Source organism: Fuscovulum sp., from assembly GCA_035192965.1.
GTDB lineage: Bacteria > Pseudomonadota > Alphaproteobacteria > Rhodobacterales > Rhodobacteraceae > Paragemmobacter.
In genome coordinates this window covers 594592-650020 of record CP136571.1, presented here as the reverse complement: position 1 = coordinate 650020, position 55429 = coordinate 594592, and the positions used below count along the sequence as shown (strand labels likewise).

61 protein-coding genes (2 of these 61 running past the window's edge) are annotated in these 55429 nt (G+C 64.3%); 40 read left to right on the top strand and 21 right to left on the bottom strand.

The annotated features are described in order from the left end of the window. The 5 genes in view from argH to RSE12_03180 are tightly spaced (at most 45 nt apart) and all read left to right on the top strand, a layout consistent with a single transcriptional unit that may run on beyond the window. A protein-coding gene (gene argH / locus RSE12_03200) for an argininosuccinate lyase (GenBank protein WRH63357.1) crosses the window boundary here: on the top strand, positions 1-1401 show its 3' portion. 3 nt of this gene lie to the left of the window's left edge; 1401 of the gene's 1404 nt are visible here — the last part of the coding sequence; its start codon lies off the left edge, out of view; the stop codon is at positions 1399-1401. Between the two features lie 45 nt (positions 1402-1446). After that, complete coding sequence (locus RSE12_03195; GenBank protein WRH63356.1) at positions 1447-1620, top strand: hypothetical protein; 174 nt, start codon at positions 1447-1449, stop codon at positions 1618-1620. Then, complete coding sequence (locus tag RSE12_03190; GenBank protein ID WRH63355.1) at positions 1617-1781, top strand: hypothetical protein; 165 nt, start codon at positions 1617-1619, stop codon at positions 1779-1781. Before RSE12_03195 ends, RSE12_03190 begins: the two co-directional genes overlap by 4 nt. Positions 1782-1807: 26 nt before the next feature. Then, positions 1808-1948 carry a hypothetical protein gene (locus tag RSE12_03185; GenBank protein ID WRH63354.1) on the top strand — a complete coding sequence of 47 codons (141 nt, stop codon included), beginning with the start codon at positions 1808-1810 and terminating at the stop codon, positions 1946-1948. After that, on the top strand, positions 1948-2265 hold the full coding sequence (locus tag RSE12_03180) for a DUF2834 domain-containing protein (protein WRH63353.1): 318 nt from the start codon (positions 1948-1950) through the stop codon (positions 2263-2265). The genes RSE12_03185 and RSE12_03180 overlap by 1 nt, the downstream gene beginning before the upstream one ends. Before the next feature lie 30 nt (positions 2266-2295). Here RSE12_03180 and RSE12_03175 read toward each other — a convergent pair whose 3' ends face one another. Further along, on the bottom strand, positions 2296-3270 hold the full coding sequence (locus RSE12_03175) for a quinone oxidoreductase (GenBank protein WRH63352.1): 975 nt from the start codon (positions 3268-3270) through the stop codon (positions 2296-2298). 145 nt (positions 3271-3415) lie between these two features. Between RSE12_03175 and lysA the strand changes: the two genes are divergently transcribed. Together lysA and RSE12_03165 are read left to right on the top strand one after the other, a co-directional pair. After that, positions 3416-4681 (top strand): diaminopimelate decarboxylase, encoded by a 1266-nt coding sequence (gene lysA, locus RSE12_03170; protein WRH63351.1) that lies wholly within the window; start codon positions 3416-3418, stop codon positions 4679-4681. A gap of 42 nt (positions 4682-4723) precedes the next feature. Beyond that, positions 4724-7258: a TIGR02302 family protein gene (locus tag RSE12_03165; GenBank protein ID WRH63350.1), complete on the top strand. Its 2535-nt coding sequence runs from the start codon at positions 4724-4726 to the stop codon at positions 7256-7258. A gap of 24 nt (positions 7259-7282) precedes the next feature. On the opposite strand, the gene RSE12_03160 is transcribed toward RSE12_03165, so the two are convergent. Then, on the bottom strand, positions 7283-8155 hold the full coding sequence (locus RSE12_03160) for a zinc-ribbon domain-containing protein (protein WRH63349.1): 873 nt from the start codon (positions 8153-8155) through the stop codon (positions 7283-7285). Positions 8156-8319: 164 nt separating this feature from the next. On the opposite strand from RSE12_03160, the gene RSE12_03155 reads away from it, so the two are divergent. The 4 genes from RSE12_03155 to RSE12_03140 are packed head-to-tail and all read left to right on the top strand — an operon-like array spanning position 8320 to position 11275. Continuing rightward, complete coding sequence (locus RSE12_03155; GenBank protein WRH63348.1) at positions 8320-8991, top strand: ATP-binding cassette domain-containing protein; 672 nt, start codon at positions 8320-8322, stop codon at positions 8989-8991. Next, positions 8991-9884 (top strand): cell division protein FtsX, encoded by an 894-nt coding sequence (locus RSE12_03150; GenBank protein ID WRH64724.1) that lies wholly within the window; start codon positions 8991-8993, stop codon positions 9882-9884. The genes RSE12_03155 and RSE12_03150 overlap by 1 nt, the downstream gene beginning before the upstream one ends. Beyond that, positions 9881-10621 (top strand): lysophospholipid acyltransferase family protein, encoded by a 741-nt coding sequence (locus RSE12_03145; protein WRH63347.1) that lies wholly within the window; start codon positions 9881-9883, stop codon positions 10619-10621. The genes RSE12_03150 and RSE12_03145 overlap by 4 nt, the downstream gene beginning before the upstream one ends. Before the next feature lie 48 nt (positions 10622-10669). Continuing rightward, positions 10670-11275, top strand: coding sequence for a pyridoxamine 5'-phosphate oxidase family protein (locus tag RSE12_03140; protein ID WRH63346.1), 606 nt, complete (start codon positions 10670-10672; stop codon positions 11273-11275). Positions 11276-11279: 4 nt separating this feature from the next. Here RSE12_03140 and RSE12_03135 read toward each other — a convergent pair whose 3' ends face one another. Beyond that, entirely contained in the window at positions 11280-12677 is a 1398-nt protein-coding gene (locus tag RSE12_03135) for a short-chain fatty acyl-CoA regulator family protein (GenBank protein WRH63345.1), read from the bottom strand. A 147-nt stretch (positions 12678-12824) separates the two neighbouring features. Between RSE12_03135 and RSE12_03130 the strand changes: the two genes are divergently transcribed. From RSE12_03130 to sucD, 4 genes are read left to right on the top strand one after another with little or no spacing between them, the layout of a single operon-like run. Beyond that, the gene (locus RSE12_03130; protein WRH63344.1) at positions 12825-14045 is read left to right on the top strand and encodes an aminotransferase class V-fold PLP-dependent enzyme; all 1221 of its coding nucleotides are present in this window, start codon (positions 12825-12827) and stop codon (positions 14043-14045) included. Positions 14046-14061: 16 nt separating this feature from the next. Continuing rightward, the gene (locus RSE12_03125; GenBank protein WRH63343.1) at positions 14062-15000 is read left to right on the top strand and encodes a CoA ester lyase; all 939 of its coding nucleotides are present in this window, start codon (positions 14062-14064) and stop codon (positions 14998-15000) included. Positions 15001-15033: 33 nt separating this feature from the next. Next, a complete protein-coding gene (locus RSE12_03120) occupies positions 15034-16206 on the top strand; it encodes a malate--CoA ligase subunit beta (protein WRH63342.1) in 1173 nt (390 codons plus the stop codon). A gap of 12 nt (positions 16207-16218) precedes the next feature. Beyond that, positions 16219-17118 (top strand): succinate--CoA ligase subunit alpha, encoded by a 900-nt coding sequence (gene sucD, locus RSE12_03115; GenBank protein WRH63341.1) that lies wholly within the window; start codon positions 16219-16221, stop codon positions 17116-17118. A gap of 110 nt (positions 17119-17228) precedes the next feature. Here sucD and RSE12_03110 read toward each other — a convergent pair whose 3' ends face one another. From RSE12_03110 to RSE12_03090, 5 genes are all read right to left on the bottom strand, one after another. Continuing rightward, a complete protein-coding gene (locus tag RSE12_03110; protein WRH63340.1) occupies positions 17229-17543 on the bottom strand; it encodes a multidrug efflux SMR transporter in 315 nt (104 codons plus the stop codon). Next, positions 17540-18499, bottom strand: coding sequence for an acetyl-CoA carboxylase carboxyltransferase subunit alpha (locus RSE12_03105; GenBank protein WRH63339.1), 960 nt, complete (start codon positions 18497-18499; stop codon positions 17540-17542). Before RSE12_03105 ends, RSE12_03110 begins: the two co-directional genes overlap by 4 nt. An 80-nt stretch (positions 18500-18579) precedes the next feature. Beyond that, positions 18580-19014: a hypothetical protein gene (locus RSE12_03100; protein WRH63338.1), complete on the bottom strand. Its 435-nt coding sequence runs from the start codon at positions 19012-19014 to the stop codon at positions 18580-18582. Between the two features lie 3 nt (positions 19015-19017). Continuing rightward, positions 19018-19500, bottom strand: coding sequence for an SRPBCC family protein (locus RSE12_03095; protein ID WRH63337.1), 483 nt, complete (start codon positions 19498-19500; stop codon positions 19018-19020). A gap of 362 nt (positions 19501-19862) precedes the next feature. After that, the gene (locus tag RSE12_03090; protein WRH63336.1) at positions 19863-20819 is read right to left on the bottom strand and encodes an L-malyl-CoA/beta-methylmalyl-CoA lyase; all 957 of its coding nucleotides are present in this window, start codon (positions 20817-20819) and stop codon (positions 19863-19865) included. A gap of 157 nt (positions 20820-20976) precedes the next feature. Here RSE12_03090 and dgcA point away from each other — a divergent pair, with 157 nt between their 5' ends. The 3 genes from dgcA (at position 20977) to RSE12_03075 (ending at position 23540) form a co-directional block, all read left to right on the top strand. Then, positions 20977-21939: an N-acetyl-D-Glu racemase DgcA gene (gene dgcA / locus RSE12_03085; protein ID WRH63335.1), complete on the top strand. Its 963-nt coding sequence runs from the start codon at positions 20977-20979 to the stop codon at positions 21937-21939. 257 nt (positions 21940-22196) lie between these two features. Beyond that, positions 22197-22625, top strand: coding sequence for a DUF2442 domain-containing protein (locus RSE12_03080; GenBank protein WRH63334.1), 429 nt, complete (start codon positions 22197-22199; stop codon positions 22623-22625). A 54-nt stretch (positions 22626-22679) separates the two neighbouring features. Then, the gene (locus RSE12_03075) at positions 22680-23540 is read left to right on the top strand and encodes a D-amino-acid transaminase (GenBank protein ID WRH63333.1); all 861 of its coding nucleotides are present in this window, start codon (positions 22680-22682) and stop codon (positions 23538-23540) included. Between the two features lie 32 nt (positions 23541-23572). Here the strand turns inward: RSE12_03075 and RSE12_03070 are convergent, their stop codons facing one another. The 4 genes from RSE12_03070 to RSE12_03055 form a co-directional block, all read right to left on the bottom strand. Continuing rightward, on the bottom strand, positions 23573-25063 hold the full coding sequence (locus tag RSE12_03070; protein WRH63332.1) for a calcium-binding protein: 1491 nt from the start codon (positions 25061-25063) through the stop codon (positions 23573-23575). 176 nt (positions 25064-25239) lie between these two features. After that, positions 25240-25554, bottom strand: coding sequence for a DUF1244 domain-containing protein (locus RSE12_03065; GenBank protein WRH63331.1), 315 nt, complete (start codon positions 25552-25554; stop codon positions 25240-25242). A gap of 134 nt (positions 25555-25688) precedes the next feature. Further along, positions 25689-26633 carry a calcium-binding protein gene (locus tag RSE12_03060; GenBank protein ID WRH63330.1) on the bottom strand — a complete coding sequence of 315 codons (945 nt, stop codon included), beginning with the start codon at positions 26631-26633 and terminating at the stop codon, positions 25689-25691. Positions 26634-26766: 133 nt separating this feature from the next. Continuing rightward, positions 26767-27507, bottom strand: coding sequence for an N-formylglutamate amidohydrolase (locus tag RSE12_03055; GenBank protein WRH63329.1), 741 nt, complete (start codon positions 27505-27507; stop codon positions 26767-26769). A gap of 139 nt (positions 27508-27646) precedes the next feature. Here RSE12_03055 and pyk point away from each other — a divergent pair, with 139 nt between their 5' ends. The 10 genes from pyk (at position 27647) to RSE12_03005 (ending at position 38741) form a co-directional block, all read left to right on the top strand. Next, positions 27647-29095 carry a pyruvate kinase gene (gene pyk / locus RSE12_03050; GenBank protein ID WRH63328.1) on the top strand — a complete coding sequence of 483 codons (1449 nt, stop codon included), beginning with the start codon at positions 27647-27649 and terminating at the stop codon, positions 29093-29095. 53 nt (positions 29096-29148) lie between these two features. Next, the gene (locus RSE12_03045; GenBank protein WRH63327.1) at positions 29149-29379 is read left to right on the top strand and encodes a hypothetical protein; all 231 of its coding nucleotides are present in this window, start codon (positions 29149-29151) and stop codon (positions 29377-29379) included. Positions 29380-29488: 109 nt separating this feature from the next. Beyond that, positions 29489-29713, top strand: coding sequence for a hypothetical protein (locus RSE12_03040; protein WRH63326.1), 225 nt, complete (start codon positions 29489-29491; stop codon positions 29711-29713). 129 nt (positions 29714-29842) lie between these two features. Further along, positions 29843-30043: a 50S ribosomal protein L35 gene (rpmI, locus tag RSE12_03035; GenBank protein ID WRH63325.1), complete on the top strand. Its 201-nt coding sequence runs from the start codon at positions 29843-29845 to the stop codon at positions 30041-30043. A gap of 12 nt (positions 30044-30055) precedes the next feature. Further along, on the top strand, positions 30056-30418 hold the full coding sequence (gene rplT / locus RSE12_03030) for a 50S ribosomal protein L20 (GenBank protein WRH63324.1): 363 nt from the start codon (positions 30056-30058) through the stop codon (positions 30416-30418). A 308-nt stretch (positions 30419-30726) separates the two neighbouring features. Continuing rightward, entirely contained in the window at positions 30727-31407 is a 681-nt protein-coding gene (locus RSE12_03025) for an SGNH/GDSL hydrolase family protein (protein WRH63323.1), read from the top strand. Between the two features lie 105 nt (positions 31408-31512). After that, positions 31513-32595: a phenylalanine--tRNA ligase subunit alpha gene (gene pheS, locus RSE12_03020; GenBank protein ID WRH63322.1), complete on the top strand. Its 1083-nt coding sequence runs from the start codon at positions 31513-31515 to the stop codon at positions 32593-32595. A gap of 371 nt (positions 32596-32966) precedes the next feature. Next, positions 32967-35375, top strand: coding sequence for a phenylalanine--tRNA ligase subunit beta (pheT, locus tag RSE12_03015; protein ID WRH63321.1), 2409 nt, complete (start codon positions 32967-32969; stop codon positions 35373-35375). A 187-nt stretch (positions 35376-35562) separates the two neighbouring features. After that, the gene (locus RSE12_03010; GenBank protein ID WRH63320.1) at positions 35563-36882 is read left to right on the top strand and encodes an autotransporter outer membrane beta-barrel domain-containing protein; all 1320 of its coding nucleotides are present in this window, start codon (positions 35563-35565) and stop codon (positions 36880-36882) included. A gap of 248 nt (positions 36883-37130) precedes the next feature. Then, the gene (locus tag RSE12_03005) at positions 37131-38741 is read left to right on the top strand and encodes a GMC family oxidoreductase N-terminal domain-containing protein (GenBank protein WRH63319.1); all 1611 of its coding nucleotides are present in this window, start codon (positions 37131-37133) and stop codon (positions 38739-38741) included. 13 nt (positions 38742-38754) lie between these two features. On the opposite strand, the gene RSE12_03000 is transcribed toward RSE12_03005, so the two are convergent. Next, positions 38755-39399 carry a DUF1523 family protein gene (locus RSE12_03000; GenBank protein WRH63318.1) on the bottom strand — a complete coding sequence of 215 codons (645 nt, stop codon included), beginning with the start codon at positions 39397-39399 and terminating at the stop codon, positions 38755-38757. 7 nt (positions 39400-39406) lie between these two features. Next, positions 39407-39700 (bottom strand): hypothetical protein, encoded by a 294-nt coding sequence (locus RSE12_02995; protein WRH63317.1) that lies wholly within the window; start codon positions 39698-39700, stop codon positions 39407-39409. A 93-nt stretch (positions 39701-39793) separates the two neighbouring features. Between RSE12_02995 and RSE12_02990 the strand changes: the two genes are divergently transcribed. The 6 genes from RSE12_02990 to RSE12_02965 all read left to right on the top strand — a co-directional run bounded on the left by RSE12_02990 (position 39794) and on the right by RSE12_02965 (position 46446). Further along, the gene (locus RSE12_02990) at positions 39794-41074 is read left to right on the top strand and encodes an acetylornithine deacetylase/succinyl-diaminopimelate desuccinylase family protein (GenBank protein ID WRH63316.1); all 1281 of its coding nucleotides are present in this window, start codon (positions 39794-39796) and stop codon (positions 41072-41074) included. 151 nt (positions 41075-41225) lie between these two features. After that, on the top strand, positions 41226-41984 hold the full coding sequence (locus RSE12_02985; GenBank protein WRH63315.1) for an SDR family oxidoreductase: 759 nt from the start codon (positions 41226-41228) through the stop codon (positions 41982-41984). Between the two features lie 55 nt (positions 41985-42039). Beyond that, on the top strand, positions 42040-43257 hold the full coding sequence (locus RSE12_02980) for a glycosyltransferase family 87 protein (protein WRH63314.1): 1218 nt from the start codon (positions 42040-42042) through the stop codon (positions 43255-43257). Then, positions 43254-44729 carry a UbiA family prenyltransferase gene (locus RSE12_02975; GenBank protein ID WRH63313.1) on the top strand — a complete coding sequence of 492 codons (1476 nt, stop codon included), beginning with the start codon at positions 43254-43256 and terminating at the stop codon, positions 44727-44729. Before RSE12_02980 ends, RSE12_02975 begins: the two co-directional genes overlap by 4 nt. Continuing rightward, positions 44726-45142 (top strand): GtrA family protein, encoded by a 417-nt coding sequence (locus RSE12_02970; protein WRH63312.1) that lies wholly within the window; start codon positions 44726-44728, stop codon positions 45140-45142. Before RSE12_02975 ends, RSE12_02970 begins: the two co-directional genes overlap by 4 nt. Further along, entirely contained in the window at positions 45139-46446 is a 1308-nt protein-coding gene (locus RSE12_02965) for an FAD-binding oxidoreductase (GenBank protein ID WRH63311.1), read from the top strand. The genes RSE12_02970 and RSE12_02965 overlap by 4 nt, the downstream gene beginning before the upstream one ends. 22 nt (positions 46447-46468) lie before the next feature. On the opposite strand, the gene panC is transcribed toward RSE12_02965, so the two are convergent. Together panC and panB are read right to left on the bottom strand one after the other, a co-directional pair. Beyond that, entirely contained in the window at positions 46469-47308 is an 840-nt protein-coding gene (gene panC, locus RSE12_02960) for a pantoate--beta-alanine ligase (protein WRH63310.1), read from the bottom strand. Beyond that, positions 47305-48129: a 3-methyl-2-oxobutanoate hydroxymethyltransferase gene (gene panB / locus RSE12_02955; GenBank protein WRH63309.1), complete on the bottom strand. Its 825-nt coding sequence runs from the start codon at positions 48127-48129 to the stop codon at positions 47305-47307. Before panB ends, panC begins: the two co-directional genes overlap by 4 nt. Before the next feature lie 168 nt (positions 48130-48297). On the opposite strand from panB, the gene RSE12_02950 reads away from it, so the two are divergent. Then, on the top strand, positions 48298-48636 hold the full coding sequence (locus RSE12_02950; protein ID WRH63308.1) for a cupin domain-containing protein: 339 nt from the start codon (positions 48298-48300) through the stop codon (positions 48634-48636). A 108-nt stretch (positions 48637-48744) separates the two neighbouring features. Here RSE12_02950 and RSE12_02945 read toward each other — a convergent pair whose 3' ends face one another. After that, positions 48745-49716, bottom strand: a complete 972-nt coding sequence (locus RSE12_02945) for a L,D-transpeptidase (protein ID WRH63307.1) — start codon at positions 49714-49716, stop codon at positions 48745-48747. A 151-nt stretch (positions 49717-49867) separates the two neighbouring features. Between RSE12_02945 and RSE12_02940 the strand changes: the two genes are divergently transcribed. Together RSE12_02940 and RSE12_02935 are read left to right on the top strand one after the other, a co-directional pair. Then, the gene (locus RSE12_02940) at positions 49868-50203 is read left to right on the top strand and encodes a zf-TFIIB domain-containing protein (protein ID WRH63306.1); all 336 of its coding nucleotides are present in this window, start codon (positions 49868-49870) and stop codon (positions 50201-50203) included. Positions 50204-50284: 81 nt separating this feature from the next. Then, on the top strand, positions 50285-51280 hold the full coding sequence (locus RSE12_02935) for a P1 family peptidase (GenBank protein ID WRH63305.1): 996 nt from the start codon (positions 50285-50287) through the stop codon (positions 51278-51280). On the opposite strand, the gene RSE12_02930 is transcribed toward RSE12_02935, so the two are convergent. From RSE12_02930 to pgsA, 3 genes are read right to left on the bottom strand one after another with little or no spacing between them, the layout of a single operon-like run. Beyond that, positions 51267-51704, bottom strand: a complete 438-nt coding sequence (locus tag RSE12_02930) for a molybdenum cofactor biosynthesis protein MoaE (GenBank protein ID WRH63304.1) — start codon at positions 51702-51704, stop codon at positions 51267-51269. The two genes, RSE12_02935 and RSE12_02930, sit on opposite strands and share 14 nt — an antisense overlap. Positions 51705-51706: 2 nt before the next feature. After that, positions 51707-51955, bottom strand: a complete 249-nt coding sequence (gene moaD, locus RSE12_02925) for a molybdopterin converting factor subunit 1 (GenBank protein WRH63303.1) — start codon at positions 51953-51955, stop codon at positions 51707-51709. Then, positions 51952-52617 (bottom strand): CDP-diacylglycerol--glycerol-3-phosphate 3-phosphatidyltransferase, encoded by a 666-nt coding sequence (pgsA, locus tag RSE12_02920; protein WRH63302.1) that lies wholly within the window; start codon positions 52615-52617, stop codon positions 51952-51954. Before pgsA ends, moaD begins: the two co-directional genes overlap by 4 nt. Before the next feature lie 117 nt (positions 52618-52734). On the opposite strand from pgsA, the gene truB reads away from it, so the two are divergent. From truB to RSE12_02905, 3 genes are all read left to right on the top strand, one after another. Beyond that, on the top strand, positions 52735-53637 hold the full coding sequence (gene truB / locus RSE12_02915; GenBank protein WRH63301.1) for a tRNA pseudouridine(55) synthase TruB: 903 nt from the start codon (positions 52735-52737) through the stop codon (positions 53635-53637). A 61-nt stretch (positions 53638-53698) separates the two neighbouring features. After that, positions 53699-54208 (top strand): DUF1643 domain-containing protein, encoded by a 510-nt coding sequence (locus tag RSE12_02910; protein WRH63300.1) that lies wholly within the window; start codon positions 53699-53701, stop codon positions 54206-54208. Next, positions 54205-55113 (top strand): alpha/beta hydrolase, encoded by a 909-nt coding sequence (locus RSE12_02905; GenBank protein ID WRH63299.1) that lies wholly within the window; start codon positions 54205-54207, stop codon positions 55111-55113. The genes RSE12_02910 and RSE12_02905 overlap by 4 nt, the downstream gene beginning before the upstream one ends. On the opposite strand, the gene RSE12_02900 is transcribed toward RSE12_02905, so the two are convergent. Beyond that, on the bottom strand, positions 55095-55429 hold the final stretch of the coding sequence (locus tag RSE12_02900; GenBank protein ID WRH63298.1) for a calcium-binding protein. Its footprint extends 661 nt past the window's final position; 335 of the gene's 996 nt are visible here — the last part of the coding sequence; its start codon lies beyond the right edge, outside the window; its stop codon occupies positions 55095-55097. The genes RSE12_02905 and RSE12_02900 overlap by 19 nt on opposite strands.

Here is a 55429-nt window from a genome sequence, read left to right as displayed (position 1 = left end):
ACCGCTTCCCCCGATGCCAAATCCGCCAACCAGATGTGGGGCGGGCGCTTTGCCGAAGGGCCGGACGCCATCATGACGGCGATCAACGCCTCCATCGGGTTCGACAAACGGCTCTATGCCCAAGACATCGCAGGGTCACGCGCCCATGCGGCGATGCTCGCCGCCACAGGCATCTTGACCAATAAGGACGCCGAGGCGATCGGGGAAGGTCTTCTCACGGTGTTGTCAGAGATTGAAACGGGGAACTTCCCGTTTCGGGTAGAGCTTGAAGACATCCACATGAATGTGGAGGCACGGCTGAAAGAGGTGATCGGCGAACCGGCGGGGCGGCTGCACACCGCACGATCGCGCAATGATCAGGTGGCCGTCGATTTCCGGCTTTGGGTGCGCGATCAATGCGATGCCGCCATTTCGGGGCTAGAGGCGTTGATGCGCGCCTTTCTGGCGCAGGCCGAAGCAGGGGCCGATTGGGTGATGCCGGGCTTCACCCATCTGCAAACCGCCCAGCCCGTGACATGGGGCCATCACATGATGGCTTATGTCGAAATGCTGTCGCGCGACCGGGGACGGTTCATCGACGCGCGGGCGCGGATGAACGAATGCCCGCTTGGCGCTGCGGCTTTGGCGGGCACCTCCTTCCCCATCGACCGGCAGATGACCGCCACTGCGCTGGGGTTTGACCGGCCCACGGCCAACAGCCTTGATTCCGTGTCCGACCGCGACTTCGCGCTGGAGTTTCTGGCCGCCAGCAGCATCTGCGCCATGCACCTGAGCCGTTTTGCCGAGGAATTGGTGATCTGGTCCTCGGCCCAATTCCGGTTCGTTCGCCTGTCGGATCGCTGGACCACCGGTTCGTCGATCATGCCGCAGAAGAAGAACCCCGATGCTGCGGAATTGCTGCGTGCCAAGTTGGGCCGCATCCTCGGCGCGACGGTGGCCCTGTTCACCGTGATGAAGGGGCTGGCGCTGACCTATTCCAAGGACATGCAGGAAGACAAGGAACAGGTCTTCGACGCCGCCGATACGCTGATGCTGGCCTTGGCCGCGATGACCGGCATGGTCACCGACATGACCGCCAACCGTGACGTTCTGAAAACCGCCGCCGCCAGCGGCTTTTCCACGGCCACCGATCTGGCCGATTGGCTGGTGCGCGAACTGGGCCTGCCCTTCCGTGACGCGCATCACGTGACCGGCACGCTGGTGGCAATGGCCGAGGGTAAGGGCTGCGATCTTCCCGATCTCACCCTGGCAGACATGCAGAGCGTGCACGCGGGCATCCGCGCCGACGTGTTCGATGTGCTGGGGGTGGAAAATTCCGTCCGCTCGCGCCGGTCCTATGGCGGCACCGCCCCTGATCAGGTGCGTGGGCAGATCGCCGCATGGCGCGAAAGGCTGGCGTGACAGGGGCGCCTCTGGGCGCTAGGCTGGGTTGCGACGGGAACCCGGATGCGCCTTGCGATGCTGCCAATCTTTGTTCTGCTTGCGGCCTGCGGTGACAGCAGCCTTCCCGTGCTGGCAATTCCGCTATCGGACAATACAACCTTTGGCACCGATCTGAACGCGCCCAAGCCTGTGCTGGGCATCACCGTCACCGATCCGCTGCACCGGATGAACAGATGAAACCCGCTTTGAAACCTGCCCTTATCGCCCTTGCCCTGTGCCTTGCCGCCTGCACCTCGCCCCGGCTGAATGCCGGGCTGAGCCTTGGCGCGGATGGGCTGACCGTCACCCCGTCGGTATCGGCGGGGCTGGGCGGCGGGCGGATCAGCTATTCCCCGTGATGTTTCCAAAAAAAGGTTTGCTTGCCATGAAATCGCTTCTTGCCCTGACTGCCCTTGCCCTGCTTGCCGCCTGTGGCGCTGATGGGCCGCCCGTCGCGCCATCAAAAGCCGCCCCTGCCGTGGCGATCACGGGCGAGGCGCGGGTCGGCATTCAGGGTGGCCTGTGATGGCCCCGATCCGGATTGTGTGGCTGGCGCTGGCCGTCTGGGGGGCGATCCACCCGATGTACTGGTTCGTCACCTATATGAACGAAACCGGGACCGGCTTGTCAGGGCTGATCGACGCTTGGTATGTCAACGCCTCCACCACCGGGCTGACCTGGGATCTGACCATCGCGGCGGTGACGCTGACCGTTTGGGTTCTGGCAGAGACGATCCCGCGCAAGGCCTGGCTGGGGCTGATCGCCATTCCCGCCACCTTCTGCATCGGCGTCAGCTGCGGCTTGCCGCTCTATCTGTTCCTGCGCTCGCGGCCGCAGGGTTAAGGCGGCCGCGCTTTTCCAGCAGTCAGGGGCTTACAGGGTCAGGATCGTCTGCCCCGTTGTCGCCCGCGCTTCCAGTGCGCGGTGGGCATCGGCCACCTGTTCCAGCGGGAACCGCTGGTCGATGCGGATTTTCACCGCGCCCGAGGTGACCATCGCGAACAACTCCTGCGCCATGGCCTGACAGGTGGCGTGATCGGCGATATGGGTGAACAGCGTCTGCCGCGTGATCTTCAGCGATCCCTTGGCCGCCAGAATGCCAATGTCAAAGGGCGGCACCTTGCCGCTGGCATTGCCAAAGGAAATCATCATGCCAAAGGGTTTCAGGCAGTTCAGGCTGCCGTCGAACGTGTCCTTGCCCACGGCATCCATCACCACATCCACGCCCTTGCCCCCGGTCAAGTCACGCACGCGGGCGGCGAAATCCTCGGTCCGGTAGTTGATCGCATGGGTCGCGCCATGATCCAGCGCGAGTTGGCATTTATCATCCGATCCGGCAGTGGCGATCAGGGTGATGCCCTCCGCCCGCGCCCATTGGCAGGCGATCAGGCCCACGCCCCCGGCTGCCGCATGGAACAGCACCGTATCGCCGCGCTTGATGGGGGTGGTGCGGCGGAACAGATACTGCACCGTCATGCCCTTGAGCATCATGGCAGCGCCTTCGTCAAAGCTGATCGCGTCGGGCAGCGGGCAGACCTGCGCGGCGGGCATCACCCGCGCCTCGGCATAGGCGCCGGGCGGGTTGGCGGCATAGGCCACGCGGTCCCCCGGTTTCACATGCGTCACGCCCACGCCCACCGCATCAATCACGCCGCTGGCTTCCATGCCCAAAGCGGCAGGAAGCGCCATCGGATACATCCCCGACCGCTGATACACGTCGATGAAATTCAACCCACAAGCGCGGTGGGTGATCCGCACCTCGCCCGGGCCGGGGTCGCCCACCGGGCGATCCACCAGCTTCAGAACCTCGGGTCCCCCCGCCGCCTCGATGATGACTGTCCGCGCCATGGCCGTTCTCCCCCTTGCTTGCTGTTCGGGATGCTAACCCACCCAGCGGCAGGGTCCAGTGCGGCGGGCGGGAAACGGGGTGGAAATCGCCTGTGGTTGCGGCTAGATGCAGCGGTCAATGCGTGCCAGGGGCGGGTGAGGAACGATGGATCATTTCCTGTACAGAGACGGCACACTGCACGCCGAAGATGTGGCGATCACCGATATTGCCGCCACGGTCGGCACGCCCTTCTATGTTTATTCCGCCGCCACGCTGACGCGCCATTACCGCCTGTTCACCGAGGCGCTGTCGCCCCTGCCGCACATGGTGTGTTTCGCCATCAAGTCCCTGTCCAACATCGCTGTGCTAAAGCTGATCGGTGATCTGGGCGCGGGGATGGATGTGGTGTCGGGCGGTGAATACCGCCGCGCCCGCGCCGCAGGCGTGCCGGGCGACCGGATCGTGTTCTCCGGCGTCGGCAAGACACGCGAAGAGATGCATCTGGCCCTGACCGGCGGCATCCGCCAGTTCAATGTGGAAAGCGAGCCGGAATTGCGCGCACTGTCCGAGGTGGCGGTGTCTTTGGGCGTGGTGGCCCCCATCACCATCCGGGTGAACCCGGATGTGGACGCGCGCACTCATGAAAAGATCGCGACCGGGAAAAAGGAAAACAAGTTCGGCATCCCCATCGACCGCGCGCCCGAGGTTTACGCCGAAGCCGCCCGCCTGCCGGGGATCGATGTGGTGGGGATCGACGTCCATATCGGCAGCCAGTTGACCGATCTGGAACCGTTCGAACAGGCTTACCTGAAAGTGGCCGATCTGACGCGCCAGCTGCGCGCTGCGGGGCACAATATACGACGCCTTGATCTGGGCGGCGGCTTGGGGATTCCCTACACGCGGTCGAACGAAGCCCCGCCCCTGCCCATGGATTACGGCGCGCTGATCAAGCGCACAGTGGGCGATCTGGGCTGCGAGATCGAAATTGAACCCGGCCGCCTGATTTCCGGCAATGCGGGGCTGCTGGTATCCTCCGTGATCTATGTGAAGAACGGCGAGGGGCGGGATTTCCTGATCCTCGACGCCGCGATGAACGATCTGGCCCGCCCGTCCATGTATGGCGCGCACCATGACATCGTCCCGGTGATGGAGCCGCCCGCTGCAAGCCCAAGCCAGCCCTTCGATGTGGTGGGTCCGGTCTGCGAAACGGGCGATACCTTTGCCAAGGCGCGGGAATTGCCCCTGCTGGCCGAGGGCGATCTTGTGGCCTTCCGGTCCGCCGGGGCCTATGGCGCGGTGATGGCGTCGGAATACAATTCCCGCCCGCTGGTGCCCGAGGTGCTGGTGAAGGGGGATCACTTCGCCGTCATCCGCCAAAGACCATCCTTTGACGAAATCCTGAACCGCGATACCATTCCGGAATGGTTGTAAGGCGGCTCGTCCGCGATCAGCGGAAAAGGCCACGCCCCCCGGATGCAGGATCAGGAAATCAGCACGCTGTCGGCCATTGCCCGCCCCCTGCGGCTTACCCTGCTGGGGATGTGGGCAGAGCGGCTGACGCGGGCGTTCTGGCCGCTATGGTCGGTGTTGCTGCTGGCCCTGTCCGCCTTGGCCTTTGGTGTGCAGGACCATCTTCCGCTGGAGGCGGCATGGGCGGCGCTGGTGGGCGCGGTTTTGGCCACGCTCTACACCCTGTGGCGCGGGCTGCGGGCATTCCGCGCGCCCACGCGGGCCGAGGCGCTGATCCGGCTTGATTCGCGGCTGCCCGGCCAACCCATCGCCGCGCTGACCGACACGCAGGTGATCGGCACGGATGACCCGGCCTCGTTGATCGTGTGGCAGGCGCATCGGGCGCGGATGGCCGCGCGCGCCGCACAGGCCCGCGCGGTGGAGCCGGATCTGAAACTGGCGCGGCGCGATCCCTTTGCCCTGCGCTATGTGGCGCTGACGGCCTTTGTCATGGCGATGATCTTCGGCTCGCTCTGGCGGGTGGCATCGGTGCAGGCCTTGGCCCCCGGTGCGGGCAATGAACTGGCCGCCGGCCCCGCATGGGAAGGCTGGGCGCAACCGCCCGCCTATACCGGCAAGCCGTCGCTTTACATGAACGACATCGCCGAGGGGCGGCTGGAACTGCCGATCGGCACGCGCCTGCAATTCCGCCTCTATGGCGAGGTGGGCGAACTGACTCTTTCGGAAACCGTATCCGGGCGCACGGATGTGCCAGCGGCATCAGAAACCGTGCATGACTTCACCCTGAACCGCCCCGGTGAGGTGGTCATCGGCGGCCCCGGCGGCCGGACATGGACCCTGTCCGCCACGCCCGACCTCGCCCCGACTGTCACCCCGGGCGACAGCGCCGAACGCGAAGGCGATGGCCGCTTCACCATGGATTTTGCCGCGCGCGATGATTACGGCGTGGCGGAAGGACAGGTCAGCATCGCGCTTGACCTGCCGGGGGTCGAACGCACCTTCGGCCTGACGATGGAACCCGAACCGCGCGAGGCGGTGGTGCTGGACCTGCCGCTTCCGATCACCGGGAACCGGGCCGAATTCACCGAACAACTGGTCGATGACCTGTCGGAACATCCCTTTGCCAACCTGCCCGTCGCCATGACCTTCACCGTCACCGATGCGGCGGGGCAGCAGGGCGTGGCGGAACCGGTCAAGCTGGTCCTGCCCGGGCGGCGGTTCTTTGATCCGCTGGCGGCGGCGCTGATCGAGATGCGGCGTGATCTGCTGTGGAATCGCGCCAATGCCGGGCGGTCGACCCAGATCCTCAAGGCCATCACCAACCGCCCCGAAGAACTGATCCGCAACGAACGCGCCTATCTGCGCCTGCGCGTGCTGATGCGCGATCTTGAGGTGCAGAAGGCCAGCCTGTCGCCCGAGGCGCGCGATACCTTTGCGTCTGAGCTTTGGGAAATCGCCTTGATGGTGGAAGAGGGCGATCTGGCCTCGGCCATGGAACGCCTGCGCCGCGCGCAGGACCGTCTGGATGAGGCGATCCGCAACGGTGCAGAACAGGGCGAAATCGACGAATTGATGCAAGAACTGCGCGAGGCGCTGAACGATTACATGCGCGAACTCGCCGAAGAGGCCGAGCGTAACCCCGATAGCCAGCTGTCCCAAAATATGCCGGGGATGCAGATGTCGGGCGATCAGTTGCAGGAAATGCTGGATGAATTGCAGCGCCTGATGGAAGAGGGCCGCACCGCCGAAGCGCAGGAACTGATGGAAATGCTGCGCCAGCTGATGGAAAACATGCAGGTGGCGCAGGGCGAAGGCCAGGGTCAGGGCCAGGGCGGCCCCGGCCAGCAGGCGATGCGCGAATTGCAGGATACGCTGCGTGGCCAGCAGGGCCTGTCCGACGATGCCTTCCGTGATCTGCAAGACGGGCAAGAGGGCAACGAAGGCAACCGCCCCGGCCAACCCGGCCAACAGGGCGAAGGCCAGCAGCAGGGCGAAAACGAAGGTCAGGGCGAGGGCGAAGGGCAGGGGCAAGGGCAAAGCCTCGCGCAGCGCCAGCAGGAATTGCGCGACCGTCTGGGTCAGTTGCAGGGCAACCCTCTGCCCGGCGACGGGTCGGAAAACGGCGAAGAAGGCCGCCGCCAGCTTGACCGTGCCGGACGCGCGATGGAAGAGGCCGAAGATGCCCTGCGCGAAGGCGATCTGCCCGGCGCGCTGGACCGTCAGGCCGAGGCGATGGAAGCTCTGCGCGACGGGATGCAGCAATTCGGCGAGGCTTTGGCCGAAAACCAGCAGCAGCAAGACGGCAACGCCGAACAGGGGCAGGAATTCGGGCAGGCCGATCCCAATGGCCAGCGCGATCCGCTGGGCCGCGAACCCGGCAACTCCGCCCGCATCGGATCGGATCGCAACATGCTGCAAGGCGAAGATGTCTATCGCCGCGCGCAAGACCTGCTGGACGAAATCCGCCGCCGGTCGGGCGATCAGGCCCGTCCCGAAGGCGAACGCGATTACCTGCGCCGCCTGCTGGACATGTTCTGAACTACAACGAAGCTGGAGCCCGGATCAGTTGCCCTGATCTGACGCCTGCCGCACCGCATCGGTCGCCTGCCGCATCAGGCCATCCAGCCACAGCCGCGCGCCATCTATCGCGGCGACATAGGCGTTGACCGCACCTTCTGCCGCCGGAACCATCGCCACGATGCGCGGCGCGGCCACATAGGCCGCAAGGCCCAGCACCGCGACAAGCATCGCCACGGCAAACCCGCTGCGGAAACCGCGTGCGTTGGATTGGCCAATCTCTTCCTGCGCCGCTTCGCTCAGCGCGGGGGGTTCGGCACCCCCCTTGAGCGAAGAGTTGATCTCTTCGATATCGGGCAGCAGATCACGCCGGGTGGCGGGTTTCGGCGGGGCCGGGGGCGGGGCGTCGGGATCCAGCCCCTTCATCTGCGCGATGCGCCGCGCGGCGGCCGCCAGACCACCGGCATGTGCGGGCGTCGGAACAGCCCCCGCCGCGCGGGATTGTTCGGCCGAGGCGACAACGGCGGCAGCAGCGGCAGCGGCAGCAGCGGCAGCCGGGGCCGAAAGGCCCATTTCGGTTTGCGTCTCGATCGGGGCGGCGTCGGCCTTGCGGGCGGCAGCCTCACGCTCGGCCTCTTCGCGCAGGACGGCCATCAGGTTTTCGTCGATGCTGCGCTTGGGCGCATCGGCCATGGCGGGTGGCGGCGGGGCGTCATCCTCATCCAGATCGGGCAACGGGTCCGCCGCGCCAGAGGCACCAAAGAGTTCGTCTTCCTGCTCCAGCGCCAGTTCAATCTCGGGCGGAAGCTGGAACCACGCATGTCCGCAGTTTGAACATTGCACATCCCGGCCCATATCCGGGATCGCCGCGTCGTCCACCTCGTACTCGGCCTCGCAATTTGGACAGATCAGCCGCATTCAACACTTCCCCGTTTCCCCACGCGCGAACGCGGTTTCCCTCGTCCGACCGTCACCGCACGATTACACCATCCAGCAAGGTCCACAACCGGCACCCACCCGCATTGCAACCGCGCCCACCTTGGGCAATGCTGCGTTCGCAAGCAAGAGGCTGTGAAACACAAGTGATCGCGTTCGACAACGTCGCCTACAATTATGGCGGAGGTGAGCTTTTGTCAGAAGTCAGCCTGCGCCTTGCGCCGGGCTCTTTCCACTTTCTGACGGGGCCCTCCGGGGCGGGGAAATCCACCTTCCTGAAACTGGCCTATGCCGAGTTGCTGCCCACGGCGGGCAGGGTCACGATCTTTGATCGTGAGGTGCGGGGGCTGACGCGCGATGACGTCGCCCTGACGCGCCGCCGCATCGGGGTGGTGCATCAGGATGTGCAGTTTCTGGATCACCTGCCTTTGGCGGCGAATGTGTCCATGCCGCTGATGGTATCGGGCCGTGCAGGCGATCCCCGCGATCTGACAGATCTTTTGGGCTGGGTCGGGCTGGGGCAACTGGCCGATGCGCTGCCACCGCAATTGTCGGGGGGTGAACGGCAGCGCGCAGCGCTGGCGCGGGCGGTCATCATGGGGCCGGATGTGATTTTGGCGGATGAGCCGACAGGGAACCTTGATTGGGAAATGTCGCTGCGCCTGCTGACGCTGCTGGTCGAGTTGAACAAGATGGGCAAGACCATCCTTGTCGCCACCCATGACATGAACCTGATCCGCACCGCCAAGAACCAGGTCGCCGCCCGCGTGCTGCGCATCCGCAACCGCCGCATTCAGCTTGCGGGGGCAGACCTGTGATCCGCCGCCTGCGCCTTCTTGTAACCCCTGACCGGCAAGCCGACCGTGTGGTCCCGCCTTCGGGCCATTCCGCCTGGCTGACCAGCTTCACCGCCGGGGCGATGACCTTTCTCGCCGTCTTTGCCCTTGCCCTGTCGCTGGCATCGGGGCGGTTGGCGGATCGCTGGGCCGATGCTCTGGCGCGCACGGCCACGGTGCGCATTTCCGCCCCGCCCGACCAGATGGAAGCACAAACCTTCGCCGTGCTGGAGGTGTTGAAAACCACCCCCGGCATCGCCGCCTCACGCGCGCTGACGGATGAGGAACAAAAGGCCCTGCTGGCCCCGTGGTTCGGCCCCGACCTGCCGCTTGACGCGCTGCCCCTGCCCCGCCTGATCGAGGTGACAGAGTCCGAGGCAGGCTATGACAGCGAAGGTCTGCGCCAACGTCTGGCGGCCGAGGCGCCGGGCGCGGTGCTGGACGATCACACCCGCTGGCGCAGGCCGCTGGCCACAGCGGCGGCGCGGCTCAATCTGCTGGGCGGGCTGTCGATCCTGCTGATCGGTGCCACCATGGCCGCGATGATCACGCTGGCCGCCAATGCCGCGCTGGCCGCCAATGCGCAGGTGATCCGCGTGCTGCGCATCGTGGGCGCGCAGGATGATTACATCGCCGCCGCCTTTGTGCGCCGCTTCACAGTGCGCGCGCTTGTCGGGTCGGCCATCGGCGCGGTGGCCGGGCTGATCGGCGTGGCGCTGCTGCCCCCGGTGGATGAGGCGGGCGGTTTCCTGACGGGGCTTGGCTTTCAGGGGGCTGGTTGGCTGCTGCCGCTTCTGCTACCCCCGGTCGCAGCAGTGGTGGCGCTGATTGCCACACGCGCCGCCGCGTTCAGGAAACTTCGGGAATTGCCATGATCTATGCGCTGCGCTGGCTGATGTCGCTTTTGTTCATCATCCAGATGTATGTGATGATGGCCATCATCGGCCTCGCCTATATCCCCTATGCCGCGATCAGCCGGAATGGGGCTTGGGCGGGCATAAATCTCTATTGCCGATATGTCCGCTTTACCGCGCGCTGGATGGTGGGTTTGCGGTCGGAAATCCGGGGCACGGTTCCCAGTGGCGAAGTGATCATCGCGTCAAAACACCAAAGCTTCTTTGACATCATCCTGATCTGTTCGGTCGTCCGCCGACCGAAGTTCATCATGAAAAAGGAACTGCGCTGGACGCCGCTTTTGGGCTTTTATGCCTGGCGGATCGGCTGCATCCCGGTGGATCGCGGCAAGAAAGGCCGCGCGGTCGCCGAAATGAAAAAAGCGGTCGCCGCAGGGGCCGCCATTCCGGGTCAGCTGATCATCTACCCGCAGGGCACCCGCGTCGCCCCCGGCGTTGCGCTGCCCTACAAGGTGGGGACGGGGCTGCTTTACAACCAGCTGGGCCAGCCCTGCATCCCGACGGCCACCAATGTGGGCGTGTTCTGGCCGCGCCATGGCATCTATCGCAAACCCGGTCTGGCGGTGGTGGAATTCATGCCCGCCATCCAGCCGGGCCGCAGCACCGCCGATTTCATGGCCGAACTGGAACGCGTGATCGAAGGCCGGTCCGACAAGCTGATGGCCGAGGCAGGTTTCACCTATTCCAAAGCCGCCTGATGGCTGCCCGCCTGCATTTGCCAAAGCCCGCTTTCAAAGGCCGCAACCATGGATTTCATCACATCGCTTGACGCGCTGCACGCGCAGTATGGCACGCCGGCCGATCCGGCGATCCGCAAGGTCGTGCCGCACCTGACGCCCAGCTACCGAACGGTGATCGAACGCAGCCGGTTCTGCATCCTTACCACCGTGGGGCCGGAAGGCACCGATGGCAGCCCGCGCGGCGATGACGGCCCGGTGGTGGCCGTGTTGGATGACCGGACGCTCGCCCTGCCCGACTGGAAGGGGAATGAACGCATCGACAGCCTGCGCAACATCGTCCGCGACGGGCGGGTCAGCCTGTGCTTCCTGATCCCCGGCTGGAAAAACCTGCTGCGCGTGAACGGCACCGCCCGGCTGACCGCCGACGCCACCCTTCGCGCGCGGTTTGACCGGGGCGGGGTGCAGCCACGCACGGTGATCGTGATCGACGTGGCCGAGGTATATTCCCAATGCGCCCGCGCCGTGGTGCGCGCGGGGCTATGGACGGCGGGCGATCAATCCGAGGGTCTGCCCAGCGTCGGCCAAATGCTGGCCGAGGCGACGGAAGGCCAGATCGACGGGGCCACCTATGATGCGGGCTGGGCCAGTCGAGCCGCAGGAACGATGTGGTAGCGGTTCACACCTCGAACCGCGTCGCGCCCCGCCGCTTTTCATCGACAGGCTGCGACAACACCACCGCCTGATGCGCGCGCTGATCGCAGCCCGACCTTGGGCAGATGCGGCAGTTGATGCCAACCGGCGTCATCCGCGCGCCAGTCACGGAAAACGCCTCGGCATAGCCAATCTCGGGCGCGTGTTCGATGGCGCAGCCCATCGCCACGGCAAGGCGGTTGTCTTGCGCGTGGCGCATCCAGGTGGGGCGGTCCACCGTGCGCGAAAACACAAAGAACTGCGACCGGTCCGGCATTTCCACAAACTGCGGCACGATCCGCCCCGGCGTGCGGAAACTGGTATGCACATCCAGCCGCGGGCAGGCGCCGCCATGTTCGGCCAGATGGAACCCCGTGGCATTGAACCGCTTCGTCACGTTACCGCCCTTGTCGATCCGCATGAAGAAGAACGGCACCCCAAGCGCGCCTTCGCGTTGCAGGGTGGTGGCGCGGTGGCAGGCCTGTTCAAAGCTCACGCCAAAGCGGGTGGCGATGTGATCAAGGTCATATTTCGTCGCCCGCGCCTCGGCCAGAAAGGCATCATAGGGCATCAGTACGGCCGCCGCGAAATAGTTGGCCAGTTCCACCCGCAACCGCGCCACACCGCGCGGATCGGTGATCCCCGACCGCGCTGCCAGATTGTCCAAGAGCGCGCGCTGTTCCAACAGCCCGCACATATGCGTCAGCTGAAAGATGCGGTTGGTGTGGTCCAGCGCCTCGGACAGCAGGATCTCGCGCCGCGCCTCATCATATTGCCGCAGGGTGCCCGGCAGGTCATCCACCTGCACCAGCCGCACGGTCACCCCCACGCCATCCCGCAACCGCCGTTTCAGCGCGACGTAAATCTCATCCGGTTCCACCGCAGCGCCCGCCCAGAACCCCGCCGCCGCCTCTTCCAGATCGCGAAAGTGGTTGCGATGGCGGCGGAATTCGTTGTGAACCGCCGCCTCGGGGGTAGAGATGATCTGCGGCGCCTCCCCCTCGGTCAGTGACAAAAGCTGATCCGTGGCCGCCTGATAGGCGCTGTGCAGCCGCAGAAATGCCTGCACCAGCGCAGGCGCATGCACCATTGAGGCGCGCAGTTGCGTTAGATCGGGCTTCATTTCTGTAAAGAGCGGGTCCTGCATCACCGCGCGCAGGTCGGCCAGCTGGCTTGTGCCATCCTCATCCGCAATCTCGCGCCAATCGACGCCATAGACCTCGAACATCCGCAACAGGACCGAGACGGAAACCGATCTTTCGTTGTTTTCCAACAGGTTGACATAAGACGCGCTGATCCCCAGCGCCTTGGCCATGGATCCCTGCGTTTCGCCCCGTTCCAGCCGCAGACGCCGCAGATGCGGGCCGATAAAGGTTTTCTGCATACCGTCGCACACATCTGTGGTTTCGTCATGTTTACAATATTACAGATTAAAGGTTTTGTAAATTCTCGCATTCACAGCAGGACCCGCTTTCGTTTTGCACAATGCCCCGGTGGTGGCATGGAGAACCCAACAGATCGGGAGGTCACTATGAAAACCGGAACGCAACACCTTTACATCCCCGGCCCTACCAACGTGCCCGAGGCGGTGCGGCAAGCCATGATCGTGCCGATGCAGGATCACCGCGCGCCGGATTTCGGTGATCTGACGCTGGGCCTGTTCGCCGATCTGAAAAAGGTTTTCAAAACGGAAACCGGAAGCGTGATGATGTTCCCCGGTTCCGGCACCGGCTGCTGGGAAGCGGCGATCACCAACACGCTGAACCCGGGTGACAAGGTTCTGATGGCCCGCCATGGGCAGTTCAGCCACCTCTGGATCGACATGGCGCAAAAGCTGGGCCTGGATGTCGAGGTTGTCGATCTGGCATGGGGCGCTGGCGTTCCTGCCAACGAATTCGCCCGCATCCTGGGCAATGACCGGCACGGCAAGATCAAGGCCGTCTTCGTCACGCATAACGAAACCGCCACGGGTGTCACGTCTGACATCGCCCTTGTCCGCCGCGCGCTGGACGAATCCTTCCATGATGCGATGCTGTTCGTGGATGGCGTGTCCTCGATCGGCTCCATCGATTTCCGCATGGATGAATGGGGCGTCGATCTTGCCGTGACCGGCAGCCAAAAGGGCTTCATGCTGCCCGCAGGTCTGGGGATGCTGGGCGTTTCGGCCAAGGCGATGGCGGCGGCGGAAACCGCAAAGATGCGCCGCGCCTATTTCGATTTCGCCGACATGGCCCGCGCCAACACCACCGGCTACTTCCCCTATACCCCGCCGGTCCAACTGTTCCACGGTCTGCGCCGCGCGCTGGATCGGATGCTGGACGAAGGCATGGAAAACATCTTTGCCCGCCACCGCCGCCTTGCCACCGGGGTCCGCAACGCCGTGGCCGCCTGGGGCATGGACCTGGCCGCCGAACACCCGTCGCTGTATTCCGATACGGTCAGCGCGATCCGCGTGCCGCAGGGCGTGGATGCGCGCGACGTGATCCGCGTGGCCTATGACCGCTACAACTGTTCCTTCGGCGCTGGCCTCGGCCCTCTGAACGGCAAGGTGTTCCGCATCGGCCACCTGGGCGACCTGAATGAAGGGATGTGCCTGACGGCGCTGTCCATCGCAGAGCTTTGCCTCGCCAATGCCGGCGCGCAGATCCGCTTCGGGTCGGGCGTTGCCGCCGCGCAGGATGTCTATGCCGAACCCATGGCCCGCGCCGTGCAGCGCACCACCCGCGCCGCAACCCGCATCGCCGCCGAATAAGCACCCAGAGGAAATCATGTCCCACACCCTGTACCCGCTGCGGCGTCAACGCCTGCAGCGATCGGAGCTTGCTGTTCCGGCGTCAAACCCCACGATGATCGACAAGGCCGCCGCTGGCCCCGCCGATTACGTCTTTCTTGATCTGGAAGATGCCGTCGCGCCCCCGGAAAAGGAACAGGCCCGCAAGAACGCCATTCAGGCGCTGAATGATATCGACTGGGCCGCAAAGGGCAAAACCGTATCCGTCCGCATCAACGGGCTGGACACGCATTACATGTACCGCGACGTGGTCGATGTGATGGAACAGGCAGGCAGCCGCGTTCATACGCTTCTGGTGCCCAAGGTCGGCGTCCGCGATGACCTGTATATGGTCGAGGCCATGGTCAACCAGATCGAACAGGGCAAGGGCCTGACCACCCGCGTCGGCCTTGAGGCGTTGATTGAAACCGCGCTCGGCATGGCCAATGTGGAAAGCATCGCGCAGTTCGGCGGTCGTCTTGAAGCCCTGCATTTCGGCGTGGCCGATTATGCCGCCTCCATGCGCGCCCGCACCATCAATATCGGCGGCCTGAACCCGCATTACCCGGGCGATCAGTGGCATGCCGCGATTTCCCGCATGGTCATCGCCTGCCGCGCCTATGGCCTGCGCGCGATTGACGGCCCGTTCGGCGATTTCTCGGATCCCGAAGGCTACAAAGACGGCGCCCGCCGCGCCGCCGCCCTTGGGTGTGAGGGGAAATGGGCCATCCACCCCTCTCAGGTCGACATGGCGAATGAAGTCTTCAGCCCGACCGAGGCCGAGGTGACCAAAGCCCGCCGCATCATCGAAGAGCTGCGCATCGCGGAAAGCCAAGGCAAAGGCGCGGCCAGCCTTGATGGCAAGATGATCGACGCCGCGTCCGAGAAGATGGCGAACAACGTGCTGGTGATCGCCGAGGCGATTGCCAACAAGTAAACCGCCCCAACGGGATTCAGGGAGGAATACCGAATGGACATTCACGAATATCAGGCCAAGGAAATTCTGGCGCGTTTCGGCGTGCCGGTGCCGCGCGGCGGGCTGGCCTACAGCCCCGAACAGGCAGGCTATCGCGCCCGCGAACTGGGCGGCAGCGCCTGGGTGGTCAAGGCACAGATCCATTCCGGCGGCCGCGGCGCGGCAGGCGGCGTAAAACTCTGCCGGTCCGAGGCCGAAGTGCAGGATTTCGCCTCTACCCTGTTTGGCAAGCAGCTTGTCACCAAGCAGACGGACGCGAACGGCAAGGGCGTTTACCGCCTCTGGGTCGAAGGCGCGTCCGACATCGCGCAGGAAATGTATCTGGGCTTTGTGCTGGACCGGAAATCCGAACGCATCATGATCGTCGCCTCAGCCCACGGCGGGATGGAGATCGAGGATCTGGCCGAATCCGACCCCAACTCGCTGCGCCGCATGACCGTTGATCCCGCAGTCGGCCTGTCCGAATTTCAGGCGCGCGAACTGGCCTTTCAGCTTGGCCTGAAAGGCGGGCAGATCGCGCAGATGGTGAACATCCTCAAAGCCTGCTACCGCGCCTATCGCGATCTGGATGCGATGATGGTAGAGATTAACCCGCTGGTCATCACCCATGCGGGCGATCTGGTGGCGCTGGATGCCAAGATGTCCTTTGACACCAACGCCCTGTTCCGCCGCCCCGAAATCGCCGAACTGCGCGACCGGTCACAGGAAGACCCGCGCGAAAGCACGGCGGGGGATCACGGCCTCGCCTATGTCGGCCTTGATGGCGATATCGGCTGCATCATCAACGGCGCGGGTCTGGCCATGGCGACCATGGACATGATCAAACTCGCCGGGGGCGAGCCTGCGAACTTCCTCGATATCGGCGGGGGCGCATCGCCCGAGCGCGTCGTCCGCGCCTTCCGCACCGTGCTGGCCGACCGCAATGTCAGCGTGATCCTTGTCAACATCTTCGCGGGCATCAACCGCTGTGACTGGGTGGCACAAGGCGTGGTGCAGGCCTATCGCGAACTGGGCCTGACTGTGCCGGTCGTGGTGCGTCTGGCAGGCACCAATGTCGAAGAGGGCAACCGGATTATTCAAGACAGCGGCCTGCCCCTCATTACCGCCAACACTCTGGCCGATGCTGCCGAAAAGGCCGTCGCCACCCGCCACAAACTCGCCGCGTAAGGGGGAACCGCCATGGCTATTCTCATCACCGAAAAGACCCCCGTGATCGTGCAGGGCATGTCGGGTCGCATCGGCCAGTTCCATGCCGAAGACATGATCAAGCACGGCACGAATGTCGTGGGCGGCGTAACGCCGGGCCGGGGGGGCGAGTCGCTCCTTGGCCGGCCGCTGTTCAACACCGTGCGTGAGGCGGTCGAGGCGACGGGGGCCGAAGCCTCGCTCGTCTTCGTGCCGCCACCCTTTGCCGCGGATGCCATCATGGAGGCGGCGGATGCCGGCATCAAAACCGCCGTCTGCGTGACCGACGGCATCCCCAGCCAGGACATGATGAAGGTCAAGCGCTTCCTGAAACGCTATCCGGCGGATCGCAAGATGCGCCTGATCGGGCCGAACTGCGCGGGCATCATCTCGCCCGGCAAGGGGTTCATGGGCATCATGCCGCCCCATATCTACATGCCCGGCCGCGTGGGCATCGTGGGCCGCTCCGGCACGCTGGGCTATGAGGCGGCTTCGCAGATGAAGGCGCTTGGGATCGGCGTGTCCACCTCTGTCGGCATCGGCGGCGATCCGATCAACGGATCCTCCTTCCGCGACATTCTGGAACTGTTCGAGGCAGACCCGGAAACCGATGCCGTGATGATGATCGGCGAAATCGGCGGCCCACAAGAGGCCGAGGCCGCGATCTATGCCCGCGACCACATGAAGAAACCGGTGGTGGCCTATATCGCAGGGCTCTCCGCCCCCAAGGGCCGCAAGATGGGCCATGCGGGCGCGATCATTTCCGCCTTTGGCGAAAGCGCGCAGGAAAAGGTGGAAATCCTGTCCGCCGCCGGCATCACCATCGCGCCGAACCCGTCCTCGATGGGCGAAACCATGGCCCGCGTCCTGTCCGGCCAGCGCGCAGCGGCATAAGCCTTTTCATCGTAACCTCATCGGGCGGCTTCCGGGCCGCCCCTTTTTCTTGGCCTTACAGCTTCATCTTGGCCCAAATACCCAAAAATTTACGCTCTCCACCCGCACCGTCAGGCGAATTTGAGCGCGATGATCCCGGCCAGAATCAGCAAAATGCCGATCACCCGCCACAGGCTGACTGGATCGCCGAACAGGAACACCGCCAGCACTGCCGTCCCCACGGCCCCGATCCCCACCCAGACGGCATAGGCGGTGCCCACCGGCAATTCCTTCATCGCGATGGAAAGCAGCCAGAAAGACGCAATCGCGCCAAGGATCGTCAGCACCGACGGGATGGGTTTGGAAAACCCGTCCGAGTATTTCAGGCCCAGCGCCCAGCCGGTTTCCAAAAGCCCCGCGATCAGAACGATCAGCCAGGCGTTCACGCAGCCAGCCCTTTCGACCCCATGTCGATGAACTTGGTCCGCCGATCCTTGATCAGCGCGTCGGGCTTCTTGCCCGACAGGTCCTTCAGCATCGCCTCGATGCCCTTGCCCACGGCTTCGATCGTTTCCTTGCGGCCGCGCTGCGCGCCGCCCAGAGGTTCCTTGATGATCCGGTCGATCACGCCCAGCTTTTGCAGATCCTGCGCCGTCAGACGCAGCGCCTCGGCCGCCTCGCGCATCTTTTCGGCATCCTTCCACAGGATCGACGCACAGCCTTCGGGGCTGATCACCGAATAAACAGAATGCTCCAGCATCGCCACGCGGTTGGCCGTGGCAAAGGCCACCGCGCCGCCCGACCCACCCTCACCGATGATGACGGAAATCAGCGGCACGCCGATCTGCAGGCATTTCTCGGTCGACCGGGCAATCGCCTCGGCCTGACCGCGTTCCTCGGCGCCCTTGCCGGGATAGGCGCCGGGCGTATCCACCAGCGTGATCACCGGCAGGCGGAACCGATCCGCCATATCCATCAGGCGGATCGCCTTGCGGTATCCTTCGGGCCGCGCCATGCCGAAATTTCGCTCGATCCGGGTCTTGGTGTCATTGCCCTTTTCATGGCCGATGATGACGACCGGCTGATCGTTGAACCGGGCCAGCCCCCCCATCACCGCATGGTCATCGGCAAAGTTCCGATCCCCCGCCAGCGCGGTGTATTCGGTGAACAGCGCGTCGATGTAATCCTTGCAATGCGGGCGGTCCGGGTGACGCGCCACCTGGCATTTCCGCCAGGGCGTCAGGTCCTTATACAGGTCCTTCAGCAGCACCTCGGCCTTGCGGTCCAGCGCATCCGCCTCTTTCGACACGTCCATGCCGGAATTGGTGCGTGCCATCGCGCGCAGCTCTTCCGCCTTGCCTTCGATTTCGGCCAGCGGCTTTTCAAATTCCAGATAGTTCATGCGGCACACTCCTTACGGACGCCCCTATATGGCCAGAGGCGGCGCAAGATGCAACTCGCCCTTGGGTGACAGGGCCGTGTTCAGCCGGTGGCCGCCCCCTGATCCAGCGCGATCAGATGGGCCACGTGATCCGGCCCGCATGACAATTTGGCGGCCACCTTGCTACCGGGCAGCACCACGCGCCAGAACGGCACCACCTGATCCAGCGCCTTGCCCTCTGCCAGATCGGTCAGCGCCACCTCGGCCACCACCCGCAGATAGATGGCCGTGGTCACCGGGCACATGGCATTGGCCCCGGCCTTGCGCGCCAATTCATTCCGCAGCCGGTCCATCGTCCGCGTCTCGCCCTGCGGGATGCGCGCCACGTAATTCGCAATCTCACCGGGCGAGGAAATCAGCATCATATTCCCCGCCTTCACCCCCGCGAAATCGGCGTGCAGCATCACCACATGCGGGTCCTTCGCCGCGCCAAAGCGCTTGCGCCAATCGGTCGGTTTCTTTTTCCGCTCGGCCATCCCTCACCCCTCCACACGCGCCTTGAGTGCCGCAAGATATGTGGTGGCAAACGCCTCCGGATCAAAGAACAGCCGCGCCAGAATCCGGCCCAGCGGCGCTGGGATTTCCGCCCGTTCGACCACGGCAATCCGCGTGCCCTCTGCTTCCGGCGTCAGCACCGCCTCCCAACTGCCCGAGTATCCCGCATCCGAGGCGAAGCGCAGGCGGATGCGCGCCTCCCCCATCTCCTCCGTCACGAAAGAGATCCGTTCGCCCCGCGCCGTCACCTCGACCCAGCCATCAGCGGTCCGCTCAATAGCGGAAATCCCCTGACGCCACTCTGTCTGTGCCTCCACATCGGCGATCACCGCCACGATGCGCGCGGGCGTCGCCGCGATCACCACCTCGGCCCGCCCTTCGCGAGTGGCGGGCAAAAGCCAGCCAAGCAGAAACACCAGCCCCGCCAGCAAGAACAGGACCGCACACATCCAAACCAGAAACCGCATCGAACCCTCCGGAAAACCACCTCTCCCGGTGCTAGCAAAACTGCAGGGGTTGCCGAAGTATCCCGTATTTTTCCACGCGTTATCATGGGGATGAATGAAATCTGCACCACGCTCCGCCCGGAATGTCCGGTTGGCAGGGGCGCGGATACGGTGGTCTTGCCCTCGCCGTCTCGGGGCCAGAAACAGCAGCGCCCCGTGGCCGGGCCACGGGGCGTGCATCCTCCCCATTTGCTGCGAGGGGCCTCCTCTCCCCTTGGTCGCAGCGCGGGTGTTCTTTTCAAAGCGGCGCATTTTCGCGCTTTGGTTGGCAGAGCCTGCCCGCATTGCAGGCGGGCTGTCAACGATTCATAACTGACGCAAGGTCAACCCGCGATCAATTCCGCCTGCCGCACGATCACCTCGGCCTGTTTGATGCTGGCGATATCGACCAGACGGCCCTTGTAGACCGTCGCCCCCTCGCCGCGGGCCTTGGCGGCATCCATCGCCGCCAGAATCTCCCGCGCCTCGGCCACGGCGGCATCGGATGGGGTGAACACCTCATTCGCCAACGTCACCTGCTTTGGGTGGATCGCCCATTTGCCCACCATCCCCAGCGTGGCCGACCGCAGCGCCTGCGCGCGGAACCCTTCATCATCGCTGAAATCGCCAAAGGGGCCATCGACCGGCAGGATTCCATGCGTCCTGCAGGCCGCAACGATGGCCGCCTGCGCCCAATGCCACGGGTCCGACCAATGCCTCATTCCCTCGCGCAGCATGTAGTAATTCTCCTGCGTGCCGCCGATCCCGGTGGTCTGCATCCCCATGCTGGCCGCGAAATCCGCCGCGCCCAGGCTCATGGCCTGCAAGCGGGGGGAACCCTTGGCGATCTCCTCGACATGGGAAATCCCCGCCGCCGATTCGATGATGACCTCGAACCCGATGGGTTTCGTCCGCCCCATCGCGCGTTCCACCGCCGTCACCAGCGCATCCACGGCATAAAGGTCCTCGGCGCAGCCCACTTTGGGGATCATGATCAGATCCAGCCGCTCGCCGCCCTTTTCCAGCAGGTCCACCACATCGCGATACCACCATGGCGTATCCAGCCCATTGATCCGCACCGACAGCGTCTTGTGGCCCCAATCCACCCCGGAAATCGCCTCGATCACATTGGCCCGCGCGATGTCCTTGTCCGACGGGGCGACCGAGTCTTCCAGATCAAGGTTGATCACATCCGCCGCGCTTGCCGCCATCTTGGCAAAGATCGCCGGGCGCGATCCGGGGCCAAACAGCTGGCACCGGTTCGGGCGGGCGGGGGCGGGGGGTTGCAGGCGGAAGCTCATGGTCGGTCTCGCAATGAAATTACGGCTGGTGCTGCGTCAGCGATATATTCTTGCGCTGCACCGCGCAAGCTCCTTTTCGCAGGTGCAGCATTCGGCCCGATGGCTTGACACGGCAACCGCCCTGCCGCCCCTTCGGCCCTGACAGATGGAGCGTCCGATGATCACCGCCACCCTTGAAACCTTCCCCCTCGCCCGCGCCTTCACCATCTCGCGCGGGTCAAAGACAGAGGCGCGGGTGATCACCGCCACCGTTACGCACAATGGCGTCACCGGGCGGGGGGAGGCGGTCCCCTATGCCCGCTACGGCGAAACCCCCGAAAGCGTGCTGGAACAGATCGCCAGCCTGCCCGAAGGCATCACCCGTACCGCGTTGCAAGGAGCGCTTCCCCCCGGCGCGGCCCGCAACGCCGTGGATTGCGCGCTCTGGGATTGGGAGGCGAAAGCAGCGGGTCGCCGCGTCTGGCAGCTGGCAAACCTGCCCGCACCGGGGCCGCGCGTCACGGCCTTCACCCTGTCGCTCGACACGCCCGATGCCATGCGCGCGCAGGCGGCCGAAAATGCCCACCGCCCGATCCTGAAGATCAAGCTCGGCACCCCCGATGACATGCCGCGGCTTGAGGCCGTGCGCGCAGGCGCGCCACATTCCACCATCATCATCGACGCCAACGAAGGCTGGACCCCCGAAATCTATACCCACCTCGCCCCCCATCTGATCCGTCTTGGCGTGGCGCTGGTGGAACAGCCGCTGCCTGCCGGGGCGGATGACCTGCTGGCGGAAATCCCTCACCCCCTGCCCATCTGCGCCGATGAATCCGCACATGACCGCGCCAGCCTTGCCGCGCTGCGGGGCAAGTATGACATGGTCAACCTGAAGCTGGACAAGACCGGCGGTCTGACCGAGGCGCTGCTGATGGCCGGCGCCGCCCGCGCGCAGGGGTTCGGCCTGATGGTGGGCTGCATGGTCGGCACCTCGCTCGCCATGGCCCCCGCGATCCTGCCCGCCCAAGGCGCAGCCTTCACCGATCTGGACGGCCCGCTTCTGCTGGCGCAAGACCGGGCGCACCCGCTGCAGTACGATGAAGGTGGCGTCCATCCCCCAGATGCGGCGCTGTGGGGGTAGTTGAAAACCTAACGCTGATAGGTTATATATGGTAACGGTTCACAGGTTCGAAAGTCTCCGCTTCGTTATCTACTCGAACGATCACGATCCGGCGCATGTCCACGTATTGCGGGCGGGATGCGAGGCAAAAATCCAATTGGTCGGGTCATCGCCGATCCTCCTTTGGCAGCATGGCTTTGGCCCCGTTGAACTGCGGCGGATCCTTGAAGAAACGCGCAAAGAACGCTTTCGTCTGTTGAAAAGATGGGGAGAAATCCATGGCTGACCCGATTGAAACCCTCCTGAAACAGGCGACCGACACGGGAAACGCCCTCCTTGCCGATGGCACGCTCGCGCGGACGGTCAGTTACAACCGATCAACCGGGCATCTGTCGATCACACTCGCCAACGGCGCCGCTGTCACCATCCCGGCTCACCTGATCGAAGCACTGCGCGATGCGCCGGAAGTGGCCCGCGAAACGGTCGAAGTGGCGGGTATCGGCTATGGTCTTCACTGGCCTGACATTGACCTTGATCTTTCCGTCCCTGCGCTGCTGGCAGGGGTCTTTGGCACGCGCCGCTGGGTTGATACGCAACGCGCCGGGCGTGCAGGCCGGGCAACCTCTGCCGCCAAGTCGTCTGCGTCCCGGCAGAACGGGGCAAAGGGGGGCCGCCCCCGCAAACCCACCTCGCAATTCCCCACTTGACCCTGCGCGCCCCTGCCCCCAAACCCTTGCAAACCGCAATGTAGGGAGCCCCCCATGACCCGCACCGTCTTTGTCAACGGCACCTATCTTCCCGAAGATCAGGCCACGGTATCCGTCTTTGACCGGGGCTTCCTGATGGCGGACGGGGTGTATGAGGTGACATCGGTTCTGGATGGCAAGCTGATCGATTTTGACGGCCATACCCGCCGCCTGCACCGCAGCCTGGATGAGCTGGACATGCAGGCCCCTTGCTCGGATGCAGACCTGCTGGACATGCACCGCGAACTGATCCGCCTGAACGGCATTGATCAGGGGATGATCTACCTTCAGGTCACGCGCGGCAATCCCGGCGACCGGTCCTTCCTCTTTCCCGATGACAGCGTAAAGCCCACCATCGTGGCCTTTACCCAGAACATCCCGAACCTTGCCGATGCGCCCGCCGCAAAGACCGGGTTCAAGGTCATCTCGATCCCCGATATCCGCTGGGGCCGCCGCGACATCAAGACGGTGCAGCTGCTCTATCCGTCCATGGCCAAGATGATGGCCAAAAAGGCCGGCGTGGATGACAGCTGGATGGTCGAAGACGGCATGGTGACCGAAGGCACCTCGAACAATGCCTATATCATCAAGGGCAACCGCATCATCACGCGGCAACTGACCAATGATATCCTGCACGGCATCACCCGCACCGCCGTGCTGCGCTTCGCCGCCGAGGCGCAATTCGAGGTGGAAGAACGCCCCTTCACGGTGGCCGAAGCACAGGCGGCGGATGAGGCTTTCGCCACCGCTGCGACGATTTTTGTGATGCCTGTGGTGGAAATCGACGGCCATCCCGTCGGCGCAGGCAAGCCCGGCCCGGTGGTGGCCCGCCTGCGCGAGTTGTACATCGAAGAAATGCGGAAGGTGGCGGTCTGACCGCCACCTTCCGTATCAGGCCACCCCCTGTATCAGGCCGCCAGCCGGGTGAAGGTAAAGTTCACACCCTGCATTGACGCCAGGGTCTGCCCTTCCAGACGCAGCGCAGGCTGGCCGTCCAGCTGCACGATCACCGCGCCATCCACCTGCTGCAAGGTCACCGCCGGCGGATTGGTGCCGTTGTAGCCGATCTCGATCTTGTCCTCGGCCGGATTGAAATCCGTCACCACCATGTTCTGCGCATTCGCCACGAACAGCTCATCCGACCCTGCACCCAGCGTCACCCGGTCTCCGCCATCGGCGCGGATGATGTCGTTCCCGGCTCCGCCATCCAGCGTATCCGTACCGGACGGGCCGCCCTGCGCGCCGGGGGCGCGACTTGCGCCATCGATGACGTCATTGCCATCCCCGCCAGACAGGCTGTCATTTCCCGCTCCACCGTCCAGCGTGTCGGCACCGGCGGCCCCCAGCAGCGTGTCATTGCCTGCCTCGCCACGCACGGCGTCGTTCCCTTCGCCGCCGGTCATCCGGTCATTGCCGTCACCGCCCCACATGCGGTCGGCGCCATCATCACCGCTCAGCAGATCATCGCCAAGGTTGCCAAAGACGTTGTCATCCCCCGACCCGCCCAGCACCGTGTCGTTCCCGGACCCTGCGGCAATGCTGTCATCTTCGCTCGCCCCGTCGATCAGGTCATTTCCGGCCCCGCCAAAGATGCGGTCCTCACCAAAGCCACCGGACAATTCGTCATTCCCGCCATTCCCGGACAGGGTGTCATTGCCCAACTCGCCGAACAGCGAATCTGCGCCCCGACCGCCGGTCATGTCGTCATTGCCCGCCCCGCCGCGCGCAAGGAAACCAGTCAGCGCAGGTGCACCCGCCAGCAGGTCATCCCCATCCCCAAGGAATACCCGGTCGGACCCGCTGTCGTCGAACATCGTGACGGTGTCGTTCCCATTCCCGCCATAGACCGAATCGACACCCCGTCCTCCGGACAGGATGTCTTCATCATCCCCACCCAGCAGCGTATCTTCGCCATCGGTGCCGAACAGGCTGTCACGCCCGGCCCCACCGCTCACAAGGTCATTGCCTGCCCCACCGTACAGGCGATCCGCCCCGAGGCCCCCGTCAACCGAATCATTGCCCAGCCCCCCGACGAGCAGATCGTTGCCCGCTCCGCCAAGGCCGGTATCATTCCCCGCACCGCCAAAGAGATTGTCATCGCCTGCGCCGCCCTGCAGCGCGTCCGCGCCGCCCGATCCGATCAGGGTGTCATCGCCCAGCAGCCCGGAAAGGCGGTCCGCCCCATTCGTCCCGCGCAGCACGCTGCCTTTGTTGTTGGCCTGCGGCGCAGCCTCTGGCGCGGCCTCCGGCGCTGCGTCTGGTGCATCGCTCTGCGGGGCCATACGGGAGTTATCGAGCCCGTCCTCCTGATCCGGATCATCATCGTCGGACGACGGACCGTCAAAGGAACTCGCCAGTGCCGCCAAGGGCAGGGCCAGCAACAACAACAGGGCACTCATGACTCAAAACTCCGGACTGGTAATTCACGGCCCTACATTGCCGAAGAATCACGCAGCGACAAAGGAATTTTGGCAAAACCACGGCACTGTTCACCCCGCGTTAACAATCCACGGAATCGCCTGCCACCGTCCCCGCCTTCACCACGGTTCGATTCGGTCCGCCTCCCGAACCGCGGTCAGCCGTGTGTCTTGAACGACTCGGTAAAGGCGGCTTTCTGGCTGTCGGACGCCTCGGCCTGATGCAGCGCCTTCCAGTCGTCATAGGGCATCCCATAGACCAGCGTCTTGGCCTCTTCCTTGCCCAGCGGCACGCCCGCCTCGGCGGCCGCTTCGGCCATCCAGCGGCTCAGGCAGTTGCGGCAGAACCCGGCAAGGTTCATCAGATCGATGTTCTGCACATCGGTCCGGTTGCGCAGATGGTCGCGCAGGCGGCGATAGGCCGCCGCTTCCAGCGCCTGCATCGTTGCGTCATCAATCTGCGGGTCGGTCATGGCGGCACTCCTTGCATTCGCTGCCAGAGTGCCGCGCCTTGGCCGAAAGAACCAGCCCCCGCACTGGACCCCGCACTGGCCCCCGCACTGGCCCCCGCACTGGCCAGACGCCCCAGCCAGCCCCCGCCTGCGTCCTAGAGCCGCGTCAGCGTGATGTCGTTGACGTTCACCTGATCGGCGCGCAGCCCCGGCAGGAAGATGCTATCGACACCGTTCACCCTGACCATCACGCCCTGATCGCGTTGCTCAACCGCGATGTTCACATCGCCCTGCGCCCGCGTCTGCACCTCAAGCTTGTCTTCTGCCGGGTTGAAATCCGTCACCCGCACCACCTGCCCAAAGGTCGGATCGGACGGAGCAACCGGCGTTTGTGGGGTCAGCGCCGAAAACACATCCGACCCGGCCCCGCCCGTCATCACATCGCCGGCATCCCCGATCAGCAGGTCATCCCCGGCGCCGCCGCGCATCGTGTCAAAGCTGGGCGCGTTCTCCAACGGCAGGACATTGCGCAACAGCATCCGGTTGAACGAATCCGACTGCGGCCCGAACTGCGACGTGACCCCGTCGATAAAGCCGTTGGTGTTCAGCTCTGTCACAGCCTCGTAAAGCTGCCGGTCATTGCCCAGGCCCAGCCCGACCAGCGTGTCATTGCCCGCGCCGCCATCCATTTCGGCGCTGCCAGACGTATCGATCAGAAGGTCATCTCCGCCCTCGCCCTCCAGCCGGTCTTCGCCCTGACCGCCGATCATCAGGTCGTTTCCGGCCCCCCCTTGCAGAAGATCCTCACCCCGGCCACCCAAGAGCAGGTCCTGACCATCCCCGCCAACAAGGACATCATCGCCGGTATCCCCGACCAGCAGGTCTTCGCCCCCGCGGCCAGTCAGGGTGTCATCCCCCCCAAAGCCTGCCAGCAGGTCGTCGTCGCCATCGCCTTCAAAGTTGTTGTCGCCAGAACCGCCTGTCCGGACGTCAGAGGTGCCATCACCATCATCCGTCACGGTCGCAGGATCATCATCCCCGCCACCAAGAACGCCAAGCAGCGCCAGGGGCACAAGGGACAGCAGCAAAAGGAAACCCATGATCTTACTCGCACAAAACACAATCCAACTTAGGTAATATGGAATCAGTAACTTGAGTCAAACTTAGGGACGATTTGTGTCTAACTGTGGATACAAACGTCCCCCCGGCGGCCAACCGTTTCTGTATGTCGGATCAGTCCAGCGTCACGCGGGCAAGCGCTTCCTGCAACATAGGCACAAGCCGCGCCGCCCATGCCGCCTGATCCGCCGGATTGGCGATCAGATCGTTACGCAGTTCCACCAGCGTGTTCAGCCGCCCCTGCTGCAAGGCATGGCGGTCGATGGCGTCGCCGGGCAGGTGGCCGGAATAGGGCTCATTATCCCCGATGCACAGGTCCGGCTCGGCCCGCAGCCTGTTGATTAGGGCGCGCGACAGGCGTTCGTCCAGATGCGAATGCAGCACCCCCACATGCCACGGGCGCGGCGCGCGGCCCTTTAGGCAGGGGGTAAAGGAATGGATGGCCAGAATCACCATATCCGGCCGCCGCCCCGCCAGCCGTGCCAGCGCGCCGTGATAGGGGCGGTGCAGCCGGTCCAGCCGCTCTGTCACCCCCGCCGCATCAATATGCCGGTTCGCCGGGATGATCGTGCCGTCATACAGCTTCATCACCAGCGTCGGGTCATCCTCGCCCCGGTTCGGGTCTATCACCAGACGGCTGAAATCCGACAGGATCACCGGGCTATCCAGCCCTGCGCCCAAAGCCTCGGCCAACCCGGCCGCGCCCACGTCATAGGCGATATGGCGGCCCATATCCGCAGGCCCGATCCCCAGATCGCCACCCGCCACCCAGTCCGGCACCCGGTTCGATGCGTGGTCACAGGTGACCAGCCACCGCCCCGGCCGATCCTCTCCGATGATCCGATAGGCACTCACACCCGGTTTCCTTTGGAGCTTTCATCAATTCGTCATTTATTCTGACGAAAGGAAAAGCGCCAGTTGCGGCAAACCACCGATTGCGCCATAACACGCGCGGCCCACGACAAAATGATGAATTACATAAGGAACGAGGCATATGAGACGCCTTCGGAACGTGAAGATCGTGGCCACGCTTGGACCGGCCTCCAATGATTACGCTACAATCCGCGCCTTGTTCGAGGCAGGGGCCGATGTGTTCCGCCTGAACATGTCGCATGGCACGCATGACGATATCCGCGCGCGCCACGTGATCATCCGCCAGGTCGAGGCAGATACCGGCCGCCCCATCGCCATTCTGGCCGATCTTCAGGGGCCGAAGCTGCGCGTCGGTGCCTTTGCCAACCCGGCCGGCGAGGAACTGGTCGAAGGCGCGGCCTTCCGCATGGATCTTGACCCGACACCGGGTGACGTGACCCGCGTGCAACTGCCCCACCCCGAGATTTTCGCCGCGCTGGAACCCGGATCGTCGCTGCTGGTCAATGACGGCAAGATCCGCCTGCGGGTGGAAACCTGCGGCAAGGATTTCGCCAATTGCACCGTCACGGTGGGTGGCACGATTTCCAACCGCAAGGGCGTGAACGTGCCGGACGTGGTGCTGCCGCTGGCCGCCCTGTCCGACAAGGACCGCAAGGATCTGGAATTTGCCTGCGAACTGGGCGTGGACTGGTTGGCGCTGTCCTTCGTGCAGCGCCCCGAAGATGTGATCGAGGCGCGCGATCTGGCCAAGGGCCGCGCGGCCGTGCTGTCCAAGATCGAAAAACCCGCCGCGGTAAAAGCCTATGACGCCATTCTCGCCGTGTCTGACGGCATCATGGTGGCGCGCGGCGATCTGGGCGTGGAACTGCCCGTCCATTCCGTGCCGCCGATCCAGAAACGCCTGATCCGGGGCGCACGCGCTGCGGCAAAGCCGGTGATCGTGGCCACCCAGATGCTCGAATCGATGATCGAATCCCCGATGCCCACCCGGGCCGAGGTGTCGGACGTCGCCACCGCCATCTACGAAGGCGCGGATGCGATCATGCTGTCGGCAGAATCCGCCGCCGGCAAATACCCGATCGAAGCCGTGCAGACGATGAACAACGTCGCCATCTCGGTTGAAAGCGATCCGACCTACCGTCAGGTGATCGAAGCCAGCCGCAGCGTCGCCCGCACCTCTGTCGCCGACGGCATCGTCGCCGCCGCGCGCGAAATCGCGGAAAGCGCGGATATCAAGGCGATCTGCTGCTTCTCGCAATCGGGCACCACCGTGTCTCTCGTGGCCCGTGAACGGCCCCGCGTGCCGATCATCGCGCTGACGCCGCTGATCGAAACCGCCCGCCGCATGTCGCTCACCTGGGGCGCGCATTGCGTCATCGCGGAAGAGCAGGACCGCTTCAAAGGCGCCGTGATCGCCGCCGTGCGCGCCGCGCGCACCTACGGCTTTGCGTCGGAAAAGGATCAGATCGTGCTGACCGCAGGCGTGCCCTTCAACGTGCAGGGAACGACCAACATCCTGCGCGTCGCGCCCTGCGACGAAAGATTGATCTACAAGGCCGATCCCGAGTAATCTGACACGGCCCGCATCACAGATGCGGGCCGTGTTCGTTGCGGGGTGCTGTTGTGATAAACACCAATGATCTTTCGCTAGTGATCGGCGTCATTCTCGCCGTGCTGTCCATCCCTTCCCTTCTGAACGCTTGGACCGAAGATCGCGCGCCGCGCTTTGGCGCGATCATCGGCCTGACCGGCGTGGTGCTGATCGGCCTTGCCATGGCGCGGAACCCGTCGGGCTATGCCCTGAATGATATCCCCCCCGCCTTTGGCCGTGTCTTCCGCGCCCTGCTGTTCTGACACCGTCCCGCAGCGCGCCTGCCCCGAAGCGGTGGCTTGATCGCCGCGCCGCTTCCTGCAAGGCTTGGGCGGTGGTGGTGGCCCGTTCGGGCAGGGTGCAGGTGGCAGCATGGATTACGACCTTCTTCTCATCCTCGGGCTGGTGTTGCTGTTCCTGTCCATCCCGTCGCTGATGTCTGCCCTGATCGACGACCGCCCGCCTTTGGTGGCGGGGCTTGGCATTCTGCTGGGCATCGGCATGGCGGCCTGGGGCGTGATCGGCGGCAATCAGGGCCTGAACCCCGCCGCCCTGCCGCATCTGTTCTTCGAGGTGCTGGGCCGCTATCTTCCCTGACAGCGCCGCCTTTCCTTCGCTTTTCCCCTTGCGCCGCGACCGACCCCCGCCTATACGGCACACCTTGCGATACCCGCGCGTCCGGCCAAAGTGGCATGCCGAGTCGCGCCTGCAACCACGGAGATGGAAATGCCCAAGATGAAGACCAAGTCGGCGGCCAAGAAGCGTTTCAGCTTCACGGCTTCCGGTCGGGCCAAAGCCGGCGTCGCCGGCAAGCGCCACGGCATGATCAAGCGCACGACAAAGTTCATTCGCGATGCTTCCGGCACGATGCTGCTGTCCCCCTCGGACAGCAAGATCGTCAAGAAGTACATGCCCTACGACCGGTAAGGAGAACACCAGATGTCCCGCGTCAAATCCGGTGTCGTGACCCACGCCCGTCACCGCAAAGTCATCAAGGCCGCTGCCGGCTATTACGGTTCGCGTTCGCGCAACTTCCGTACCGCCACCCAGGCAGTCGACAAGGCCAACCAGTACGCCACCCGCGACCGCAAGACCCGCAAGCGCAACTTCCGCGCGCTGTGGATCCAGCGGATCAACGCGGCCGTGCGTCTGTTCGATCTTGAGATGACCTATTCCAAGTTCATCAACGGTCTGGCGAAAGCCGGGATCGAAGTCGACCGCAAGGTTCTGGCCGATCTGGCCGTGCACGAACCCGAAGCGTTCAACGCCATCGCCGCGCAGGCCAAGGCCGCGCTGGCCTGATCCACCCGGATCAGATCGTCTTATGAAAAGGCCGCCCCTCGGGCGGCCTTTTTGCTGTGCCATGGCCAGCATCGTTCCGGGCAACAAACAGTTGGCCCGTGCCGCGTAAACCTTCCGGCACAGCGTCCGTTCTTCCCTGTATCGCGCCACGGGAAGGGACCCCAAAATTGCATTGACCGCATCCCTTGATTGCAGGCCCCAATTCCGTTTTCATTCCGGATGGCACCTTGTTTCCCCAGCTTTGCCTTTATCCCTCCGCACTTCGCCCGCAACCTGCGCGCGAACATTTGACCGAAAGACCCCGCATCATGCTGCGCCCTTTGATCGCCCTTCTGTCCCTTTTCCTGCTGCTTGGCTGCGGCGAAACCGTCACCGCCAGCAGCAAGGATGCCCGCATCCTTCTGATGGGTGATTCCATGATGGCAGCCAACCGGACATCGGGCCGGGCCGTCGCCAATGCCATCGAAGCACGGCTGGGCGAAGAGGTGATTGATCGGTCGGTGGTTGCGTCGCGTTATTTCTATTACCTGCCCATCTCGGGTGCGGCGGGGCTGCGGCTTCCGGCGCAGTTCAAGGCCGGGAACTGGGATTGGGTGGTCATCAACGGCGGCGGCAATGACCTGCTCTTTGGCTGCGGCTGCGGGATGTGCAACGGCATGGTGGACCGGCTGGTCAACAAGGACGGCACCGCCGGTGCAATCCCGGAACTTGTGTCGCGCATCCGTCAAAGCGGGGCAAAGGTTGTCTATGCGGGCTATCTGCGCAATCCGGGGCTCTACACCCCCGTCCGCGCCTGCCGCCCTTACGGCGATGAGCTTGACCGTCGCCTCGCCCGCATGGCCGGCCGTGATGCCGGGGTGACGTTCCTGCCCATGTCGGACCTTGTCCCCTATGGTGACCCGTCGCTGCATCAACTGGACATGATCCACCCATCGCCCAAGGGCAGCGCCGCCATCGGCGCACGCATCGCAGCCGCCATGCGCGGCTGACCCGCAGGCGCGGGGAAGGCCAGCCCTCCCCTCCATTCCCCGGCCTTCCCCTTGCATCGCGGGTTCCTTCCCGCTACCACCCCTCCGCACCCTCAGGAGGCTTTCATGGACGGGCTCGACACGCTCAAGGCCAAGTATCTGACCGCCGTCGCCACGGCCGCGGACGAATCCGCGCTGGAAGAGGTGCGCGTCGCGGCCCTTGGCAAAAAGGGCGAAATCAGCGCCATGATGGCCACCCTCGGCAAGATGGAACCTGATGCCCGCAAGGCCGCCGGGGCCATGCTGAACGTGCTCAAGGATGAAATTGACGCCGCCCTGCGCGCCCGCAAGGCAGGCCTTGCCGATGCCGCGCTGGACGAACGTCTGCGTACCGAATGGCTGGATGTCACCCTTCCCGGTCGTCCGCGCCCGCGCGGCACCATCCATCCCGTGTCTCAGGTGATGGAAGAACTGACCGCCATCTTCGCCGACATGGGCTTTGCCGTGGCCGAAGGCCCGCAGGTGGAATCCGACTGGTACAACTTCGATGCGCTGAACATCCCGCCGGAACACCCCGCGCGGCAAGAGCATGACACCTTCTTCATGCACCGCGCCCCCGGCGACAACCGGCCGCCCCATGTGCTGCGCACCCATACCAGCCCGGTCCAGATCCGCGCCATGACGGAACAGGGCGCACCGATCCGGGTGATCGCCCCCGGCCGCGTCTACCGCATGGATATGGACCAGACCCACACCCCGATGTTCCATCAGGTCGAAGGTCTGGCCATCGACCGCGATATCTCCATGGCCAACCTGAAATGGGTGCTGGAAGAATTCTGTCGCGCCTATTTCGAGGTGCCCTCGGTGGAACTGCGCTTCCGCGCGTCGCATTTCCCCTTCACCGAACCCTCGGCCGAGGTGGACATCCGCTGTTCCTGGGAAGGCGGCCAGCTAAAGATCGGCCAAGGCGACAAATGGATGGAAATCCTCGGCTCTGGCATGGTGCACCCCAAGGTGCTCGCAGCCGCAGGGGTGGACCCGAACGAATGGCAGGGCTTTGCCTTCGGCATGGGGATCGACCGCATCGCCATGCTGAAATACGGCATCCCCGACCTGCGCGCCTTCTTCGAATCCGATCTGCGCTGGCTGCGCCATTACGGCTTTGCCGCGCTGGACATGCCCGATCTGCCGGGCGGACTCAGCCGCTGATCCACCACGCCGCGCTCTAATGGAAAGCCCCGCCAAGGCGGGGCTTTCTGCGTTTTCAAATCGCTGTCTGGCTTCAGATAAACAAAAGCAGCAGCGCAAGCAGCGACAGGCCCATGATCAGGATCAGTCGCCATGCCGGAACACGGCGGGTTTGGTCGGGTACTTTAAACATCGGGTCCATAGACAAAGGGATGCCACCCATCCGGTTCGAAAATGTGGCACATACGCGCCCCATGACAGGCACGGCAAGAACAACCCGTTTCCATTTGCGAAACCCCTTCCGCCGCACTTTCCCCCACCTTCCCCCCCACCTTCCCATCGCCGCGCCTTTGCGCTAATCCCTGCCCTGCACTTCCGAAGGGACCGGCACGATGAAGTTCACCCTCTCCTGGCTCAAGGACCACCTCGAAACCGAGGCCCCGCTGGATGACATCCTCTATGCCCTCACCGATCTGGGGCTGGAGGTCGAGGATGTGACCAATCCCGCCGCCCGGCTGGCCCCCTTTACCCTTGCCAAAGTGCTTCATGCCGAACAGCACCCCGATGCCGACAAGCTGCGCGTTTGCCGCGTGCTGACGGATGAGGGCGAAAAGCAAATCGTCTGCGGCGCCCCCAATGCCCGCGCGGGCATCACCGTCGTGCTGTGCAAGCCGGGCGACTATGTGCCCGGCATCGACGTGACGCTGGGCGTGGGCAAGATCCGCGGCGTGGAATCCCACGGGATGATGGCGTCGGAACGCGAACTGGAACTGTCCGACGAACATAACGGCATCATCGAACTGCCCTCGGGCGAGGTCGGCCAGCGCTTTGTCGACTGGCTGGCCGTGAACCGCCCTGCGGCGGTGGACACGATGATCCATATCAAGATCACCCCCAACCGCCCCGATGCGCTGGGCGTGCGCGGCATCGCGCGCGATCTGGCCGCGCGCGGGCTGGGCACGCTGAAACCGCTGCCGATCCCCGCCATCACCGGCGGCTTCCCCTGCCCGATCCGGGTAGAGATTGACCCGTCGCTCAAAACCAAAGGCTGCCCCCTTTTCGCCGGCCGCCTGATCCGCGGCGTCACTAACGGCCCCTCACCCGCCTGGCTGCAAGCCCGCCTCATGGCCATCGGCCTGCGCCCCATTTCGGCGCTGGTCGATATCACCAACTTCTTCACCTTTGCCCTGAACCGCCCGCTGCATGTGTTCGACGCGGCCAAGGTGAAAGGCGCCCTGCGCATCCACCCCGCCCAAGGCGGCGAAGAACTGCTGGCGCTCGACGGCAAGACCTATGCGATGCAACCCGGCATGATGCTGATTTCCGATGATACCGGGCCGGAATCGCTGGCCGGGATCATGGGCGGTGAGGTATCGGGCTGCACCGAGGCGACGACCGATGTCTTCCTCGAATCCGCCTTCTGGGACCCGATCACCATCGCCGCCACTGGCCGCGCGCTGAAGATCAACTCCGATGCCCGCTACCGCTTTGAACGCGGCGTTGACCCCGCCTTCACCCTGCCGGGGCTGGACCTTGCCACGCAGATGATCCTTGATCTCTGCGGCGGTGAGGCGTCGGACATCGCCATGGACGGCGCGGTCCCCGACACTGCCCGCGCCTACCGGCTGGACCCGGCCCGCGTCATCTCGCTCGTCGGAATGGACATCCCCGCCGACGAACAGCGCCGCACACTGGAAGCGCTGGGCTTCACCCTGAACGGCGACATGGCCACCCCACCCACCTGGCGGCCCGATCTCCTGGGCGAGGCCGATCTGGTCGAGGAAGTCGCCCGCATCGCTAGCCTGACGAAACTGGAAGGCAAACCTCTCCGCCGCAGCGCGCCGGGCGTGCCCAAACCGATCCTGACGCCCCAGCAGATGCGCGAAAAGGCTGCGCGCCGCACCCTCGCCGCGCTGGGCTATAATGAATGCGTCACCTACAGCTTCATTGATGAACAGGCAGCCGCCCTCTTCGGTGGTGGCGCGGATGCCGTGCGGGTGGACAACCCGATCTCATCGGAAATGACCCACCTCCGCCCCGACCTGCTGCCCGGCCTCCTGCGCGCCGCTGCCCGCAATCAGGCGCGCGGCTTTGCCGATCTTGCGCTGTGCGAAATCGGCCCCGCCTTCCAGGGCGGCGAACCGGGAGAACAGCACCTGCAAGCGACCGGCCTGCTGGTCGGCCACACCGCCCCGCGCGATCCTTTCGCAAGCCGCCGCCCCGTGGATGTCTTCGACGCCAAAGCCGATGCCGAGGCGGTCCTTGCCGCCCTCGCCGCCCCTGCCCGCGTCCAGATCACCCGCAAGGTGGCCGCATGGTGGCATCCGGGCCGGTCGGGCAATATCGGCCTTGGCCCCAACACGCTGGCCACCTTTGGCGAGGTGCACCCCCGCGTGCTCGCTGCGCTTGGCGTGAAAGGCCCTGCCGTGGCCTTCACCATCCTTGTGGCCAATGTCCCGCAGCCAAAGACGAAAACCCCCACCCGTGCGGCGCTAGCCATCAGCGACCTTCAGGCGGTGGAACGCGATTTCGCCTTTGTCGTGGATAAAGGGGTCGAGGCGCTGACCGCCCTCAACGCCGCCCAAGGGGCCGACAAGGCGCTGATCGAAAGCGTGCGCCTGTTCGATCAGTTCACGGGTGAGAAGGCCGAGGCGCAGATGGGACCGGGCAAGAAATCCATCGCCCTGACCGTCCGCCTGCAACCCAGCGAAAAAACCCTGACCGAGGCCGAGATCGAGGCCGTTTCCGCCAAGGTCATCGAAAAGGTGACCAAGGCCACAGGCGGCACCCTTCGCGGGTGACCCCGCGAAGCACGCGCCCTGTTACGGGGTCAAGCGGGCCGGTTGATCGGGTCAGCGGCACCACGCCGCTGGTCCACGCGTTTGGGCAGGCATTACTCACTTATGGTGGTAGGCTTTTATGCAACAACGCGCATAAGTTGTTATGTTTACATTTATTAATACCTCCACGCCTCCTACGCATGGCCCCGTGCAGACGCCGAAAATGGCGCTGTCGGATACAGGCGAAGGGAGTTTCGAATTGCCAAGAATGCATACTGCTCTGATCTTTGGGGCGCTTGCCGCTGTCGGATCGGGAAGCGCGGCGCTCGCGCAATCGGCAGGCTGTGCCGATATCAACGGGTTCAGCAGCCCTTTTGTGGCAGTTCGCGGTTTCCAACAGATTTCGGCGCTTCCGCTCAGTGCAGGCGAAACCGTCCGGATTAGCGGGTCGCAGGTCACGCGTGCTGGCGGCGGCGCTGATGGCTGGTACGTGTCTGACCCGGCTTCTGGACCTTCTTCCTTTGGCTCAGGCGCCCTTTCTGCCATCTTCACCGCGACAGGTGTGCCGTTCTCCGAAACCTTCGTTGTGCCTGTTGGCGGCATGCTGTCCTTCGGGCTTTCGGAAACAGGCCCACTCGTGCTGGACATGTTTAATGTCAGCATCATGTGCTCCGGCGGCGGATCGAACCTCGCAGTGTTTTCCAGCGTCGCCCAGCAGCAGGCCATCACCACCTCGCTTGGCCGGAACTACCGCAACCGTTTCGGCAATGCAGGGGCCGCAGACCAACCTTCTGACGGCATCTTCGCCTCGACCAAAGGCCAAAGCGAAGACATCTCCGCCTGGGTTGCCATGTCGGGCCGCACCTATTGGGATGGCTATGATGGCGATTCCGTCGACCTCACCTTCGGTGCCGATAAATTCGTGTCCGCCAACACGCTGCTTGGCGTGATGCTTGGGGTGAACCGTCTGTCCGTCAGCGATGCAACCGGTGCCTCGACGGATGCGAATGCTGCGATGCTCGGCGTCTATGCCGCCCACAGCTATTCCGATGGCACGCTGACCGATGCCTACCTTGCATGGTCGCGCGTGTCCTATGATGCGTCGGGCAGCAGTTTCGACACGGATCGCTGGTCTGCCGGGGTTGCCGTCACCGGGTCCATCGCACAGGCTGCGGGCACGTTGCAGCCGCGCGCCCGTCTGGCCGCCTCGTGGGAAGATTTCCCCACCGGCGCAACCGGCGTCGTTGCGGGCACCTCGCAGCAGGTCACCGCGTCGATCGGGGGTCGCTTTGACTGGAAAGAAGCAATTTCCGGCACGGCGCTGAAGCCTTTCGCCTCGGTCGATTTCGAATATGGCAGCATCAAGGATACTGCAGGCGTCCGTGATACCTTCATCGCCCCCCGCTTTGGCTTCGGCGTGAATGGCATGGTCGGCGCCGGCGTCCTGACGGCCAGCTTTGATGTCGGTCAGACCACATCGGATGTCTATGACGCTGGGATCGACCTGAACTACGAATTCAGCTTCTGATCCACCGCCGTGATGGCGGCGTCTGCGCGCAAACTTCCCTCCCCCCTCATCGGGGGAGGGCCTCGTCGCCCCACCACCCTCTGTGCACTGGCGCAGCGTTAACCACGATTGGGCGTCCATATCTGCCCAAATTTGTATGCACGGCCGTCTGCACCATCATCTGCACCGGGCGCTGCACAGCCGCCGCGACGTAACGCTTCCCGATTTCCCCGTCCTGCGAATAGGTTAACCCGTGGCGGGAGGTGTCGATGGATTACGATTACATCATCGTGGGTGGCGGTTCGGCGGGGTCCGTCCTCGCCGCGCGCTTGTCCGAAGATCCCGCCGTTTCCGTCTGCCTGATCGAGGCCGGGGGAAAGGGAAAATCCTTCCTTATCAATACCCCAGCCATGGTTGCGGCCATGGTGTCGGGGCGGCCAAAGCTGCACAACTGGGCCTTCCACACCACGCCCCAACCCCATCTGAATGGCCGCGTCTGCTATCAACCCCGTGGCAAGGCGCTGGGTGGGTCTTCCGCCATCAATGCCATGCTCTATGTGCGGGGGCATCCATCCGATTACGACGATTGGTCCAACCTCGGGGCCGAGGGTTGGGATTGGCAATCCGTCCTGCCTTACTTCTTGAAATCAGAGGGAAATTCGCGCGGCACATCGGCCCTGCATGGCGCAAGCGGCCCCTTGCAGGTGACCGATCAACACAGCCCGCACGCCATCACCAATGCCTTCGTGCAGGCGATGGCCCAGCAGCAAATCCCCGAAAACACTGATTTCAATGGCCCCGAACAAGCCGGGGCCGGGCTGTTTCAGGTCACCCAATTCCACACCGGCGCGCGCAAAGGCCGCCGCTGTTCGGCAGCCGCGGCCTTTCTGCATCCGGTGATGGATCGCCCGAACCTGACAGTGCTGACTGGCGCGCTGGCCGAGCGGATCGTGATCGCGGATCGCCGCGCCAAGGGATTGATCCTGCGGCATAAAAACCACCGCCAGACCCTGACCGCGCGGCGCGAGGTGATCCTGTCGGCAGGCGCATTCGGTTCGCCGCAACTGCTGATGCTGTCCGGCATCGGCCCCGAAGATGACCTGCGCCAGCATGGCATCGCGGTGCAGCACGCATTGCCGGGGGTCGGGCAGAACCTGCAAGATCATCTGGATCATACGCTGATCTGGCGGTCGCTGCGGCCCGATGTCGTGGGGTTCAACCCGGCAGGGCTGATGCGGCTGATCCGGGGCTTCGGGCCGTTTCAACGGCAGGGGACGGGGGTCCTGACCACGCCGGGGGCGGAAGGCTGCGCCTTCTTCCATTCCCGCCCTGGCCTGCAACGCCCTGATCTGCAAGCGCATTTTGTCATCGCTATCGTGGATGACCACATGCGCCGCATCCATCTTGCCGATGGATTTTCGGCCCATGTCTGCGTGCTACGCCCCCACAGCCGGGGCCAGGTCGGCCTGCGGGATGCCAACTCCGCCAGCCCGCCGCGGATCGACCCAAACTTCCTGTCAGACCCCCGCGATCTGGAAACACTGATGGCCGGGGTGCGGGTGATGGAACAGGCCATGGCCGCCCCGCCCCTTGCCCCGTGGCGGGGAAAGCGGCTGTATCCCCATGACGGCAGCGATACCGCGATCCGGGCCGATATCCGCGCCCGCTCTGACACGATCTACCACCCGGTCGGCACTTGCCGGATGGGGCAGGATGACATGGCGGTCGTCGACCCCAACCTGCGCGTTCACGGGATCGCCGGGCTGCGCGTGGTGGATGCCAGCATCATGCCGACCCTGATCGGCGGCAACACCAACGCTCCTACGATCATGATCGCAGAAAAAGCGGCTGACCTGATCCGAACCAGTCACGCACGTTAAGCGGTAAGAAGTCCTATTTCCGCCGGAAGGTGCGCGCGAACCAGCCGCTGATCCCCGCCTTGGCACGATCGGCCCGCGCATCAATGTGATCAAGCGTTTCCTGCGCCTCGATCACCGCGGGTTCGATCATCCGCTCGCGGAATTGCAGCCACATCCGGCGCGCCATGAAGATGATCCCGGCCAGCAGCGTGAAGATCACGATGTTGACCCAAGGGATGATCCGCGTGTCCGGCCCTTCAACCTGCCGCAGCGCGATGACGTTGGGAAAGATAGTGAACAGCTGGTTGCGCCAGCCATAATGCGTCACCGCCACCCATTTCGGCGCGGCGGTGGTGGATTGCAGCTCTTTCGCCTCGGTGTTCATCGACGACGAGTTCATCTTGAAATAAGGCGGCCAGCCCCAGCCGGTATCTTCGTTGCGGTATTCCATCGTCTTGCCGTTGGGAAAGACAGCGTTGATGAAAAACACGTCGCGGCTTGCGCCCGATCCGGTGCCCACATCCGGGGCGGCCCAGAACCAGCTGTTTTCGCCCAGATCCATGCGGCGGTTCTCGGTCCCCACGATACGGACGATGTCATGCTGCGGAAGCGTATAGTGCAGGAATGACAGCACAAAGAGCGTCAGGATGCCGAAGAAAGACCATTTCAAATAGCGCATGTTCGCCTCAACTGAAGTTCAGAATCCAGACCAGCGCCACGACGACACAAGTCGGGATGACGAAGACAAGCCAGATCAGCCGCCGCCGCAGGCTGTTTTCATAGGCGGACAGCCCCTGTTCGATATAGGCATCGCGCGGCCCGGTGACATCACCCGCATCATAATGCTTTTCAAGCCGCTCGCGTTCCACCGACCGGGAATAGATCGCCAGCAGCCAATAGATGATCGTCAGCCCGATATAGCCGAACAGCGCCAGCTTGAAGAACCCGATCATGCGGCCCACCCCCGTTCCAGCGTTCACCCCTTTTCTTGCTAACCATTGTCACCCGGCCCCGTCCCGGCTGCAAGCCATGATGGGCTTTTTGCCTTGGCATCGCGGCGGGAAGCCCGCACGATGCCGCGCATGACCAGCGCCATCTTGTCCGCCATCGATGATCGCCGCGCCGCCCTGATCGGGTTGGCGCAGGATCTGATCCGGATTCCCACGCTGAACCCGCCCGGTCTGCAATATCGCGACATCTGCGACTATCTGGCAGCGCGTCTGATGGCGCAGGGCTGGACGGTGGAATTGATCCGCGCCACGGGCGCGCCGGGCGACAGCGACACCTATCCGCGCTGGAACATGGTTGCGCGGGTCGAGTCGGGACATCCGGGCGATTGCGTGCATTTCAACAGCCATCATGATGTGGTCGAGGTGGGGCATGGCTGGACGCGCGATCCGTTCGGCGGCGCGCTGGAGGGCGACCGCATCTATGGCCGCGGCGCCTGTGACATGAAGGGGGGTCTGGCCGCCAGCGTGATCGCGGCCGAGGCGTTTTTGGCCGCCACCCCCGACTGGCGCGGCAGCATCGAGATCAGCGCCACAGCGGATGAGGAGTCGGGCGGCTATGGCGGCGTGGCCTATCTGGCCGAGCGGGGGTATTTCGCACCGGAAAAGGTGCAGCACGTCATCATCCCCGAACCGCTTCACAAGGACCGCATCTGCCTGGGCCATCGCGGGGTCTGGTGGGCCGAGGTGGAAACCCATGGCCGCATCGCGCATGGGTCCATGCCGTTTCTTGGCGACAGCGCCATCCGCCATATGGGCGCCGTGCTGGAGGAGATCGAGCATCACCTCTACCCCCTGCTGGCCACACGCACCACAGCGATGCCCGTCGTGCCCCCACAGGCCCGACAAAGCACGCTGAACATCAACTCCATCCACGGCGGAGAGCCGGAACCGCCTGAGGGTTACACCGGCCTGCCTGCGCCCTGTGTCGCGGATCGTTGCCGCATCATCCTGGACCGACGTTTCCTGATCGAAGAGGCCGTCGATGAGGTAAAGACCGAATTGCGCGCCGTGCTGGATCGGGTGCAGGGCCGCCGCCCCGGCTTTGTCTATACGATCCGCGACCTGTTCGAGGTGCAGCCCACCCAGACCAGCCGGGACGCGCCCATCGTCCGGTCCACCGCTGCCGCGATCGAACGGGTTCTGGGGCAGGTGGCGGATTATGTCGTCAGCCCCGGCACCTATGACCAGAAACATATCGACCGGATCGGTCGGTTGAAAAACTGTATCGCCTATGGCCCCGGCCTGCTGCATCTGGCGCATCAGCCGGACGAATGGGTCGGCGTGCAGGATATGGCCGACAGCGCCAAGGTGATGGCACTGGTGTTGCAAGACCTGCTCACTTGACCCGGGCACACCCGATATTTTGAAGTTTTTCCCCTATTGTTCCCGAACAGGACACAATTCCGCCAAAAGCCTTGGCTAGCCCGACGATCAAAGGACGCTGCCAAGCCGCAGATGCGGGCGGCAGCCGCACAGATACAGAAGGGGCCGATCCGTGCCGAACGAACCGACCGTACCGCCGAAGGGAACCGTGCTGCTACTGGGCGCACGGTCCGATGTTGCACGCGCGACCGCCCGCCGCTTTGCCGCTGACGGGTATGCGATCCAACTTGCCGCGCGCGATCCGGATCGGCTTGCCGCGGAAAAGACGGATCTGGAACTGCGCTATCGGGTGCCTGTAACCTTGCTTGCCTTTGACGCATTGGATGTTGCGGCGCATGCGGAATTTGTCCGCACCCTGCCCGTACTGCCCGATGTGGTGGTCTGCGCTGTGGGCCTTCTGGGACGGCAGGCCGAGGACGAGGTCGACATCGCCGCCGCCATCACCGTGATGCGCAGCAATTTCGAAGGCCCGGCCAGCATTCTGAGCCACCTTGCCAATGCCTTTGCCGCCCGCCGTTCTGGCACGATCATCGGCATCAGTTCGGTCGCCGGGGACCGGGGCCGCGCGACGAATTACATCTATGGATCGGCCAAGGCGGGGTTCACCGCCTTTCTGTCCGGCCTGCGCAACCGCATGGCGCGCCTTGGCGTGCATGTCGTGACCGTATCGCCCGGTTTCATCGCCACCCGCATGACCGCCGGGATGGACCTGCCCGCGAAGCTGACCGCCAGCCCGGACGAAGTGGCCGAGGCGATCTTCAAGGCGCAGGAAAAGCGCCGCAACACCGTTTATGTCCGCCCGATCTGGTGGCTGGTGATGCTGGTGATCCGGAACATTCCCGAACCTGTTTTTAAACGACTGAGAATCTGAACAAGGGTTTTCGCCTATGTTTCAAACAAGTTTTTCAAGCCAACCCACCGCAGCCATGGCAGCACCAGACCTTGTCAGCCGTCGCACGATCATCGTGATGGCGCTTGTCTGCCTTGTCGCCGGGTTGAAGACGGTCTTTGACCTGTATCTGAAGTCTGCCGGTCTGGTCGAATACGTGATGACCGATATTGATACGTTCTGGCTGGTCGGCTGGCTGTATTGGGATGGCCGCCTTGCGGATGCCTATAGCGCTGCCACGCTCTTTGCCGCGCAGAACGAAGTGCTTCAGACCGAATCCTTCATGCCCTACACCTATCCGCCGCAGTATAACTTTGTCACGGCAGCCCTGGGTGCTGTGCCGGTCTGGCTGGCCTATGCGGTGTTCGTTCCCGCGACTTTCGCGCTTTATCTCAAGGCCGTTCAGCAGATTTCGGCCCGGCATCTGGCCTTTGTCTTCGTGATGATCTTTCCCGCCCTTCTGGTGAACATCCGCAGCGGGCAGAACGGGTTTCTTGTGGCCGGGATCGTGGCGCTGGCGGCGCAGGGCATTCTTGGCACGGGCCTGAATGCGGGCCTGCGCGGGGGCGTGGCGCTGGGGCTGGCGGCGATCAAGCCGCATGTGGCCATCGGGATCGGTGCTGCGGCGCTGCTGACCGGGCGCTGGGGGGTGGCAGCTTTGGCCATGGCCACCTGTGCGGCCACTTTGGGTGCGGCGGCGCTGGTTTTCGGAACCGATCTGTTCACGCTGATGCTGGCTGCATCGCAAGAGGCGCTGGGTTTCCTGCGCGCGGGCGATTATCCGTTGCACCGCATGGTTTCGGTCTATGCCTTCGCGCGCACCTTCGGGGCTTCGGCCGATATGGCGATGATGGTTCAGATCGTGGCGGGCGTGGCCATAGTTGGTTCCGTCGTCCTGCTGGCCCTGCGCCGCAGCGACAAGACGGTGATCGTTGCCGCGGCGATGATCGCCCCGCTGTTCATGAGCCCCTACGTCTATGATTATGATATGACGTTGGCCGGGGTGGCGCTGGCGCTGGTTGCGCCCCGCCTTCTGGCTCAGGGTCGCTCTTGGGAAATGATGGCGCTGCTGGCGATTGCCTGGGTTGCCACGGGCTGGGGGATTGCGATGTCCTTCCTGACCGAACAAGACGGGGTGCGGACCACGGCGGAGAACCTGACGTTCTATCCGTCGATCCAGGCCCCGCTGAATTTGGTGTTGGTTCTGGTGATCGCGCATGTGCTGCGCCGTTCTTTCCGTGAGGTGCGCCCATGACCGCCCAAACCGCCCTGAGCCCCGCCACCGGGGATCATCCGCAAGACATGCCCGAAGCGCCGGTCCTTGTGGTGGATCTGGACGGCACGCTTGTCTGTTCAGACATGCTGCATGAAAGCTTCTGGTCGGCCTTCGGGCGCAACTGGCGAAGCCCGTTCCGGGCGATTGCCGCACTTATGGGCGGGCGTGCCGCGCTGAAGCGGCTGCTGTCCGAAGCATCCCATGTCGATGTCGCCACCCTGCCCTACAATGAGGCGGTGCTGGACCACATCCGCGACTGGCGGGCTGGGGGCGGGCGGACCGCACTGGTCACGGCCGCCGATCAAGGCCTTGCCGACCGGATCGCGGCCCATCTGGGCCTGTTTGATGAAACCCATGGCTCCGACGGGCGGACCAACCTGAAAGGCAGCGCCAAGGCCGCCTTCCTGACCCGCCATTTCGGCGCCGGGCGCTTTGCTTATATGGGCGATGCCACCGCCGATCTGGTGGTCTGGGCCGAGGCAGGGGCGATCATCACCGTCAATGCCCCCGCCGCGCTGGCCCGCAAGGCCGAAGCGTTGGGCAAGCCCATCGAACATATCGTCACCGCCGAACCGATCCTGCGCCCATTGCTCAAGGCGATGCGTCCGCATCAATGGCTGAAGAACATTCTTGTCTTCGTGCCAATCCTTGCGGCGCACCGCTTTGATACCGCAACCCTTCTGCTGGGCGCGCTGGCCTTTGCCGCCTTCAGCTTGGTCGCTTCTGGTGTCTATCTGCTGAACGATCTTCTCGACCTTGGCCCCGACCGCGCCCACCCGCGCAAGCGGATGCGGCCCTTCGCCTCCGGCGCGTTGCCTGTGGCCATGGGCACCTGGCTGGCCCCAGCCTTCATTCTGGCGGGGTTGTGCCTGTCGATCCCGCTTGGCCTGCCCTTTGTCACGCTGATGGGCTGCTATTTCGTGCTGACCACTGCCTATTCGCTGCATCTGAAGCGGCAGATCGTGATCGATATCTGCGTTCTGGCCGGCCTCTATACGCTGCGCATTCTGGCGGGCGGAGTGGCCACCGGCATCACGCTTTCGGTCTGGCTGTTTGCCTTTGCGATCTTCTTCTTCTTTGCCCTCGCCGCCGTAAAGCGGCAGGCCGAATTGGTTGATCTTGCCCAGCGTGGCAAGTTGGCGGTGGCCGGGCGCGGCTATCACGTCGACGACCTGCCGATCATCAGCATGATCGCCTTGGGCGCAGGGTTTGTTTCGGTGCTGGTCTTTGCGCTCTACCTCAACAGTCCGGATGTGCGCGAACTTTACGCGCAGCCAGCCACGCTTTGGGGCGTCTTCGTGATCCAGCTCTACTGGATCACCCGGATTGTCCTGATCACCCATCGCGGCCAGATGCACGATGATCCGGTGGTCTATGCCGTCAAGGACAAGACCAGCCGTATCTGCCTTTTGGCGGCGGTCGGTTTCATCTTCGGGGGAACACTGCTGTGACCCGCACCACCCTTGTGCTGCGCTATACGGCCTTTGCCATCCTTGCGACGCTGGCCAATCTGGGCGTGCAGCGGATCGTGCTGATGGGGGGCGAGGGGGCGGTGATCTTTGCGCTGGCCATGGTGGCGGGAACCGCCGCCGGGCTGGTGCTGAAATACATCCTCGACAAGCGCTACATCTTTAACGACTCCACCACCGGGCTGCGCGCCAGTGGGCAGCAATTCCTGCTGTACACGGTAATGGGTCTGGTGACGACCGCGCTGTTCTGGGCAACCGAAACAGCCTTCTGGCTGATCTGGCGGACGGATGCGATGCGCGAACTCGGCGCGGTGTTGGGGCTGAGCGTGGGCTATGTTGTGAAATACAAGCTGGACAGCAAATACGTCTTTACCCGGACAGAGGCGACGGCATGAAACTTTCCGGCTGGGGCCGCACACCCGTTCAGGACACCCGCCTGCTGCAACCCGATGCCGAAGGGGAACTCCGCGCCGCCCTGTCCCAGGGGCCGCTGATCGCGCGCGGCAATGGCCGGGCCTATGGCGACAGCGCCGTGGGCCGCCAGACCGTCGACATGCGCCGCTTTGACCGGGTGCTGGGGTTTGATCCCGCCACCGGGCAGCTGGTGGCCGAGGCGGGCATCCTTCTGGCCGATATCATCGCTGCCTTCCTGCCGCAGGGATGGTTTCCCGCCGTCACGCCCGGATCGAAATTCGTCACTCTGGGCGGCATGATCGCCGCCGATGTACATGGCAAGAACCACCATCGCGATGGCGGCATGCGCGGCACCGTCGACTGGATCGATCTGATGGATGGCGAAGGCAACGTCCACCGCTGTACCCCCGCCGATAACAATGATCTGTTCGACAGAACCGTGGGCGGCATGGGCCTGACCGGCATCATCCTGCGCGCGGCCATCCGGCTGCGCCCCGTCGAATCCGGATGGATCCGGCAAACCACGCAGGCCGCGCCCAACCTTGCCGCCGCGATGGACCTGCTGGATGCAGAAACTGACGCCACCTATGCCGTGGCCTGGATCGATTGCCTTGCCACCGGCGATGCGATGGGCCGATCCTTGGTGATGACGGGCGAACATGCCAGCCGCAGCGAATTGGGCCGTCACCCCGTGTTGCCAAAGCCGCGCGGCAAGAAATCAGTGCCGATCGACCTGCCCGGTTTCGCACTGACTAGCTTTACCGTGCGCGCCTTCAACGCGCTTTACTGGCAGGCGGGTCTGCGCCAGCAAGGCACCCGCATGGTGGACTGGGACAGTTATTTCTATCCTCTGGATGCCATCCTTGGCTGGAACCGCATCTATGGCCGCAAGGGGTTTTTGCAATTCCAATGCGTCTTGCCCGATGCCTCGGCCCGGGCAGGAATGACGGCGCTGCTCACTGCCATCTCGGCCAGCGGGCAGGGATCTTTCCTTGCAGTGCTGAAACGGCTGGGGGCAGAGGGGACAGGGATATCCTTCCCGCAGCCCGGCCATACGCTGGCGCTGGATTTTCCGGCCACGTCACGCGCGCACGCCTTGATCGACCGGCTGGAGGCGATCACGATTGATCACGGGGGCCGCTTTTATCTGGCCAAGGACGCGCGGCTGTCGGCGCGCATCCTGCGCGCGGCCGATCCGCGGATCGAACCCTTTGCCGCCCAGCGCCGCACCACGGATGAGGCGCGGCATTTCGCATCCACTCAATCCGACCGCCTGCAGCTTTGATCGGCTGCGGCGTTAGGTGGGATCACACCGCGATATTGTCGATCAGCCGCACGTCATCCAGCCAGGCGGCCGCCAGCATCCGCAACGGGCGGTTCGGATCGGTGACCGCGCCCAGCGTTTCGGCATCGCGCAGGGCAAAGTATTCCACGCTGTCGAACCCTTCGGCCAGCGCTGCCTCTGCCGCACGGGCCATCGCCTGATCTTCGGGCAGGCCCGACCGGAAATCCCGCGCCGCCGCCAGCATCGCGGCATAAAGCGCGGGTGCCTTCCGCCGCCCTTCTGCCGTTAGGCGCACATTGCGCGATGACATGGCCAGCCCGTCAGGATCGCGCACCGTTTCACAACCCACCACTGTGACCGCAAGGTTCAGGTCGGCCACCAGACGCTGCACCACCTGCAACTGCTGCCAATCCTTCTGCCCGAAATAGGCCCGATCCGCCTGCGTCATCCCGAACAGTTTGGCCACCACTGTCGCCACACCTTCGAAATGCCCCGGCCGCAGCGCACCTTCCAGCGGTTGCGACACGCCGCCCACGGAAACCGTGGTCACAAAGCCTTCGGGATAAACCTCGTCGGGCGCGGGGGCAAAGATCGCCTCGACCCCGACCCAGTTCAGAAGCGCCGCATCGGCATCCTCAGTGCGGGGGTATTTCTTCAGGTCGTCCGGGTTGTTGAACTGCTTGGGGTTCACAAAGATCGTGGTGATCACCCGCCCACATTCCGCCTTGGCCCGGCGGGCCAGGCTCAGATGCCCTTCATGCAGCGCGCCCATCGTGGGGACCACGCCCACAATATGCCCCTCGGCCTTCCATCCGCGCACCAGCGCGCGCAGGTCGGCCACCGTGCGGATGATTTCGGTCACGCCTTCACCTGATCCGCAAATCCATGTTCCGGCCCCGGAAAGGCGCGCGCGCGCACATCGGCGGCATAGGCGGCAATGGCCTCATCCGCCGCGCGGCCCAGATCGGCATAACGCTTTACGAATTTCGGGCGGAAATCGGTGAACATACCCAGCATATCATCAATCACCAGCACCTGCCCGTCGCAATCCAGCCCCGCCCCGATGCCAATGGTTGGGATTTTCAGCTCTGCCGTGATTCGCCCGGCCAGCCCGACCGGCACCTTTTCCAGAATGATGGAAAAGGCCCCCGCCGCCTCGCAGGCCTTGGCGTCGCGCATGACCTTGACCGCCTCATCCTCGCGGCCCACCACCTTGTATCCGCCCAGCGTGTTCACCGACTGCGGCGTCAGCCCGACATGGGCCATGACCGGCACGCCGCGCGCGGTAAGGAAGGCGATGGTCTCGGCCATGTGCTGCCCCCCCTCCAGCTTCACCGAGGGCGCACCCGTTTCCGCCATCAACCGCGCGGCGTTGCGATAGGCCTGCTGCGGGCTTTCCTCATAGGTGCCAAAGGGCATGTCGATCACGGCCATTGCCTTGGACAGCCCACGCATCACCGCGCGGCCGTGCAGGATCATCATGTCCAGCGTCACCCCGATGGTGGACGGCATCCCGTGCAGCACCATGCCCACGGAATCGCCCACCAGCGCGATGTCGCAATGGGCATCGACCAGCCGCGCCATGGGTGTGGTATAGGCCGTCAGCGTGACCAGCGGCACCCCGCCCTTGCGGGCGGTGATGTCGGGCGGCAGCACGGGCCGGACGGGGGCGGTGGCGCTCATGGGCGGGTCCCTCTCTCAATTCTGCCCGTTATAGAGGCACAGCCGCGCCGCAACAGCAAGATTGCACCGCTGCAATGCGGCATTGCCCGGATGCGATGCCCCCGCAATCCCCTCTTGACCGGGCGCGCGCCCTCGCCTCCCATTACACGGCAAAACGTGGAGCCTGACATGTCCCTCACCCAACGCATCACCCGCGACGGCATCCCCCCCGAGGTGGACCGCCCCGCGCCGGAAAAGGTTCTGGCGGGCGATCCCGTCCACACCACATGGAGCATCGAAGATCGCGACGGGATTGCTTCCGGCATGTGGCAATCCACACCCGGGAAATGGAAGGTCAGCTATGCGGAATGGGAATATGTGCATATCCATGCCGGCCATTCGATCCTGACCGCAACGGACGGCACCGCGATCCATCTGAAGGCCGGTGACAGCTGGATCATCCGGCCGGGGTTCGTTGGCACATGGGAAGTGGTGGAAACCACGCTGAAAGATTATGTCATTATCTGACGGGTCTGCGAATTTTCTGCGAAAATTCCCGCCCGGCATCGGGGTTCCAAACAAAAGGGCGAGGGTTTCCCCTCGCCCTTTCTGATTTTTCGCAAAAAAATCGTGGCCTCAGCCCGCCAGTTCTTCCAGCGTCGGGCATTCGGCCTCATCCAGACCGCGGTTGCGGCAGATGCGCAGGCGGCGGCGTTCGTCCCGTGCGGCCTGTTCTGCGGCGGCTTCGGCGGCGGCAAGCTGCTCCTGCTGGCTGCGAGCTTCGGCGGCGGCGATGGCCGCTACGTCGTTATCAAAACGTTCGCGGTTTTCAGGCGTGTCCGGCACGGCGCGGCCATAGGCATCATCCATGTATGGACCCTCGGCCGCGAGGCTCTGCTCCAGCGTCCGCACGACAATACGGTCACCGGATTCGGCGCGGTTGAACAGGTCGATGGCATCCTGATTGAACAGCCGGATACAGCCTGCGCTGGTCGCCCGCCCGATCGAGGCATTGTCGATCGTGCCATGGATGCGGAACATCGTGTCCCGTCCCCCGCGATAGAGATAGAGCGCCCGCGCACCCAGCGGGTTGTCCAGCCCGCCCGGCAGGCCGCCTGCGAATTGCGCATAAAGATCGGGCCGTGTCCGCACCATGTTCGCGGTCGGCGTCCAGGACGGCCATTCCGCCTTGCGCCCCACATAGCCGGTGCCGCGGAAGGAAATCCCCTCACGCCCTACGGCGATGCCGTAGCGCAGCGCGCGGTTGCCTTCCATGACGTAGTAAAGCACCCGCGCATAGGTATCAACGACGATGGTCCCCGGCTCTTCGGTTCCGGCGTAATCAACCTCGGCCCGCGGGTTGGTGCCGAACAGATGCAACGGCTCCACCGCCGGGATCAGGTATTCACCATCCTGCACCGCCTGATAATGGGGCGGCACCTCGGCGGCGGGCGGCGGGTTTGCCGCGCTATTGGGCACATCGGCGCAGGCGGCCAACCCCAGAAGGGCCAGCAAGGCGGTCAGGCGGATCAGGATGGATTGCACGTTGGAGACTCGGGTCAGGGGAAAGCTGGGGCCTAGAAGCACGTTTGAATGGTAAACCGTCAAGCCCTGCCGCCCCATGCGCCGCCGATTCACGCGCGTTTGCCCCGATTGCGGCCTTTCTGCCCCGGACTCCGCCCCGAATCTGCGGCGACCTGCCTTGCAGATCAGGCGCGGTTCCCCATTTCAGTCGGGTCCGCAACAGGAGAGCCAGAGTATGAAGTGCCCCGTCGATAACGAAACCCTTGTGATGGCAGACCGAAACGGCGTTGAAATCGACTATTGCCCGAAATGCCGGGGTGTCTGGCTGGACCGGGGCGAGTTGGACAAGATCATCGACCGCGCCGCAGAAGCGGCCCCCGCCGCGCCCATCCCGGCGCCGCAGGCCCAGCATCGCACGGCACCGCCGCCGCCGCCGCCCGCCTACGGCCAGCAACCGGGTCATTCCCCGCAATCTTGGCGCAGCGATGATGACAATGACGATGAATACTACCGTCGCACGGGCCAGCATAAGAAGCGCAAATCCTTCCTCGGCCAGATGTTCGACTTCTGATCGACGCCCCGGCCTTGCCTGCCAGGCGATGCCGTGCCACCCATCAGGCATGGTCATTGTGAAGGCAGGGCCGGGGGACGCATGAAACCGGGACCAAGAAACCTGATCACCGATGTGCCAGGCCTGTCGGTCGGCCATGCCCATGATCCGCGCCTGAGATCGGGTGTCACGGTGCTGACGGCCCAGCGCCCCTTTACCGCTGCCGTGAACATCATGGGTGGTGCCCCCGGCACGCGTGAGACGGACCTGCTTTCCCCCGACAGGCTGGTGCAGCAGGTGGATGCGCTGGTGCTTGCTGGCGGGTCGGCCTTTGGCCTTGATGCCTGCTCTGGCGTGGCAGATGGCCTGCGCGCGATGGGGCGGGGCTTTGCTGTCGGCGATCAGCGGGTGCCCATCGTGCCGGGCGCGATCCTGTTCGATCTGTTGAATGGCGGTGACAAGTCATGGGACCGCAATCCCTATCACGCGCTTGGCCTTGCTGCGCTGAACGCCGTTGACGACCACCCTGCCCTTGGCAGCGTCGGTGCAGGCTATGGCGCATTGACCGGGCGGTGGAAGGGCGGGCTTGGCTCTGCCTCGGCCGTGCTGGACAGCGGCCATCGCATCGGCGCCTTGGTGGCGGTCAATGCGCTGGGGTCGGCCACGGTGGGCAACGGCCCGCATTTCTGGGCCGCCCCATGGGAGATGGGGGCGGAATTCGGCGGCTTTGGCCCCGCCACCGCCCATGACCCAGGCGATGAACCCCCGCCAACCAAGGGAAGGGGTGAGGCGACCACCATCGCCATCATCGCAACCGATGCCGCCCTGACACAGGCGGAATGCCAACGCCTTGCCACAGCGGCGCAGGATGGCATGGCGCGTGCGCTGGTGCCGTCACATACCCTGCTGGATGGCGATCTGGTCTTTGCTGCCGCTACCGGAGACCGTCCCCTGTCAGACCCGATTGGTGATGCCTTCAGGCTGGGCCATGCGGGGGCAAGCTGCCTTGCCCGTGCCATCGCCCGCGCGGTTTATCTGGCGCAACCCATGCCCGGCGATGTGCTGCCCGCTTGGCAGGCGCGGTTCACCAGCGGGTAAGCGCCGCCTCATCCGCGTCCTTGGCCGCGACCCAAGCCGCACCATCCGCGCCGATTTCCTTTTTCCAGAACGGCGCGCGGGATTTCAGGTAATCCATCAGGAACTCAGCCGCCGCAAAGGCATCTGCCCGGTGCGGTGCGGCGGTGGCAACCATCATGATCGGCTCACCCACCACCAGCCGCCCATACCGATGGATCACCAGCGCATCCACCAGCGCCCAGCGCAACACGGCCTCATCCACAATCGCGGAAATCGCCTTTTCCGTCATGCCGGGATAATGCTCGATCTCCATCGCGGCCATGCCGCCATCGCCGCGCACCACGCCGGTAAAGGTGACCACCGCGCCCGCGCCCGCGGCACCCGCCGCAAAGGCCCGCGCCTCATCTCCCAGATCGAATGCCGTCTCTTGCACGGCGATCCGCATCTTCAGCCCCCCGTCATCGGCGGGAAAAACGCCACTTCACGCACCCCGGCCAGTGGCGCATCGAAAGACGCAAGCTGCTGGTCCAGCGCCACGCGCAGGCTGGCCAAATCGGCGAATGCCGCATCATACCGGTCTTCGCGCGCCCGCAGTTCGGCCACCAGATCGGCCACCGTCGCGGCCTGCGTGTCGATCCGTTCGCGCGGCAGGCCGATGCGTTCGCGCACCCAGGCGAAATACAGCACGTCGATCATTTGCCATCCTTCAGGAAGGGCAGCGATTTGCGGAAGTAATCCCAGCCGGTGATCATCGTCAGGATCGCCGCGACCCAGATCAAAACCAGCCCCACCAGCGTGGCATAGGATGAACAGCCTCGCGTCCCGCAGGACCGGATCGGATCGGCCAGGCCTTGCGTCACCAACTCGGCATATTGATCCGTCGTCATGCCTTGCCGGGCGATCCCTTCGACATGTTCCAGCCCGGTGCCCAGAAATAGCACCGCAATCGCCACCATCTGCGCCGTGGTCTTCCACTTGGCCAGTTTTGTTACCTTCAAAAGGCCCGCCTTGGCCCCAAGAAATTCGCGCAGGCCGGATACGAACACCTCACGGAACAGGATCGCGGTCACGGGCAGGATCAGCCAGGGGTTCATGCCGGAATAGCCTGTGATGATGACCAGCGCGATCACCACCATCGCCTTGTCGGCGATTGGGTCCAGCATCGCGCCGAACTTGGATTCCTGCTTCCACGCCCGCGCCAGATAGCCATCAAACCAATCGGTGATCGCCGCGCTGACAAACAGCGCCAAAGCGAACCAATCCGCCCAAGGCCGGTGGAAATACAGGAACAGGATGGCCACGCCAGGTGCGGCCAAAAGGCGGATCACCGTCAGGATATTCGGCAACGTCCATGTCATGTGCGCAGGCATAGCAGGCCAAGCCCGCTGGGGGAAAGAGTAAACGCGACCTTTTCTCGGCGGTTGACGCCCGACCCTGCCTTCGCTAGCACGCGCTGCTTCACACAGGGGATGGGCATGGCGCGCACGAAAAAGGGCAGGGCGGTTTCGGGCTGGCTGATTGTCGACAAACCGGCGGGCATCACCTCGACCTCAGTGGTGAACAAGGTGAAGTGGGCGTTTCAGGCGCAAAAGGCCGGCCATGCCGGCACGCTGGACCCCGCCGCGACCGGGGTTCTGGCCGTGGCCTTGGGCGAAGCCACGAAAACCGTTCCCTACATCACCGATGCGCTGAAATGCTATCGTTTCATGGTGCGTTTCGGGGCAGCGACCACGACCGATGATGCCGAAGGCACGGTCATCGACACCGCCACCACCCGCCCGACAAATGCCGAGATCGAGGCGGCCCTGATCGCCTTTCGCGGGGATATTCAGCAGGTGCCGCCACAGTTTTCCGCCGTCAAGGTGGATGGCGAACGCGCCTATGACCTTGCCCGCGAAGGCGAACAGATGGACCTTGCCGCCCGCCCGCTCTGGGTGGACAGCCTGACGTTGACCGACCGCCCCGATGCCGATCATGCGCTTCTGGAAATGGTCTGCGGCAAGGGCGGCTATGTCCGGTCCATCGCCCGCGACCTTGGCCGCGCCCTGGGCTGCCTTGGCCATGTGCAATGGCTGCGGCGCGAATGGTCGGGGCCCTTTGTTGCCAGCGACGGCGTCAGTCTGGAAGAGATCGACCGTCTCGCCCGCACGGATGAAATCGACAGCCTGATCAAACCGCTGGAACTGGGCCTGACAGACCTGCCGCAGGTGATCGCCACGCCCGAAGGCGCCGCCCGCCTGCGCAACGGCAATCCGGGTATGGTTATCGCTTCGGGCATCGAATGGGGGACGGAGGTTTGGGCCTCATATCAGGGGCGCGCCTTGGCGGTCGGGCGCTATCAATCGGGCGAATTGCACCCGACGCGCGTGTTCAACTGATCCCTTTGCCATCTCACCTTGGGTCAAATACGCTGCAAAGGTCAGCCAAAGGCAATGCCGCATGATCACCCGCACCCATCAGAAAGGCGATGCCGCCAGCACGGCGGTCTATTCCCCATGTGAGGCGTATCGCTATCTGTTGACGCGCGTCTGGGATCCGTCAGGGGAAAAGGCGCTTTTCGTGATGCTGAACCCATCCACGGCGACCGAAGTGCAAAATGACCCCACGGTAGAGCGTTGCGAACGCCGTGCGCGGGCGCTGGGGTTCGGGGCGTTCCGGGTGACCAACATCTTTGCCTTTCGCGCCACCGATCCCCGCGTGATGCGCGCGATGGCCGATCCCATCGGCCCCGGCAATGACGCCGCGATTGCCGACAGCGCGCAGGGCTGGGCCGATCGCATCATCTGCGCCTGGGGCACCCATGGCGCGCATCTGGGGCGGGGGGCGCAGGTGGAACGTCTGCTGCGCGCCACGGGCCGACCGCTGTACACGCTTGGCCTGTCGCAGGGGGGGTACCCCAAGCACCCGCTCTATATCGGCTATGACCGCCAGCCAGAGCTTTGGCCATGACCACGATCCCCGGTTTCACCCGTGACCGCATCGCCCTACCCGGCATCACGCTTTCGGTGCAACAAGCAGGCAAGGGCGCACCGCTGATCCTGCTCCACGGCTTTCCGGAAAACGGCCTGTGCTGGGCGAAGATCGCGCCTGCCTTTACTGACCGGTTTCATGTGATCATCCCCGATCTGCGCGGCTATGGCCAAAGCGATGCGCCGCCCGATGATGCCACCCATGACGCCTATTCGAAACGCCAGATGGCTGCCGATATCGTGGCGCTGATGGATCAGCTTGGCCTGCCATCGGCCCATATCCTTGGCCATGATCGCGGCGCGCGGGTGGCCTATCGGTTGGCGCTGGATCACCCTGCGCGGGTTCGTCGCCTTGGCATCGTCGAAATCGCCCCCACCGCCGAATACTGGGACAACTGGGGATATGACCTTGGCATGTCCGCCTGGCATTGGACGTTTCTCGCCCAGCCTGCCCCGGTGCCGGAACGGATGATCGCCTCTGATCCCGTGGCCTGGGTTGACCATACACTGCAAGGCTGGACGCGAGAGAAATCGCTGTCGGTCTTTCCGGCCTTTGCGCTGCAGTCCTACCGGGAACAGGCATCAGACCCCGCCCGCATTCACGCCATGTGTGCCGACTACCGCGCCGGGGCCACCACCGACCGCGCGCATGACGTGGCCGACCGCGCCGCAGGCCGCCGCATCACGGCACCGCTGCATTTCCTGTGGGGGCGGCACGGCTTTCCCGCCCGCACCGGCGATCCGGCGGGCATCTGGCGGCGCTGGGCCGATACGGTGACGGATGACGCCTGCGAGTCCGGCCATTTCGTGATGGAGGAAAACCCGCAGGCCGTGCTGGCGGCCTTTTTGCCCTTCTTTACCGGGGATCAGGCCGCGCGCAGCTGAATATCCGCGGGCGTCAGCCCGGCCCCGTTGGCGACGCGGGCCAGCACCTCGCCATCCAGCAGGATCAGGGCATCTTTGCCATCCGTCTGCACCGTGATGTCTGGCATCCCGCCATCGGCGGGCGGTTCATAGACAACAACCAGACTGTCCTCCTCCGGATTGAAATCGGCGATCAGGGAACTGCCCGGCGCCATCATCTCGAACCTATCTGCCCCACCATCGCCGGTGGCATAAGTTTCGCTCGACAAACGCAGCACATCATTTCCGGCCCCAGCGTTCAGGTAATCCGCCCCTGCCCCGCCATCCAGCGTGTCAT

Coding starts and splice junctions, on each gene's coding strand:
- RSE12_03105 (WRH63339.1), bottom strand. CDS start 18,499: ATGAACTATCTGGAATTTGAAAAGCCGCTGGCCGAAATCGAAGGCAAG.
- RSE12_03175 (WRH63352.1), bottom strand. CDS start 3,270: ATGGCGCGGACAGTCATCATCGAGGCGGCGGGGGGACCCGAGGTTCTG.
- truB (WRH63301.1), top strand. CDS start 52,735: ATGGCGCGCACGAAAAAGGGCAGGGCGGTTTCGGGCTGGCTGATTGTC.
- RSE12_03125 (WRH63343.1), top strand. CDS start 14,062: ATGTCCCACACCCTGTACCCGCTGCGGCGTCAACGCCTGCAGCGATCG.
- RSE12_03005 (WRH63319.1), top strand. CDS start 37,131: ATGGATTACGATTACATCATCGTGGGTGGCGGTTCGGCGGGGTCCGTC.
- RSE12_03130 (WRH63344.1), top strand. CDS start 12,825: ATGAAAACCGGAACGCAACACCTTTACATCCCCGGCCCTACCAACGTG.
- pheT (WRH63321.1), top strand. CDS start 32,967: ATGAAGTTCACCCTCTCCTGGCTCAAGGACCACCTCGAAACCGAGGCC.
- pyk (WRH63328.1), top strand. CDS start 27,647: ATGAGACGCCTTCGGAACGTGAAGATCGTGGCCACGCTTGGACCGGCC.
- RSE12_03160 (WRH63349.1), bottom strand. CDS start 8,155: ATGCGGCTGATCTGTCCAAATTGCGAGGCCGAGTACGAGGTGGACGAC.
- lysA (WRH63351.1), top strand. CDS start 3,416: ATGGATCATTTCCTGTACAGAGACGGCACACTGCACGCCGAAGATGTG.
- RSE12_02990 (WRH63316.1), top strand. CDS start 39,794: ATGCCGCGCATGACCAGCGCCATCTTGTCCGCCATCGATGATCGCCGC.
- RSE12_02950 (WRH63308.1), top strand. CDS start 48,298: ATGTCCCTCACCCAACGCATCACCCGCGACGGCATCCCCCCCGAGGTG.
- RSE12_02935 (WRH63305.1), top strand. CDS start 50,285: ATGAAACCGGGACCAAGAAACCTGATCACCGATGTGCCAGGCCTGTCG.
- RSE12_03180 (WRH63353.1), top strand. CDS start 1,948: ATGGCCCCGATCCGGATTGTGTGGCTGGCGCTGGCCGTCTGGGGGGCG.
- RSE12_03060 (WRH63330.1), bottom strand. CDS start 26,633: ATGGGTTTCCTTTTGCTGCTGTCCCTTGTGCCCCTGGCGCTGCTTGGC.
- RSE12_03135 (WRH63345.1), bottom strand. CDS start 12,677: ATGCAGAAAACCTTTATCGGCCCGCATCTGCGGCGTCTGCGGCTGGAA.
- RSE12_03080 (WRH63334.1), top strand. CDS start 22,197: ATGGCTGACCCGATTGAAACCCTCCTGAAACAGGCGACCGACACGGGA.
- RSE12_03165 (WRH63350.1), top strand. CDS start 4,724: ATGCAGGATCAGGAAATCAGCACGCTGTCGGCCATTGCCCGCCCCCTG.
- sucD (WRH63341.1), top strand. CDS start 16,219: ATGGCTATTCTCATCACCGAAAAGACCCCCGTGATCGTGCAGGGCATG.
- RSE12_03120 (WRH63342.1), top strand. CDS start 15,034: ATGGACATTCACGAATATCAGGCCAAGGAAATTCTGGCGCGTTTCGGC.
- RSE12_03140 (WRH63346.1), top strand. CDS start 10,670: ATGGATTTCATCACATCGCTTGACGCGCTGCACGCGCAGTATGGCACG.
- pheS (WRH63322.1), top strand. CDS start 31,513: ATGGACGGGCTCGACACGCTCAAGGCCAAGTATCTGACCGCCGTCGCC.
- RSE12_03100 (WRH63338.1), bottom strand. CDS start 19,014: ATGGCCGAGCGGAAAAAGAAACCGACCGATTGGCGCAAGCGCTTTGGC.
- pgsA (WRH63302.1), bottom strand. CDS start 52,617: ATGACATGGACGTTGCCGAATATCCTGACGGTGATCCGCCTTTTGGCC.
- RSE12_03065 (WRH63331.1), bottom strand. CDS start 25,554: ATGACCGACCCGCAGATTGATGACGCAACGATGCAGGCGCTGGAAGCG.
- moaD (WRH63303.1), bottom strand. CDS start 51,955: ATGATCGACGTGCTGTATTTCGCCTGGGTGCGCGAACGCATCGGCCTG.
- RSE12_02905 (WRH63299.1), top strand. CDS start 54,205: ATGACCACGATCCCCGGTTTCACCCGTGACCGCATCGCCCTACCCGGC.
- RSE12_02965 (WRH63311.1), top strand. CDS start 45,139: ATGAAACTTTCCGGCTGGGGCCGCACACCCGTTCAGGACACCCGCCTG.
- RSE12_03075 (WRH63333.1), top strand. CDS start 22,680: ATGACCCGCACCGTCTTTGTCAACGGCACCTATCTTCCCGAAGATCAG.
- RSE12_03095 (WRH63337.1), bottom strand. CDS start 19,500: ATGCGGTTTCTGGTTTGGATGTGTGCGGTCCTGTTCTTGCTGGCGGGG.
- rplT (WRH63324.1), top strand. CDS start 30,056: ATGTCCCGCGTCAAATCCGGTGTCGTGACCCACGCCCGTCACCGCAAA.
- RSE12_03025 (WRH63323.1), top strand. CDS start 30,727: ATGCTGCGCCCTTTGATCGCCCTTCTGTCCCTTTTCCTGCTGCTTGGC.
- RSE12_02975 (WRH63313.1), top strand. CDS start 43,254: ATGACCGCCCAAACCGCCCTGAGCCCCGCCACCGGGGATCATCCGCAA.
- RSE12_03070 (WRH63332.1), bottom strand. CDS start 25,063: ATGAGTGCCCTGTTGTTGTTGCTGGCCCTGCCCTTGGCGGCACTGGCG.
- RSE12_03195 (WRH63356.1), top strand. CDS start 1,447: ATGCGCCTTGCGATGCTGCCAATCTTTGTTCTGCTTGCGGCCTGCGGT.
- RSE12_03185 (WRH63354.1), top strand. CDS start 1,808: ATGAAATCGCTTCTTGCCCTGACTGCCCTTGCCCTGCTTGCCGCCTGT.
- RSE12_03040 (WRH63326.1), top strand. CDS start 29,489: ATGGATTACGACCTTCTTCTCATCCTCGGGCTGGTGTTGCTGTTCCTG.
- RSE12_02980 (WRH63314.1), top strand. CDS start 42,040: ATGGCAGCACCAGACCTTGTCAGCCGTCGCACGATCATCGTGATGGCG.
- RSE12_02940 (WRH63306.1), top strand. CDS start 49,868: ATGAAGTGCCCCGTCGATAACGAAACCCTTGTGATGGCAGACCGAAAC.
- RSE12_03000 (WRH63318.1), bottom strand. CDS start 39,399: ATGCGCTATTTGAAATGGTCTTTCTTCGGCATCCTGACGCTCTTTGTG.
- RSE12_02910 (WRH63300.1), top strand. CDS start 53,699: ATGATCACCCGCACCCATCAGAAAGGCGATGCCGCCAGCACGGCGGTC.
- RSE12_03190 (WRH63355.1), top strand. CDS start 1,617: ATGAAACCCGCTTTGAAACCTGCCCTTATCGCCCTTGCCCTGTGCCTT.
- RSE12_03090 (WRH63336.1), bottom strand. CDS start 20,819: ATGAGCTTCCGCCTGCAACCCCCCGCCCCCGCCCGCCCGAACCGGTGC.
- RSE12_03145 (WRH63347.1), top strand. CDS start 9,881: ATGATCTATGCGCTGCGCTGGCTGATGTCGCTTTTGTTCATCATCCAG.
- rpmI (WRH63325.1), top strand. CDS start 29,843: ATGCCCAAGATGAAGACCAAGTCGGCGGCCAAGAAGCGTTTCAGCTTC.
- panB (WRH63309.1), bottom strand. CDS start 48,129: ATGAGCGCCACCGCCCCCGTCCGGCCCGTGCTGCCGCCCGACATCACC.
- RSE12_02930 (WRH63304.1), bottom strand. CDS start 51,704: ATGCGGATCGCCGTGCAAGAGACGGCATTCGATCTGGGAGATGAGGCG.
- dgcA (WRH63335.1), top strand. CDS start 20,977: ATGATCACCGCCACCCTTGAAACCTTCCCCCTCGCCCGCGCCTTCACC.